Here is a 47500-nt window from a genome sequence, read left to right on the forward strand (position 1 = left end):
GCATGATCCAAGATACCTGAAACCGCCGGGCCTTGCTCGCGCAAAGATGCGATTCAGCTAACAAAATCAAACGCTTGTCGTTTGCGGACGGAAACTAGTCTAGAGATCGACCAGCCGCCTGACATCGGCGGGCGATGCGCCCGCCTTACGCTGGGCGGCAAGGCCGGTATCGCCAAGGCTCTTCGACAGTTTTCGTCCATCCGGGCCGAGGATCAGGCGATGGTGAAAATAGGCCGGCTGCGGCAGGCCAAGCAGTTGCTGAAGCAGCCGCTGCACGCTGGTCGCGGAATAAAGGTCCTGGCCGCGCACGACATGGCTGACGCCCTGGAGCGCGTCGTCCGTGGTGACGGCGAGATGATAGCTGGTCGGGATTTCGCGACGCGCCACGATCACGTCGCCCCAATCCTGCGGACGGGCTTCGACGCGACGCGTCGCGGAGAGCGTCTCGTCCGTATATTCGGCCCATGACAGGTCCTTGCCGGCGCGCGCTATTGCAGCATCAACGTCCAGCCGCCAGGCAAATGGTACATTTTCGGCGATGCGCCGCTTGCGTTCGCTCGTCCTCAACGCCTTGTCGGCGGCGGGATAGAGCGGCACGCCGTCCGGGTCGCGCGGCCAGTCGCGACCGCGCTTTTCGCTGTCGGCGATGAAGGCGCGGATCTCACTTCTGCTCATGAAGGCCGGGTAGACAAGCTCTTCCTTGATCAGCCGCTCGAGCGTCGCCCGATATTCGGCAAAATGCTCGGACTGGCGGCGCACCGGTTCTTCCCAGCCAAGCCCCAGCCATTTCAGGTCGCGAAAAATGCCTGCCTCGAATTCCGGCGTGCAGCGCGTCGTATCGATATCCTCGATGCGCAGCAGCAGGCGTCCACCCGCCGCCTTTGCCAATTTCTGATTGAGCAGGGCCGAATAGGCATGGCCGAGATGCAGTTCGCCGTTCGGGCTCGGCGCGAAGCGGAATGTCAGCAGTGTCATTGTCCGGCGGCAATCGGGTTGTGCGGCGCTTTCGCCAATTGCTACTTTGCGCCGGTGGCGTCGTGCGTCCAGAGGGACGCGTGACGAAGCGTGCGGCACTTTTGATTTTGGAACAAGCAGACATGCAACGCATCGCCAGTCTCGACGACATTGCGCAAGGGCTGGATAGGCTATGCTTACTCGACCCACGCCTGGAACAAGTGCGCGGCATGGCCGGCGAAGTGCCGCTCAGGTTGTCGGAGCCGGGGTTCAGGAGCCTTGCCTCGATCGTTGTTTCGCAACAAGTGTCCCGCGCGAGCGCCGATGCCATCTTCGGCCGGCTGACGAAACTGCTCGATCCGCTGACGCCGCAGGCGATCCTTGCCGCCGACGAGGCGATCTTTCGCGAGGCCGGGCTGTCGCGGCCCAAGCAGAGCGGTCTGATTGCCGTCGCCCGGGCGGTGGCCGGCGGGCTCGACCTCGATCACCTGTGCCGGCTAGATGCAAGCGAGGCGATCGCGGCCATGACCAAGGTGCCGGGCATCGGCTCGTGGACGGCTGAAGTCTACCTTTTGTTTGCCGCCGGACACCCGGATATCTTTCCGGCGCGCGACGTTGCTTTGCAGAGCGCGGTCGGCCATGCGCTCGGCATCGACCCGCGTCCGCCGGAGAAAATGCTGATCCGGCTTGCCGAATCATGGAGCCCGTGGCGCGGTGTCGCATCGCGGCTTTTCTGGGCTTATTATCGCGAATTGAAGGGCAGGGATGCCGCGCCTCCGGCCTGAATCCGCAAAAAAGCATTGAAATCATGCGTTTTTGAGACCCGGCATGATCGACAATCCGCTTCACATCCCTGTCATGTCGGGCTTACAGTATCCGCGTCGACCGGTTCTAGGGTGAAGGAGGTCAACGACGTGACGGTTGCCGTATCTCCGGATGGGCTTCCAGCGCTGGTGCTGAATGCGGATTACCGTCCGCTCAGCTATTACCCCCTGTCGCTCTGGTCCTGGCAGGATGCCATCAAGGCGGTGTTCCTCGAGAGGGTGAACATCGTCGCCGAATACGAACACGCCGTCTCTTCACCGACCTTTTCGATGAAGCTGCCGAGCGTCGTCAGCCTGAAGGCTTACGTGAAGCCGTCGAGGCATCCGGCGTTTACCCGTTTCAACGTCTTCCTGCGCGACCGTTTCCAGTGCCAATATTGCGGCACGCCGGACGATCTGACGTTCGACCATGTCATTCCGCGCCATCGCGGCGGCGCCACGACCTGGGAGAACGTCGTCGCTGCCTGCTCGCCCTGCAATCTGAGGAAGGGGGGCATGATGCCGGCCCACGCCAAGATGTGGCCGCTGCAGAAGCCCTATCAGCCGACGGTGCATGATTTGCATAATAACGGCCGGCTGTTCCCGCCCAACCATCTGCACGAAAGCTGGATGGATTATCTGTACTGGGATGTCGAACTGGAGCCGTGAGATCATCCGATAATTCGGGATGCTGGCCGTCTGCAGCGATTGTCTGCGCTTCCGATGCTCACGGACTAATGTCCGCTGCGCTTCGGTTCTCGCCAATCACTCCATACGACTCAGCCTGCCGAATTCTTGGATGATCCCGTGTCGCGCTAAATCAGTCGCGGGCGAAGGCGCTGCGGAAGGCTACGACTGCCAGGACAAAGCTGGCGATGGCGTTCCAGCCGGCCAAGGATAGGCCGAGGATGCGGAGCGCCGCCTTGTCGCAGGAGGGCGGGACGAATTTGTCGAGCGCGTCGAGCACGCCCTTGCCGCCGGTGTCCACCGGCCCGGCGGCGGCGGTGCAATCGGTCGGGCCTGGCCACCACGCCCATTCGACGCCGGAGTGATAAACGCCGAGATAGACGCCGTAGAGCATCAGCAGGCCGCCAATAGCCAGCAGGCCACGGCTTACCCAGGCGGGTGCGTGAAGAGCCGACGCCAGCACCGCCAGCAGCATCAAGGGCACGCCGACGTAGTAAGGCGTGCGCTGCTCGAGGCAGAGCTTGCAGGGGATGTAGCCGCCGAGATACTGGAAGGCCAGCGCCGAGCCGACCGTGGCGGCCATGGCGACAGCGAGAAACAGGGCGGTGCGCAGCCGCTGGCGTCCGGTATCGGGATTCACGGTCGCTGTCATCGGACTCAGTCCATTCGGTTCGATGCCGTTCAGACGGCGTATTTGACGACGATATAGAGCAAAATCAGGGCAGCGGCGGCGGCGCCGGCAATCTGGCCAAGGCGCTTTTCGATGAAGTGGCGGATCGGCTCGCCATAGCGGCGCAACAGCCAGGCGAGAAACAGGAAGCGGGCGCCGCGGGCAACAATTGCCAGCACGATGAAAAGCAGCAAAGGAACGCCGATGACGCCGGACAGGATCGTCACCACCTTGATCGGCGGCAGATGGGCGAGGCCGGAGGTGACCAGCATCAGGATGATGAAGCCGACACCCGACGAGACGCGCATCGCCTCGAACTCGTCATATTTGCCATAAAATTCGAGGATCGGCCGCGCCACCGCATCATAGGCATAATGGCCGATGAACCAGCCGGCGATGCCGCCCAGCACCGAGGCGACGGTCGCGACCAGCGCGTAACGATAGGCGCGATCCGGCCGCGACAGCGCCATCGGCAGATAGAGCACGTCGGCCGGCACCAGGAACACTGAGCTCTCGACGAAGGCGATGAAGGCCAGCCACCATTCGGCGGATTTGCTCGCCGCCAGCGACAAGGTCCAGTCGTAAAGTCCGCGAAGCATCGGCACTCCTAATGCACGCCCAAACCAGTAGCGGTCTTGGGATCACGACATGGCACAAACAAGACTTGGAAGCGCCCCGCATCAACCTCGTCGGACAGCGTGCGCTTCAATGACATGCGCCGCCTGTCTAGAAAGATTTTCCGCGCTGCACAATGGCAGCTGCTTCACGAAACCGAAAGCCTGGGCTTGGGCTAGATAGGTTCCCGGGAATTGGCCAGTTGACGAACAGGCCTCCAACCGTATAGTCCGCGCCCATCCAGGCCGCCCGGCCTGAGCCCCTATGGCGGAATTGGTAGACGCGCTCGACTCAAAATCGAGTTCCGCAAGGAGTGCTGGTTCGATCCCGGCTAGGGGCACCATTTTCCCATCCGTCGAGAGAGCTCGGTTTGGTCGTTATCCCAGGAGCCTCCTGAGATAACTGAGGCCCCGAGCGCTTTCGACAACCCAGACTGTATCGGAGGTAGCTATCACATCGGCCCCGGCACCATCTTGGTCGGCTGCTCCGGCATCGGAAATGCATAATTGTCGCATTTCACGTCCGGGTTCGTCGGGCTGAACATTCCGAGCGGGTTCTCCTTGAACAGCCAGGCGTGAAGGTCGTAGTGGTGGAACTCCTTCGGGATGAGCGGATAATGCCCCTCCATCGGCCCCATGAATGTCTGGCCGAAAAGCTTCGGCGGCTCCTTGGTGTCCGGCGTCAAGGGCACGAGCCATTCCACACCGACCAGGCGCAATTCGCCGCCGACCGGCTCATAGATCAGCACATTGGGACGCGTCGGATCCGCGGTCGGGCCGACAGTCGTGACGTTGACGAAATGGATCCCCATCGCACCCTTCGGATAGTCCATCGCCCCCTCTACCTTTTCGCCGCTGTAGAAGACGCATCCAACCGTCGATAGATAAAGCTCGCGAATGGCAACCTTGTAGTCTTCATACCTGGACAGCGATTTACGCAGGGCATCGATCTCGGCCTTGTCGGGGTCGGCGGCCCGAGGCGCCGCAGCGTTCAGACAGGCGCCAACGAGACCTGCCAAGGCGACGATACCGAGATGCCTGAGGTGAGTTGTTTTCGTCATGCATTCCTCCCAGATTTTCTCTTCTGGCCGTGCAGGACCGAGGCGGCAGTGATGCTGGACGCGCGGCCGTAATTGATCGCCTCATCCCGGTTGGGACTGCGTCGATGCTAATCCTTTCCGCTGATCGGGAGAATTAACCCTGACGACCTAGGCCCGAGCGGACCGATGGCGCGGAGACCAGGGCAATCGCATAGGGGCAAGTACCCCCTCACCCGGATTGCCAACCGAATTGCGAAGGGCAATTCGGGGCAATCCGACCTCTCCCCGAGGGGAGAGGAGGAGATCGCCAGCGCTGCGTCCGCCTCTTCTCCCCAAGGGAAGAAGGTGGCCGCGAAGCGGCCGGATGAGGGGGACTCCATATGCAATAGCCCATGGTGCGGACCGGACCAACGGCCGATCCGGTCGCATCCCTAGACCCGATGCACTAGCGCCGCCGCAGCAGGCTCCTCATCCGGTTGCGCAGCAGGCGGGCCATGTTGCGGGTCTCGCGGTAGAGGTGGAGTTGCGAGGCCGCCTGGCGGGCGGGGCGGTCGGCATCCGGCGTCAGCCCGATCACCAGCGTGCCCATCGGCTTACGTTCGCTCCACAGCCGGCTCATCACCGGATGGTCGGGCACCGCGCACGAATCGGTCATCATGATGTTGGGGTCGTCGAGATGCTGCCTGGTCACCTCGATCATTAGCAGCGTGCCCGGCGAATAGGCGGCGAGCGTCTCGTCATAGGCCGTCTTCCAGGTGTAGGCGACGCCGGCCTCGACGAAGACGACCAGGCAGGCGATCGTGCGGCCGTCGAGCGTCAGCGAATGGATGCGGCAGAGATCCTGCTCGGCCAGCCGGTGCACCGCCTCGCGGGCGAACGCGGCGCGGTAGCGGTCGATGGCCATGGCCGTGCGCTCGCGGCCTTTCCAGCCGGCAGCCTCCAGCGTCAGGAAGTTTTCGATGGCGTGGCGGATCTCGTCCGGCCCGCGCGCGACGACATGCTCCAGCCGGCCGAGATCGGCGAGGCGGCGCTTCAGGCGGCGAAACTCGCGATAATGGTGGGCGCGCAGCGAGGCCTTCAGATAGTCCTCGCCATCGAGCTCGCTTTCGAGCACCGGGCGGTCGGCCTTGCCGGTGGTGACCAGCGTCAGGCCGCGCGTCTCGGCGACGCTGGCGAGCAGGCTCGCAACCGGGCCGTCCAGCCTTATGTCGGGCAGCACGAAGACCTTCGGCAGCTTGAGATGCGGCCTCGACAGCATCGAGAAGAAATCCTCGATGACGCCGATCGGATCGTCGCGGTCGACCAGCGGCGTGCCGATCGGGCCGAACGGGCTCGACCAGGTGCGCATGACGGGAACCCCGAGCGGCACCATCGGCCGCTCGACCGAGAACGGCACCAGCAGGCGCAGCCGGTTGCGATACTGGTCGCCGTCGCGGATGACGGCCAGCCGCACCTCGCGGTCCTCGAGCCTCGGCATCGCCGGCGCCAGGAAGCGCGGATTGAAGAAGACGTTGGGCTCGATCGTGCGGGTACAGAGATAGTCGAGCTCCTCGACCAGGTCGAAGCCGGCGGAGGCCGGATAGATGGCAAGCCTGCGCTCGGGCCGGTTATTGGCGAGGATCTCGACATGGGCGGGATCGGCATCGCGGGCAAGCCCGGCAAGACCGGACACCATGGCGCCGGCCGGGCCGCCGCTGGTTTCCTCGAGCAAGGGGACGGCAGCCATCAGGCGGCTCCTTTGGCGGGCACGAAAATGGCCATGGCGATGCCGAGCTTGCGCCAGACCGTAAAGGACAGTGCACCGGCCTCGAAGATCATGGCGAAGACGGTGGCCATCGCCGCGCCCCACAGGCCGAAGAGCGGGATCAGCACGACGCTGAGCGCGATGTTGAAGGCCAGCGTCATGGCATAGACGGCGGCGCAGATGTTCTGGTTGCCGCTCATGGTGAGCAGGCTTTCGCAAGGGCCGACGGCGGCCCGCGCAACGACGCCGAACACCAGCAGGAACAGCAGCGGATAGCCGGCGGAAAATTCCGGGCCGAACAGGGTCAGCATCGGCTCGCCCAGCGCCAGCACCAGCAGCGCCATCGCCAGCGACGGCCAGAAGGTCCACGACACGGTTTCGCGGGCGAAGGCGGCGAGCTTTTGCGGCTCGCCATGAGTGAACTGCGCGTAGCGCTGGGCGACACCGGCCTTGACCGCGAAATAGACGAAATGCACCAGCGCCAGCGTCTTGACCGTGGCGAAATAGACGGCGACGTCGTTGGGATCGAGATAGGCGCCGACCATCAGCACGTCGGCATTGGTGAGCAGGAAGAAGAAGCTCTCGACCAGGAAGATCGGCAGCGAGACGATGAACCATTGGCCGAAATGCAGCTTCATCGGCCCGGCCGGAATTCTTTTGTCTATCCGCGAGGTGACGCCGATGAGCTGCCCGAGCGTGGTGGCATAGGTGGCGGCAATCGCGGCGAAGATCGCGGTTTTGGCATCGGGCGCGTAGCCCGCCAGCAGCATCAGCGCCATGAACGCCAGGATCAGCACTGGCCGCACCAGAAAGGTCGGCGACAGCGCAAACAGCGCCCAGGAATTGGCTCGCGCCAGCCCTTGCAAAAGGTCGGACATGGCGATCATCGGCAGGCAGATGATGCCGAGGATGAACGGCACGACGTAGTAGTCTTCGATATAGGCCGACAGCAGCCAGACGCCGAGCGCGCCGATGCCGGCGATCACCGTCGAGGCAATCAGCACGAACAGCCGGCTGGCCCGCACGATACCGCGCAATTCGGCCAGCATGCCGCGCTCGCGATATTCGGGGATGAAGCGGATGATCGAGGTGTGGAAACCGAGGCAGGCGAGATTGCCGACGATGACCATCGTCACCCACACGAGCACGAAAATGCCATATTCGAACGAGCCCATCCAGCGCGCCATCAAGACCTGGCTGACGAAGGCGATGACGGCGCTGACGATGCGGACCGAAAAGGCGATCAGCGACATGCGGCCGGCTTCGCCGCGCGCGCCGGCGCTGAACAGCACGGCATCGATCAGGCCAAGCAGCGGCCCGATGCGCAGCGCAAGGCGCTGCGGCAAGAACCGCCCGGCTGTCGTCGCCGCGGAAAAGCGCACCCCGATCACACTCCGTTTTCCGCCTCTTTTCTGGCTATGCGTGTAGCGAAAACACATTAAGAAACGGTTGGGTGGGGTCCCCTTCGCCCCGTCTCTATACGGGGAGAAGGTGCCGGCAGGCGGATGAGGGGCGGGTGCGCTGCTTCATATTCATCATTCGCGCAACCCTTCACCCTGCTCGGTAGTGTCTCAGTTTGAAATACGCGGAAACGCCTATCTCGTTTGCCCCATATGCGAAAACGCCTATATGCTTAGCGGAACGCATGGCAGCAACAATGGTCTACACTGTCATCTGGTATGGAAGGCAGGGCATCGTCGACAAGGTGATCTTCGACGAGGAGAAGACCGCGAAAGATCATGCAACCTCCATGTTCCAAACCCGAAAGGGTGACGATGGAATCGTGTCCGTTGAAGTTCGTAAGGACAACGGCGCTGTCGTCTTTAGCCATGCGGAGAACTAGGAATGCCAACCGGACCTAAAGGCCAGAAGCGCCCGGCCGACATTATCGGCACTGCCGTTCGCGTCATGCGCATTGCCACTGGCGAGGAAGCCGACGACGTGACTGACGACAGCAAGGACCTGCCGCGAAAGCGCTGGGCGCGAAAGGCGGCAAGAAGCGGGCCGAGATTATGTGGCCAGAGCGTCGGGCCGAGATCGCCAAATATAGCCGCCAGTGAAAACCTGATCGCAGCATCTGCCGAAATAGGCTTTTGCAAGAATCTCTATCCCAGAAGAGGGATGCGTGGAATTCAACCAGCTAGGTGACCTCGAACGCCGTGCCCTGCGTCCCGGCAACGTCCACAGTGCCGACAGCAGGAAGGAGGTTCTGGCACCACTTACCAGCTGACAAAGAAGCTCATCAAGATCGGTGCCGAGGTTATCAGCCATGGGCGTTATGTCGCCTTCCAGATGCGGAGGTCGCTATCCCGAGGCAACTCTTCACCGAAATCCTGCGGCTGATCGCGGAACTCCGGCCATCGCCCATCCATCACCGGCGTGTCCGGCTCGGTTGTCATGCGTTCCATCAAAACCAGGGGAGAATTATGCCTTGAAGAAAGCGAAATCGATATCCTCGGCCAGCAGCGGGGCAGACATCACGGCTTTGGCGGATCACCAACGCCATTTTTGCCGGGGTCTGTTCTTGCAACTGGTGCCAGTTTGCGCAAACCTCAGTCTCAACAGACTGGTAATCCGGTGGATGCCTGATTACCTGAATCTGGGAGGGGCGAAGTGTTAGGCGAGCCCATTACCGTTCTGATGGTCAATGAGTATCCTGACTACATTGATGCACAAGTATGGGCTGCTGAGCTGAAAACCCGTGTGCCGCAGCTGGAGTTCAGGCTTTGGCCAGACGCCGGGAACAAAAGTGACATAGATATTGTGCTGATCGACAAGGGCGCCAGGCCTGGCTTTTTTGATGCCATGACGGGGCTAAGCGCCGTCGTCTATTTGGGAGCCGGTGTCGAGGGTATTGATCTTCAGAGCTTTCCCAAGAGTGTTCCGCTCATCAGGCTCGCAACGCGTGAGCAGGCTTCGGAAGTGGTGCAGTACATCGTCCTTCGCGTTCTCTGCCAGCAACGGCATGTTGCGGATTACATGAGTCTACAAGCCCGCAAGTTGTGGAATCCGATCGCGCCGCGGAAGATCTCCGAGACAAGACTTGTTGTGCTGGGTGCGGGCCGGATCGGTGGCTGGGCCGCAAAGCTGTTTGCGGACTTTGGCTACGACACAGCAGTCTGGTCTCGTCATCAAAAGACGCTTCCCGGTATACACAGTTACTTTGGCCGTGCCCAGCTTGCGGACGCACTCACAAATCGGGACTACGTTATCTGTTCACTTCCCCTGACTGGTGACACTCGTGGGATACTGAACTCGAGTGCCTTTGGAAAAATGAAGCGAGGTGCCTACCTTGTGAATGTCGGCAGGGGCGCGCATGTCAACGAAGCCGACCTGATCCGCGCTCTCGACGAAGGTCAGCTTTCTGGCGCTTGTCTTGACGTGTTTGAGCGTGAACCGCTGGAGGCTTCATCGCCGTTGTGGACCCATCCCAAGGTGACCGTCACACCTCATGTCGCGAGCTTCTGGGTGGATTCTGGAATCGACCAGGCCGCCGATCTCTGCGGTCAAGTCGCAAGAGGAGAGCCTCTGTCCAACGAGATCGACCTCGAACGGGGTTATTGAATCGAAGTAGTGTCTTTACCCACTTTAGCAGGTTCCGATCTTCGTGAAGCGCGGACATCAGCGCGTGCGTCAGCCGGCTATTAGATTTCAAACTGAAACACCACCGACGGTCGAGATACAGAAAATTCGAAATGCGTATTTTGGTATCGGCGGGACAGCGCCCCCTGTGGCCTGCCGGCCATCTTCCCCTCAAGTGGGGAGATCGACTAGTCGCAAACGCCTCTGCTGCCCCTCATCGCCCTTTCGGGCACCTTCTCCCCGTATGACGGGGAGAAGGGAAGTGGGTGCTTACGCAAACGCCCCATGACAATGCTTGTACTTCTTGCCCGACCCGCATGGGCAGGCTTCGTTGCGGCCGACCTTGCCCCAGGTGGCCGGGTTCTTCGGGTCGCGGTCTTCGGGGGCAACGATGGCATTGGTCTCCTGGCGGACCAGCACGGCCGTCTCGCCGCCTTCGAAATCGTCTTCGCCGGTGCTGCCGTCGATATGGCTGCCGAACATGTCCGGGGCTTCGGGCGGCGGCGCTTCCGCTGCCTGGCGGACCAGTTCGACGCGCATCAATTGCGCGGTGACGGCCTGGCGCAGATTGCCCAGCATCGCCTGGAACAGCTCGAACGCCTCGCCCTTGTACTCCTGCAGCGGATCGCGCTGGGCATAGCCGCGGAAGCCGACGACCGAGCGCAGATGGTCGAGGTTGACGATGTGCTCGCGCCACAGATGGTCGAGCGTCTGCAGCACCACGGAGCGCTCGACATAGCTCATCACGTCGGGGCCGAATCGCTCGGCGCGATCCTTGGCGGCCGCTTCGGCGGCCTGGCTGATGCGCTCGCGGATGTCGTCCTCGGCAATGCCTTCTTCCTTGACCCAGTCCTCGACCGGCAGATCGAGGTTGAGGAATTCGGCGATCTCGGCCTTGAGCCCGGCGACGTTCCACTGCTCGGCATAAGCGTTTTCGGGGATGTTCTTGGCGACGATCTCCTCGATGACGCCTTCGCGCATCTCGGTGATGGTCTCGGACAGGCCTTCGCCGTCCATCAGCTCGAGGCGCTGTTCGAACACCACCTTGCGCTGGTCGTTGGAGACGTCGTCATATTTCAAGAGGTTCTTGCGGATGTCGAAGTTGCGCGCCTCGACCTTCTTCTGCGCCTTTTCCAGCGCCTTGTTGATCCACGGATGGATGATCGCCTCATCTTCCTTGAGGCCGAGCTTCTGCAGCATGCCGTCCATGCGCTCGGAACCGAAAATGCGCATCAGGTCGTCCTGCAGCGACAGGAAGAATTTCGAGCGGCCGGGATCGCCCTGTCTTCCTGAACGACCTCTAAGCTGGTTGTCGATGCGGCGCGATTCGTGGCGTTCGGTGGCGAGCACGTAGAGGCCGCCGGCGGCGAGCGCCTTTTCCTTCAGCCGGGCGATGTCGTCGCGGATTTCCTTTTCCCTGGTCTCGCGCTCGGGGCCGGCCGGCATGTCGCCAAGCTCCTCGGCGATGCGCATGTCCGCATTGCCGCCGAGCTGGATGTCGGTGCCGCGGCCGGCCATGTTGGTGGCAATGGTGATGGCGCCGGGTTTGCCGGCCTGGGCGACGATCGCCGCCTCGCGCTCGTGATGGCGGGCGTTCAGCACCTCGAAATCCTTGAAACCTTCCTTGCGCAGGCGTTCGGCCAGTTGTTCGGACTTTTCGATCGAGGTCGTGCCGACCAGCGTCGGCTGGCCCTTGGCGCGGGCTTCCTTGATCTCCTTGACGATCGCCTTGTATTTTTCCTCGACCGTCCGGTAGACCTCGTCGTCTTCGTCGATGCGGATGACCGGCAGGTTGGTCGGGATCTCGGTGACGTCGAGATTATAGATGTTGGCGAATTCTTCGGCCTCGGTCAGCGCGGTGCCGGTCATGCCTGCGAGCTTCTTGTAGAGGCGGAAATAGTTCTGGAAGGTGACCGAGGCGAGCGTCTGGTTCTCCGGCTGGATCGCCACATGCTCCTTGGCTTCGAGCGCCTGGTGCAGGCCCTCCGAATAGCGGCGGCCGGGCATCATGCGGCCGGTGAACTCGTCGATGATGACGATCTCGCCGTTGCGCACGATGTAGTCCTTGTCGCGCTGGAACAGCCGGTGCGCCTTCAGCGCGTTGTTGACGTGGTGGACGATGGCGACGTTCTCGACATCGTAGAGCGACTCGCCCTTGAGCAGGCCGGCATCGCGCAGCATGTTCTCCAGCTTCTCGGTGCCTTCCTCGGTGAAGATCGAGGTCTTCTGCTTCTCGTCGATCTCGTAGTCCTGCGGCTGCAGCTGGATGATGAAGGTGTCGATGGTGTTGTACATTTCCGAACGGTCCTCGAGCGGACCGGAAATGATCAGCGGCGTGCGGGCTTCGTCGACCAGGATGGAATCGACCTCGTCGACGATGGCGTAGCTGTGACCGCGCTGCACCATCTGGGCGCGCTCGTATTTCATGTTGTCGCGCAGATAGTCGAAGCCGAGCTCGTTGTTGGTGGCGTAGGTGACGTCGGCGGCGTAGGCGACGCGGCGCTCTTCGTCGGACAAGCCATGGACGATGACGCCGACCTTAAGGCCGAGGAATTTATAGACGCGGCCCATCCATTCGGAGTCGCGCGTGGCCAGGTAATCGTTGACGGTGACGACGTGGACGCCATTGCCGGCGAGCGCGTTGAGGTAGACGGGCAGCGTCGCCACCAGCGTCTTGCCTTCGCCGGTCCGCATCTCGGCGATGCCGCCATTGTGCAGCACCATGCCGCCGATCAGCTGCACGTCGAACGGCCGCATGCCGAGCACGCGGCGGGCGGCCTCGCGCACGGTGGCGAAGGCCGGCACCAGCAGGTCGTCCAGGCTGGCGCCGTTGGCGATGTCCTGGCGGAATTTGTCCGTGCGGGCCTGAAGCTCGGCGTCGGAAAGCGCCCGCATCTCGTTTTCCATGGCGTTGATCGCCTCGACCCGTGGCCGGGTCGATTTGACCCGACGATCGTTGGAGGAGCCGAAAACCTTACGGGCGAGACCGCCGAGACTGACCATCCAATGGCCCTTTCGATAGCATTCCAAGTCATTGCGACGGGCGCCGGCCGGCCCCATCAACTCCACGTGAACGCGGACAAACGCAAAAAGCGCCCGGAAAACGGTTCTGGACGCAAAGTCGTTGGACAGATAAGAGGGGGCTCATTCGATGTCAACGCCGCGCTCGCCCTGTAGACCGCGCCAAATTCCGCCACAATCCTGCTGGTCTGGAAGCCATTCCGCTCTAGCTACCCCGCTTTGGAGATAATCGTAATGTCCTTATTGTTCCGCTGTGCGTCGCTCGCCAGCCTTGGTCTGGCATTCGGACTGTCGGCCCTGTCGCTATCGCCATTGATGGCGCAGGAAGCCGCCCCTGCCCAGCCGGCAGCACCCGCCCCGGCGGCCAAGCCGGTCGATCCGAATGCCGTGGTCGCCACCATCAACGGCCAGACGCTGACCGAGGCAGACCTTGGGCTTGCCGAGGGCGAGCTGTCGCAGCAGTTCGCGCAGCTTCCGCCCGAGCAGCGCCGCGCCGCGGCGCTGTCGGCGGCGATCGAAATCCGCGTCATGGCGGCTCAGGCGGTGACCACCGGCCTCGACAAGGATCCCGACTTCCAGCGCCGCATGGCCTTCCTGCAGCAGCGCGCGCTGCATGGCGAAATGGTCGAGAAGGGCGTCGTCGACAAGGTTACCGATGCCGAGGTCCGCGCCCGCTACGACCAGGAAATCGCCAACACGCCGCCCAGCAATGAGGTGCACGCCCGTCACATCCTCGTGAAGACGAAGGAAGAGGCAGACGCCATCATCAAGCAGCTCGACGGCGGCGCCGACTTCCAGAAACTCGCCAACGAGCACACCAGCGATCCGAGCGGCAAGACCAGCGGCGGCGATCTCGGCTGGTTTGGGCCTGGTCAGATGGTGCCGGAGTTCGACAAGGCGGTGTTTGCGCTGGCGGTCGGCAAATACACCGAGCAGCCGGTGCAGTCGCAGTTCGGCTGGCACGTCATCAAGGTCGAGGACAAGCGCACCAAGCAGCCGCCGGCCTTCGACCAGGTCAAGGACCAAGCGCGCCAGGCGGTCATCCGCGACAAATATTTCGCGCTGGTCAAGTCGCTGCGCGCCAACGCCAAGGTCGACATCCCCGATGCGAACCTGAAGAAGACGGTCGACGCACTGGAAAGCGCCAAGTAGGCGAGGGCGATCACATCAATTATTGATGTCAACGCCGCCCCTCATCCGCCTGCCGGCACCTTCTCCCCGTATAGTGACGGGGAGAAGGGGTGGTCACAACCTTGGTGCGCTTCTTGCAACGCTTGAGGTTGGCGAAATCAATCGCGAAGGCGTCCTTCTCCCCGTCACTATACGGGGAGAAGTGCCCGGCAGGGCGATGAGGGGCGGCGCCGACGCCAACAATTTATCTGATGTCTCTACCGCAACCGAGTGTACTCGCCCTGTCGCTTCTATTTGGTAGGGCGAGCGATGATGCGTCGACGACGCCGCCGGACCGCCGAGGCGTCGCCGGCATCGCCAGCGACAATGCCTTTCAAGATATAATGTACCGCCCTGCGTAAGGTCGCTTCGTCCTCGTCCAGCCGGTCTGTCAGAAGGTGCGCCCAGGCAAACGAGGCGATCAGGTCGGCGACGACCGTGGCATCGACATCGGCCGCCACCTCTCCCCTTGCCTTGGCGCGTTCGACCATCTGGCCGGTGTGGACACGACGCCCTCTTGCGTATTCGGCGAGGGCGGCGGCCGCTTTTTCGTCCGACTGCGCCTCGGCAATCAGCGATCTGAATACGCTGCCCGACGATGTGTCGCGCCAGTGCGCGAACAAGCTCTTCAGGAAGCCGACGAGATCCTGCTCAAGGTTCCCGGTATCAGGATTGTCGACGCGCTTTTGCCGCTGATAGACATCGAGCAGCAGAGCGGCCTTGCTTGGCCACCAGCGATAGATCGTAGGTTTTCCGGCGCGTGCGCGGCGCGCCACCGCCTCGATCGAGAAGCCGGAATAGCCGGCTTCGACCAGTACTGCCTCGGCGGCATCGAGAATGGCATCGGCGCTTTCGGGGCTGCGCCGTGCGCCGGCTGACTTGCGCCCGGGATCGGTGGCTCCGCCCATTTCTTTGTCCTTACCCGCGATTTCTGCAGCCATCATATACAACTCTTGACGAAACGAAACGATCCGTTTTATATGTAACGAAACGTTCCGTAACGATAGAGAGAACAAAATGGCTTCGACCGCCGCCACCCGCTTTTCGCGCCTGCGCTTCGCTTTGCTGGTGCTGCTCGGCGTCTACCCGCTGATCACAGCCATTTTGTACGTGGTTTTTCCGCTGACGCAGGAATGGCAAATCTGGCAGCGTACACTGGTCATCGCGCCGCTGATGGTCTCGATCATGATCTGGGGAGTGATTCCGGGCGTGCAGCGGGTGTTTCGCGGGTTCATCAACCCTGCGGTCCGCTGATGTTCATTCCAGCGCTTGCGACGTTTCCGACGCAACCCGCCATGCGCCGTAAGTCATAACGAGTTCCAGCGTCACCTGCGCCTTGCCGGTCAGGCGCTGCGCCGATTTGTTCTTCGGCACATAATCGTAGCTCATGGCGAAAACCACGTCGGCACGTTCCTTGCCGTGCGGCGTCACCTCGAGGCTGCCGGGCTCGAGGCCGAACGACCACGACGCCCATTGCGCGAACCAGTCGGTCTTGACCTTGACGATGGCCTCGCTGTCGTAACGCGTGCCGTAGATGGTAGCCGACGCACCGTAAAGCCGCTTGACGGTTTGGCGCATTCTCCTGGCATCAGGCGCCAGATAGTCCTCGCGCAGGAACTTTTCGATGGCACCCTTGTCGCCGACGGAGCGCTCGAGCGCAGCCACCTGCGACGCGGGCGCCGGGCTGACGGCCGGTTTCGGTTGCTGGGCAGTGTCTCCGCCCGGAACGAATTCGAAGCGCTCGAGCAGCGATCCCTGCTCCCAGGGACGCTGCGCCTCGCGCGTTGCGGAAACGACGTCGCGGCGCACCGCGATCATCATGTCGTTGATGCTCTGTCCGGGCTCGGCCATGTGCCGCAAAAGTGCCGCGGCAAAGGGCGAGTTGCGCCCCGTCCCGTCCATTGCGACGGCGCCGGGTGCCGTCGAGAAGGCGATGAACGAGCCGCGTGTCGACTCGAACTGGGCAAGGCCTGCGAGAGCCGTCGCCGAGCGTGTCGTGGCGCTGCGGCTGAGGCTTCGGGCAAACGGGTTGTTGCGGCAGGCATCGAGGAAGACCAGGCTGACCTTGGTCTGCTGCTCCATGATGTCGAGAACCTCGTCGATCGGCACCGCCTCGAGCTGCAGCTTGACCGGCATATCCAGCCTGGCGTCGACCGGCACGATGAAATTGCGCCCGTCGACCTGCAGGCCATGGCCGGCATAGTAGAACAGCCCGACACCGGCGCCTTGCAGCGCATCGGAGAATTCGCCGATCTTGCGTTCGAGCTCGCGCTTGCCGAGATCGTTGCCTTCGATCACCTCGAAGCCGATGGCGCGCAGCTTGTCGGCGATGTCGAGCGCATCGTTGACGGGATTGGCCAGCGTACCGGCTTCGGCGTAGCTGCCATTGCCGACCACAAGCGCTACGCGCCGCGCCGTCTGCGCATCGGCCCGCAGCAGCAGAAAGCCCAGAAACGCTAGTGCCAAGACCACAAGCCTGCCCATGGGGCAGTATCATAGCGCTATGGGTCGCAGCGACGCCAACAAATTTGCAACAGCCGGCTTGCTGCATGAGGCGATGTCAGGCTTCCGGCAGCCGTAACGGCTGTGAAACGCCTTGCGCCAGCGCGTGCTATCGGGCAAACCGGCGTTCCTTTCGCGATTTTTCCCGCCCGGGGTCTTCCATGTCCACACAGGTTTCGCCGCTCGCGCCGAAGAAATATCCCAAGATGCCGGTGATCGAGGGCGTGCGCATCGCCACCGCCGAGGCCGGCATAAAATACAAGAACCGCACCGACTTGCTGGCCATGGTGTTCGACGCCGGCACCACCGTCGCCGGCGTGTTCACCAAATCAAAGTGCCCGTCGGCGCCGGTCGATTTCTGCCGGCAGAACCTCGTGGCTGGCAAGGCACGCGTGCTGGTGGTCAATTCCGGCAATGCCAATGCCTTTACCGGCCAGAAGGGCCGCGCCTCGACGGCACTCACGGGCGAGGTGGCGGCGAAGGCGGCCGGCTGCACTGCAGGCGAGGTATTCCTGGCCTCGACCGGCGTCATCGGCGAACCGCTCGACGCCGGCAAGTTCAACCATCTGCTGGCCGGGCTGGTCAAGGACGGCAAGCCGGAATTGTGGGCCGAAGCCGCCAAGGCGATCATGACCACCGACACCTATCCCAAACTGGCGACCGCGACGGTCAAGCTCGGCGATGCCGACGTCACCATCAACGGTATCGCCAAGGGCGCCGGGATGATCGCGCCGGACATGGCGACGATGCTTTCCTTCATCGCCACCGATGCGCCGATCGCAGCACCGGTGCTGCAGGATCTCCTGTCGCGCGGCACGGCCAAGACCTTCAACGCGGTTACCGTCGACAGCGACACCTCGACCAGCGACACGCTGCTGATGTTCGCCACGGGGGCTGCCGCCAGGCGCGGCGCGCCGGCAATTTCCGATCCCAAGGATGCTCGCCTCGGCGCCTTCCGCCGTGCCCTCGGCAAGGTATTGAAATCGCTGGCGCTGCAGGTGGTGCGCGACGGCGAGGGCGCCCGCAAGCAGGTCGAGGTCACCGTCACCGGGGCCAAATCGGCCCGCTCGGCCAAGCGCATCGCGCTGTCGATCGCCAATTCGCCGCTGGTCAAGACGGCAGTCGCCGGCGAGGACGCCAATTGGGGCCGCGTCGTCATGGCCGTCGGCAAGGCCGGCGAACCGGCCGACCGCGACCTTCTGTCGATCTGGTTCGGCGACAACCGCCTGGCGTATCAGGGCGAGCGCGACGCCGCCTATTCCGAGGCGGCGACTTCGGCGTATATGAAGCGCGACGAGATCCGCATCCGCGCCGATATCGGCATCGGCCGCGGCAAGGCGACGGTGTGGACCTGCGACCTCACCAAGGAATATGTCGCCATCAACGGCGATTATCGGAGCTGATGGCGTTGGCTTCCAGACATCCGGCAAGCGTGTTGGCGATCGTGCGCCGCTATGAGGCGGCCGGCTTTCGCGCTTGGCCGGCGGCCGCCGTCCATTATGACGGCACCTGGGTGGTGCGGCTGACGGCCGGCCACCCGGCCAAGCGGCTGAATTCGGTCAATCCGCTCGATCCAGGCGACATCCAGCACATTGCCGAGCGCATCGGCCGCGCCAGCCGCCGCTTCGACGCCTATGGCAGGCCGCTGACCTTTCGCATCTCGCCGCTGTCGGGGCCGGATCTTTCAAAGTACCTCGACAGCGAGGGCTGGAGCATATTCGCCGAATCGCTGGTCATGCGGCTGCCGCTGGCGGACGCCGCGCTCGACGACGCCATGGACCAGATTCCGTTGAAGGACATCAGCCGTTTCATCGGTGCCGCACTTAAGGTGAGCGGTTCGGATGTGTCGCTGCGGCCGGGCCTGTCGGAGATCATCGGCGCCATTCAGCCGGAGGCCGGGCTGTTTGCGCTGGAGGCCGGCAGCGAGCCGCTGGCAACGTTGATCTGCGTGCATGACGGCGATCTTGCCGGACTGTTCGAGATCGCCACCGACAGATCGGTGCGCAACCAGGGCCATGGCCGCCATCTCATCCGCTCGGCGCTGAAATGGGCGCGGCTGCGCGGGGCGCGGGAAGCCTGGCTGCAGGTCGAGGCGGACAACGCGCCGGCGCTGGCGCTCTACCGTTCGCTCGGATTCGATGAAGTCTATCGCTATCACTATCGCCGGCCACAAGGCGCATGAGCGGCTTGGATACTGTCGGCAAGCGCCTGCTCCTGGTCGCCGCCTGCGCGCTGGTCGATGCCGACGGGCGCGTGCTGTTGGCGCAGCGGCCCGAAGGCAAGCAACTCGCCGGCCTGTGGGAGTTTCCGGGCGGCAAGGTCGAGCCCGGTGAGACGCCGGAACAATGCCTGATCCGCGAATTGTACGAGGAGATCGGCATCGAGACCGACATCCCTTGCCTGGCCCCACTCACCTTCGCCAGCCATTCCTACGATGATTTTCACCTGCTGATGCCGCTGTTCGTCTGCCGTCGCTTCCGCGGCATTGCCCAGCCGAAGGAAGGCCAGGTGCTGAAATGGGTGCGGCCGCGCCAGATGCGCGATTTTCCAATGCCGCCGGCCGACGCCCCGCTGATCCAGTTCCTCATCGATCTGCTGTAACGGCCGACCTCCCGCAAACCAGGTAGCTCCACAACGGGCTGCCAGCAGCGTTAATGAAAGATTTATCTGGCCGTGAAAAATTGACGCAAGACGGTTACGCCGATTCCACCGCTGGGGAGCGATTTGCATGAGCTTCGACAAGGACTGGGACTCGCCTTGGTCCGACCGCCTTCCCGGCGCCGCCAATGCCGGCATGGGAATATTGCGCATCGCCCTCCTGTTCGGCTCAGCCGCAGTGGCTCTGGCCTTGATCGCGACGCCCTACCTCGACAGCCGGACCCGCTCGCAGTTTGCCCGCGACGGCCTTGATACGATGAGCACCGGCTCGATCGGCCAGCGCGACAGCTATACGTTGCGCAAGAGCGTGCTGCAGCCGCTGCCCAGTTCGGTCTGCGTCATACGGGCCGATGGCAGAAGCAGCGGCGACTGCTGACTCCTCAACAGATCTCTAGAATGCAGCGGGTTCACCGCCCATTAAGCCTGTCGCGTTAACCTTTCTTAACGGGTCGGCGCTAGGTTAGGGCAAGAGGGATGGGCGCCCATGAAAATCTTGCTGCAACGATTTTTAGAAGACGAGAGGGGTGCGACGGCTATCGAATATGGTTTGATCGTTGCCGTGCTGTCGCTTGCCATTGTCGCTGGCATTGGCCAGGCTGCCGGCGCCATCCAGTGGTTGTTCAGCGACAACAGCAGCAAGCTTGCCAACGCTTTTGGACAGTGACCAGCTTAGTTTTTGCGTGGGATAGCTTAGCTTTTGCGCAGAGATTCCGCTCAGGGGCCACCGGGGTTTTCCAGGATTGTCTTCAGCGATATTTTTGCGGAGCCCGGCTTCAGCGGCTTTTGCTGAGAGGCATCGGGGGCCCAGCCTGACATCCAGACCACCGAGAAACTCGCCCTGACGCGGCCATCGGCATCCGAAAACCGCTCCGTATAGATTTCGGCGGCGCGCGCGAACAACGCTCGGGTGCCCGGCCGCCTGCTGCGGTCGACAAGCGCGCTGGTCTCGCCCATGGCGCGCAGGTCGGCGGCCAGGCCAAATAGCGAATCGTAGCGCACCGTGATCGTCTCGACGTCGGCAACCGGCAGCGCCAGGCCGGCGCGCTGCAGCAGCGCGCCGGCGTCGCGGACGTCGGTGAACGGGATCACACGCGGGCTGGCGCCGCCATAGAGTTCGGTCTCGGCGGCAAGCAGGCTTTCGCGCAGTTCGGAGAGCGTGCCTGTGCCGGCGAAGGCGCCGAGGAAAAGCCCGTCCGGCTTCAGTGCCCGGCGGATCTGCACCAGCATGCCGGGAATATCGTTCATCGCCTGCAGCGACAGCAGCGACACTGCGAGGTCGAGGCTTTCCGGCTCGAATGGCACGGTTTCCAACGGCGCCAACAGTCCTGGCTGGCCGCCCAGGAAAGCGGCGTCGGCCTCGACGCGCACGTTTTCCGTCACCTTGCCGCTTTCGGCGAGCACCTCTGTTGCTGCCGGCGTCTGGCAAAACAACGAGGCCGCTTTGCCGAAGCTGCGTTCGACGGCGCCGAGCCGGTCAGCAAGATCCTCGGCTGCCCGCCGCATGAGGAAATCCGCGCCGGCGATGGGACGAGTCAGTGCCCGGCGCTTGCGCGCCAGCCAGAGCGAGGTGTCGATTACAGGCTGCAATGGGCAGGTCCTTGTGCTTCGCTCTCTGATATAGTGATGCGGAGGACCAACCACGTGGCCGATCCCATGCCAGAGATCAAGCGTATTGCGATCAAGCGCATTGCCAGCAAGGCATTGGGCTGGCCAGCGCGCCTCTTGTTCCCACCGGTCTGCGCCGGCTGCCGCCGCCATGTCTCGCAGCCCGGCGTGTTGTGCGGTGCGTGCTGGCCGAAACTCAGGTTGCTGGAACGGCCATGGTGCCCGGTGATGGGCACGCCGTTCACCCACAGCATGGGTGAAGGGTTCCTTTCGGCGGAGGCGATAGCCGACCCGCCGCCGTTCGAACGCGCGCGGGCGGCGGTTGCCTATTCCGGCGTTGCCCGCCAGATGGTGCAAGGGCTGAAATACCAGGACCGCACCGATCTGGCGCCGTGGATGGCGCGCTGGATGCTCCGCGCCGGTGCTGAGCTCATCGCCGAGGCCGACGTGGTCGTGCCGGTGCCGCTGCACTGGCGGCGTTTCTTCCGGCGGCAGTTCAACCAGTCGGCGGAACTGGCGCGGGCGGTGGCGCAGCTCGGGGAGCGGCCTTTCGCGCCATCAGCCATCAAGCGCGTCAAACTCACGCGCCAGCAAGTCGGGCTGGAGCGGCGGGAACGCGAGGAAAATGTTCGCGCCGCATTCAAAGTGCCTGACGAGGCGGAGATCGAAATCGCCGGCCGGCGGGTGCTGTTGATCGACGATGTCTACACCACCGGGGCCACCGTCCGCGCGGTCGCCAGGGCATTGAAGAAGGGCGGTGCCGGCGCGGTCGACGTACTGACCTTCGCGCGCGTGCTGCCGGGGGACTTTCGGGCCGACGAATCGGCGCCTATATAGCCTACATGACAGCGGAACGAGGCAGGGTTGCTGACCGATGGTCGATGTGACGATCTACACGCGGATGATGTGCGGCTATTGCACCGCGGCCAAGCGGCTGCTCGACAGGAAGGGTGTCGCCTATACCGAGCATGACGCCTCCTTCTCGCCGGAACTGCGCCAGGAAATGATCTCCCGGGCCCATGGCCGTTCCACCTTTCCGCAGATATTCATCGGCGACACGCATGTCGGCGGCTCCGACGATCTCCATGAATTGGAGGCGGAAGGACGGCTGGACAGATTGCTCGCCAACGGCTCGACCAGATAAGGACATGACCATGGGTGCCATCAAGTCGGGGGATGCTTTCAAGGCGGCGGCGATCCAGATGCGTTCGGGAACCAGCCCGGAGCGCAATGCGGTCGATCTGGAACGGCTGGTGCGCGAGGCGGCAGGTCTTGGCGCGACGTACATCCAAACCCCGGAAATGACCGGCGCGCTGATCCGCGACAGCCAGGCGCGGGCCGCTTCCTTCACCTCCGAAGACAAGGACATCATCGTCTCGACGTCGCGGAGGCTGGCCAAGGAGCTCGGCATTTTCCTGCATATAGGCTCGACCGCCATTCTGCGCGCCGACGGCAAGCTTGCCAACCGGGCGCTTTTGTTCGGGCCGGACGGCGCCACGATTGCCACCTACGACAAGATCCACATGTTCGACGTCGATCTCGACAATGGCGAGAGCTGGCGCGAATCCGCCGCCTATGAGCCGGGCACCGAGGCCGTCGTCGCCGAAATCGATGGCGCGAAGCTCGGCTTTGCCGTCTGCTACGATCTGCGCTTTCCGCAGCTCTTCCGGGCCGAGGCGCTGGCCGGCGCCGATCTGCTTTCGGTGCCCGCCGCCTTCACCCGCCAGACCGGCGAAGCGCATTGGCATGTGCTGCTCAGGGCGCGCGCCATCGAGAACGGCGCCTATGTGGTTGCCGCCGCGCAAGGCGGAGTGCACGAGGACGGCCGCGAAACCTATGGCCATTCGCTGATCGTCGATCCCTGGGGCCGCATCGTCGCCGAGGCTGCCCATGACGAGCCGGCGGTGATCGTCGCCGAGATCAACCCGGCGCAGTCAGTCGCCGCGCGCAAGAAGATACCGAATCTCAAAAACGCACGCGATTTTGCCGTAAACGCCGGTTCGGCGGAGGCAATGCCGCTCAGGGGTGCTGCCTCTTGATCCGCTTTTCCCTGATCTGCGAGCACGAGCACGAATTCGAGGCCTGGTTCCGCAGCAACGACGATTTCGACACACAGAAGAAGCGCGGTTTCGTCGATTGCCCGACCTGCGGCTCGCACAAGATCGACAAGGCGCTGATGGCGCCGGCCGTCTCGACCGGGCGCAGCCGAGAAAAGATTGCGCTCGCCATGGGCGAGGCCCAGAAGCAGGCGATGGCGCAGCTCAAGGCGCTGGCCGAAAAGGTGCGCGAGAACGCCGATTATGTCGGCGACAAATTTGCCGAGGAAGCGCGCAAGATCCATTTTGGCGAGAGCGATCCGCGCGGCATTTATGGCGAGGCGACGCTGGAGGAAGCCAAGAGCCTGGCCGACGACGGCGTCGAGTTCATGCCTATTCCAAGTTTCCGCGACGACCGCAACTGATCCGTCAACCTGCTCCGGACATAGCGAGGCATCTCTTCGCCAGGCAGCGCCGTGAAGGTCGGGGCGGTGCCGAGGGGCGGCGATGCCGCCACCCCTGCACAAGCGTTCGCAGTTTCAGGCCGAGCAGCAAGGATGGGGCTCGCGGGCAATCGTTTCGCTGCTTCTTTCATGCCCACTGTCTGACGGGCTTGCTTCACTGGACGGGCTTGCTTCCGCATAGGCTGCAAACTGGCGTTCAAGCGCCTTGACCGCACTGCTGCGCCAGCCTTCCGCCAGGGGCTCCGACATGGGATCGGGGAAGATTTCCTCTTCGCCGTTCTCCACTCCGTCCAGGATCGCCCGCGCAACAGACTCCGGAGAGGCCTTCGCGATGTCCAGGCCCCGTGTCATGTCCGTGTCCACCGGGCCGGGAAGGACCCTGTGGACGCTGACACCCCGTCCGGCCAGGAGCGTGCGCAACGACTGCGACAGCGAGAACGAGGCCGCCTTCGAGACTGAGTAGGCCGGACTGAACGGCACGGCGGCAATCGAGGCCAGCGACAGAATGTTGACGATGGCTCCCCGCGACCGGGCCAGCAACGGCAGCAGAGCCTGGGTAACGTCATACGAGCCGAAGAGGTTTACGGCGAGCTGTTGTTCGAGCACACGACGGTCGCTGAGGTCATCGAAGGGCGATACGCCGGCGTTGTTGATGAGGATATCGAGAGTATCGATCTTCTCGACGGCCTCCCGGATCTGCGCAGCGTTGGTCACATCCATGGTCAGGGACGTCACACGCCGGTCAGGATGGGCCATCGGTTGGCGGGTTGCGGCGAAGACGCGCTTCACGCCTCTGCTCAGGGCTTCCTCGACCAGTGCCCGACCGATGCCCCGATTGGCTCCAGTCACCAGGATGGTTGTACCTTGGATCATCATAGTGTCTCTCCTAGTGCTTCTCGTTGCGTTCGAGCCTAGTGCAGAATCGCGCCCGCAACTCAGGTTGGCTACAGTCGCCGTTGCCGATACGACTGGTTGGTGAGATGGACTTAGCGCCGGATGTCGAAGCCGGGGGAGTGACAAGTGTGACGGGATTCCGATGGACTCGCTGATCACGGCCGCGGCGCATGCGCTTGCGGCGGGCGATCCGCTCGGCGCCTTGAAGCGGGTTGCGCTGCGCGACGATGCGCCGGCACTGGCGTTGCGCGGTATCGCGATGGCGCAGCTTGGGGACCTGGTTCGGGCGAAGGTTCTCCTCAAGAGGGCGGCGCACGCATTCAGCCCGAGGGAGGCCGTGGCCCGCGCGCGGTGTGTCGTCGCCGAGGCCGAGATCGCGCTCGTCTCGCGCGACCTTACCTGGCCGGCCAAGGCACTCGACGCCGCGCGGGCAACGCTTGAAAAGCATGGCGACCGCGTCAACGCCGCGCATGCGCGCAACCTCGACGTCCGGCGCCTGCTGCTGATCGGCCATCTCGACGAAGCCGAGCGCAGGCTGGACGGCTTCGATCCCTCGCCGCTGCCGCCGGCATCGCGGGCCGCCCACGAGCTGGCTGTCGCCGGCATCGCCATCCGCCGCTTGCGGACCGGCCCTGCGCGCGCCGCCCTCGGCCTGGCGGCGCGAGCGGCGCGCGCGTCCGGCATCCCCGCGCTGATCGCAGAGGTTGAGAGCGCATCGCTGGTGCTGGACACGCCGGCCGCACGCCTTGTCGCGCGTGGCGACGAACGGCCCCTCCTGCTCGATGAAGTCGAAGTGCTCCTGGCGTCGGGGGCGCTCGTGGTGGATGCATGCCGCAATGTCGTGCGGGTCGCAGATACCGTCGTCTCGCTGGCGACCCGCCCGGTGCTGTTCGCGCTGGCTCGCGCGCTGGCCGAAGCCTGGCCGGGGGACGTGGCAAGAGCGACGCTTATTGCGCGCGCTTTCCGCGGAAAGGACGCCGACGAATCACATCGAGCGCGGCTGCGCGTCGAAGCCGGGCGGCTTCGCGCGGAGCTTCGGAGCTTGGCCGATGTGAGCGCTACGAAGCGGGGCTTTGCGCTGGCGCCGCGCCGCGCCGGTGAGGTCGTCGTGCTGGCGCCGCCCGTCGAAGAAGAGCATGCCGCCGTACTCGCCTTCCTCGCCGACGGCGAGTCTTGGTCGAGTTCGGCGCTGGCGATTGCGCTTGGAGCCAGTTCGCGTACCGTGCAGCGGGCGCTCGAGCAGCTCGCCCTCGCCGGCAAGGTGCAGTCGTTCGGCCGCGGGCGGGCGCGTCGCTGGATGACCCCGCCGCTGACGGGTTTCCCGACAATCTTGTTACTCCCCGGCCCACTGCCGGGCTACTAGGATGGAATCATGGAACGATCCGCAGCCGAAATCCTTCGAGAATATGGACCCTTTCCGGGTGTCGACCACGTGGACGGCGTTACCTTCGATGGCGAGCATGTCTGGTTTGCCTCAGGCGACAGATTGAACGCCTTCGATCCGGCGAGCGGCAAAGTGGTGCGCTCGATCGATGTAGCGGCACACGCCGGAACGGCTTTCGACGGCCAGTACCTCTATCAGATCGCCGAGGATCGCATCCAGAAGATCGATCCGAAGAATGGCCAGGTGCTGGCGTCGATCCCGGCTCCTGGCAATGGCGGTGATTCCGGGCTCGCCTGGGCCGAAGGAACGCTCTGGGTCGGGCAGCACCGGGGCCGAAAGATTCATCAGGTCGATCCCGAGACAGGAGCAATCCTTCGCACCATCGTTTCCAACCGCGTCGTTACCGGGGTCAGCTGGGTCGACGGCGAGCTTTGGCATGGCACCTGGGAGGGTGAGGAGAGCGATGTCCGGCGGATCGATCCTGAAACGGGAAAGGTCCTGGAGAAGCTCGATATGCCGCCGGGGACAGGCGTGTCGGGGCTCGAATCCGATGGCGGCGACCAGTTTTTCTGTGGCGGCGGAAACAGCGGCAAGATCAGAGCTGTTCGCCGGCCCAAACGAGGCTCGGCGGCCAGGATCTGAGTTTTTGCCGTCCGTGGTCGTTTGATTTCGGGACCATTCAACCAGATCAAGAGCTAACTGGTTTTTGCGGTTCTTAGCCCGGTTGTCCGAACCAGGTGTTCATCGCGTCTTGAAGACCATCCTGCGTCCCGTCGCCTACCCAAGCAACATATCCATCGGGTCGGATTAAAACTGCGATCGGAGCGGAGACCAAGCCTAGCGCAGGCAACTCCCATGGATCGTCACATTTGGCGTAAACCAACTTAATGCGGTCTGACCACGGCTTGATGTCGAAGCTGCCCGGCGCGCCGAGATTCAAGAGCACTGGCCGCGCATTTTGGAGGAGCGCAAATACGCGCATGGGACCATCAGGCGTCGCCAGGTCGAGGTCAGGCATGCGGCGGCCGACCAGCGGATGCCCTTGGCCGAGGTCGTAATGGATACCAAGTCCGGACATCTCGGCAGCGATCCGTTTGCGAGGCTCCTCCATCCCAAGGAGCTCTGATACGATTTCACGCAAGGCTTCAGTGCGATCATCAGTACGTTGCAATGCGACCTGTGCCATTGTCGTGCGCAACACGCGGGCCGCAATCGGATGCCGCTCGATGTGATAAGTGTCGAGCAAGCCTTCAGGCGATGTTCCTTTCACCACTTGGGCCAACTTCCAACCGAGGTTCACCGCATCCTGCACACAGGTATTGAGGCCTTGTCCGCCCACCGGGGAATGCACATGGGCGGCATCGCCCGCTAGGAGAACCCGGCCCTTGCGGTAAGCCGCCGCCTGCCGCGACATGTCCGTGAACCTGGAAATCCAGGTTGGGCTATGGATTCCGTAATCTGTTCCGCATGCGGCGACGAGTGCTTTGCGGAGGTCGCGCAGCGTGGGCTCGGTCGTGGCGCCGACATTCTTTTCAGTGACCATGACGCCAATGGGACCTTTATCGGCAAAGACGACCTTGCCGTCACGAATTTCGTACTCTTCCCTGCCAAAGGCGTGGATGCCAAGTGCCGTGCGATGAATGCCCAGTGGCGGCTCCTCCGCCATCTCGGCCTGGGCGAGGATGCTGCTGGTCGTCGCATCCCATCCTCGAAATTCAATGGCAGCAGCTTTGCGGACCAGACTGCGGCCTCCATCACACCCGACGAGATAGCTTGCCCGCAGCGAGGCACCATCGGACAGTTCGATGGTGACGCCGGCGTCGTCCTGCACGAAACACGTCAATTCACGGCCGCGATAGATCGGCACTGCCAGCTCGCTGACCCATCCAGCTAGAATGCGCTCAATGTGTTTCTGCCTCAGCGCCAGCCCGTAGTTGTGGCGGGTCGGAAAATCGCTGATGTCTAAACGCATCGCCGCGAATCCCGTGACTTGGGCTATTTGTCCTTCGGCGAGGAACCGGTCCGCGATGCCGCGCTGATCGAAAACTTCGAGAGTACGTGAGCTCAAACCGCCAGCACGCGAACCGGCAAGCTCTTGGTTCGGGCGGCGTTCGACAATGGCTACGTCGATGCCTGCCAACGCCAACTCGCCTGCCAGGGTTAGGCCCGTCGGACCTCCTCCGGCAATCACGACTGCATGTTCTGTCATCGGCAAACTCCCCTGGCAGTTACGACTCCCAATGCAATGATCGCAGAGTCCTGGTGGTTGCCGTTTGGGCTAGCTCAGGCTCGCTATCAGTTTTTCGAGCAGGCGGGCGAGCATGATCTGCTCCGGGCGTACTAACCCAGAAAGTATCTGGTGCTCGTTGGCGACGTGAGCGGTAACCGCCTCGTCAATCAACGCCAGACCCTTTTTAGTCAGCTGCACGACAATGCCGCGGCGATCGTCGGGGTGCGGCCCGCGCTTGATCAGGCCGGATTTCTCGAGCCGATCGAGGCGGTTGGTCATCGCGCCCGACGTCACCATCGTCGCCTCGTAGAGAGCCGTCGGCGTCAGCGCGTATGGCGGCCCGGAACGACGCAGCGTCGCCAGCACATCGAATTCTCCGGATTGCAGCCCGTAACTTGCAAACAGCGGCGCCAGCCGCTCTCGTGCGATCAGCGAGGCGGCCTCGTTCAACCGTCCCAGCACGGCCATCGGCGAGACATCGAGATCCGGCCGTTCCTTTTTCCATTGCCCGATCGCTTTTGCTGCGCGATCCATGTCTCTCACCGTTATGTATCTTGACGTGAAGAATCTTTACCTTATCTTACCTCAGCTTGCGATATTGGCCAAGTGCCGCGAACGGACGACGGGACGGTGCGATGAAATTTCTCTGGGACTCGGCGCTTGGCCTTCTGGTTGTCACCGGTGGACTGCTCGGCCTGACGCTGCCGTTCGGCAAGATCGCGACGGCGGCCGGCGTGGCCGCCATGGTCTGGGCCTTCGTCATCTCGCTTGGTGCCGGCGGCGTGCTTTTGTGCGCATTGCTGCTCAACGGGAAGCGCATGCGGCTTACGCCGCACAGGCTGCGCTATTTCTTCGTCACCGCGGCCGTCTCATATGCAATCCCCAATCTGCTGATGTTTTCAGCCATTCCGCATCTGGGCGCCGGCTACAGCGGCATCATGTTCACGCTGTCGCCGGTCGTCACGCTGGTGTTCTCGATGCTGCTCGGCGTCAGGCGCCCGACCATGCTGGGCATCGTCGGCATAGTCGTCGGTTTCGTCGGCGCAGTCATGGTGGCGGTGACGCGCGGCGAAGCGGGCCAGCCGGCCGAATTTTTCTGGGTTGCGATGGGCCTGCTCATCCCGGTCAGCCTCGCCGCCGGCAACATTTACCGCACCGTCGACTGGCCCGAAGGCACCGGCCCGATCGAGCTCGCCGTCGGCAGCCACCTGGCAGCAGCCTTGATGCTGTTTGCCGGCATTCTGGTCCTGCTTGGCGGCAATGCATTCGGCTCGCTCGGCGGCGTGCCGCTGGTCGCTGCGGCACAGGTGGCATCAGCCTCGGCGATGTTCGCCTTCTTCTTCCGCCTGCAAGCGGTCGGCGGCCCGGTCTATCTCAGCCAGATCGGCTACGTCGCGGCGGCGGTCGGGCTGTTTGCCGGGACCCTCTTCCTCGGCGAGCGCTATCAACTGCTGACCTGGGCCGGTGCCGTCATCATCACCGCCGGCGTGTTCATCACCACCAAGGCTCAAAGCCAGAGGCCATAGGGGCCAGAAGGCGTAAGCTTCAGACGGATGCCTTCTCCGCCAGCACCACGTAGTTGACGTCCATGTCCTTCGAGCGCTGCCAGCGGTCGGCGAGCGGGTTGTAGGTGACGCCGGTGCGGTCGACGACGGTCAGGCCGGCGCCGGCAAGCGCCTTTTCCAGTTCCTCGGGGCGCACCAGCTTGCCGAACTGGTGGGTGCCGCGTGGCAGCCAACGCAGCACATATTCGGCGCCGATAATGGCCAGGCCCAGGGCCTTCAGCGTGCGGTTGATGGTGGCGACGAACATGATGCCGCCAGGCTTGACCATCTCGCCGCATTTGGCCAGGAACAGATCGACATCGGCGACATGCTCGACCACTTCCATGTTGAGGATGACGTCGAATTTTTCGCCGGCGTCGGCCAGGTCTTCCGCGGTCGTGGCGCGGTAATCAACGCTCACGCCGACTTCCGCCGCATGCAGCTTGGCCACTTCGATGTTGGTGACTGAGGCATCGGCGCCGACCACTTCGGCGCCAAGCCGCGCCATCGGCTCGCACAACAGCCCGCCGCCGCAGCCTATGTCGAGGAAGCGCAGGCCTTCGAACGGCCGTGCCGCACGCGGATCGCGGCCGAAGCGGGCTGTCACCTGGTCGCGGACATAGGCAAGCCGGATCGGGTTGAACTTGTGCAACGGGCGGAACTTGCCGTTCGGGTTCCACCATTCGGCGGCAAGGGCGGAAAAGCGTTCCACCTCTCCGGCATCGATCGTCGATCGTCGGGGCTCTGGCATGGTGTGGTCTCCTCGGACGCTAGGAAGTCGGGCGCGAGGCTGCGAATGTCAAGGCGCGAAATTCACCGTCGGCGGCGCGATGCGCGCGATGCCTGCCGGCGGCGCCTTTCGCCTGCTGCATTTGTGTCAGCACGTGTCAGTTGATGGTGTGCCGGAAGGAAACACCAATGCTTTGGCGGACGAAGCAGAGACATCGGGACCGGAGGAGTGCGCATGATGCGAGCGGTTGCTTCCATTCTTTGGCGCCGGCTTGACCAGGAAGGCCACGACGCTTGCCTGCTGTCGGAAGCGAGTTCCGGGTGGAACCTCAGGGGACACGCGCTTTTGGTCCAGGATGGCAAGCCGTGCGGCATCGCCTACGAGGTGGACTGCGATGCCGACTGGCATACACGCTCGGCGCGCGCCGACGGCTTTCTCGGCACGCAAGAGCTGCATTATGGGATCGACCGGCTGACCGAGCGCCAATGGACGCTGAACGGCGAGCATCAAGCGGAAGTCGACGGTCTCATCGATATCGATCTCGGCTTCACGCCCGCCACAAACCTTTTGGCGCTTCGCCGTTTTGCCCTCGATGTCGGCATGGCGACGCCCGCCCCGGCAGCCTATCTGACATTTCCCGAACTCAGGCTCGTTCGCCTCGAGCAAACCTATCAGCGCGTCGATGCTGCACACTACGCCTATGCCGCCCCGATGTTCGGCTACCACGAGACGCTAGAGGTCTCGCCGCTCGGTTTCGTCCTCGACTATCCGCGCCTGTGGAGAGCCACGGCACAGCTGGGCTGAAGCGCGCACCATTTTGGGAAGAAGTATGCGGGCGCCATGCTGCGCTGGTGTGTCGCCCGGCCGGCAGCGGCGGCACGCCTTGCGAAACGACTGTCATTTGGCTAAGGAGGCCGCGCATTGAGCGCCCGGCCACAGCTTGGCGCATTTTTCCGCTTTTCGGCCTTCGGTCCGGCATCCAGTCAAAGGCATTTCGCTTCCATGGCGCGCATCGTGATGAAATTCGGCGGGACCTCCGTCGCCGACATCGCCCGCATCCGCAATGTGGCGCGCCATGTCAAACGCGAGGTCGATGCCGGCCATGAGGTCGCCGTCGTGGTCTCGGCGATGGCCGGCAAGACCAACGAACTCGTGCAGTGGACGCGCGAGGCGTCGCCGATGCACGATGCGCGTGAATATGACGCCGTCGTCGCGTCCGGCGAGCAAGTCACCGCCGGCTTGCTGGCGATCGCGCTGCAGAATATCGGCGTGCATGCCCGCTCCTGGCAAGGCTGGCAGATCCCGATCAAGACCGACAACGCGCATGGCGCGGCGCGCATTCTCGATATCGACGGTGCGTTCCTGATCAAGCGCTTCGGCGAAGGCCAGGTGGCGGTGGTCGCCGGTTTCCAGGGTATCGGGCCGGACAACCGGATCGCCACGCTCGGCCGCGGCGGTTCCGATACCAGCGCTGTCGCCATCGCGGCGGCGGTCAAGGCCGACCGGTGCGATATCTACACCGACGTCGACGGGGTCTACACGACCGATCCGCGCATCGAGCCGAAGGCGCGGCGGCTGGCCAAGATTTCCTTCGAGGAAATGCTCGAAATGGCCTCGCTCGGGGCCAAGGTCCTGCAGGTGCGCTCGGTCGAGCTTGCCATGGTGCACAGGGTGCGTACCTTTGTGCGGTCGTCCTTCGACGATCCCGATGCACCCGGAATGGGGGATTTGCTCAATCCGCCGGGAACGCTTATTTGCGACGAGGAAGAGATCGTGGAACAGCAGGTCGTCACCGGAATTGCCTATGCCAAGGACGAGGCGCAGATATCACTGCGCCGCGTCGGCGACCGGCCGGGCGTCGCCGCCGGCATTTTCGGGCCGCTGGCCGAGGCCAACATCAATGTCGACATGATCGTCCAGAACATTTCCGAGGACGGCAAGTTCACCGACATGACCTTCACCGTGCCATCCGGCGACGTCGACAAGGCGCTGGCCGTGCTCGAGCGGCTGAAGGCGACGATCGGCTACGATGTGGTGCAGTCGGAAGCCGGCATGTCGAAGGTCTCTGTCATCGGCATCGGCATGCGCAGCCACGCCGGCGTCGCCGCCACCGCCTTCAAGGCGCTGGCCGACCGCGCGATCAACATCCGCGCCATCACAACGTCCGAAATCAAGATTTCGATCCTGATCGACGGTCCCTATACGGAACTAGCAGTTCGCACTTTGCATTCCGTGTACGGTCTGGATAAGCAGTAGCAGACTGCATCGGCCCGAAAATCGGAATCGATTTTCGGAAGGCAGGATGCAGCGGATCGAAAGTCTTGGAGCGGCCTTCATGCGTCCAATTGGACGATGGCGCTCTAATTGAGTTGTTGCGTTTGTGCCGCTGTGCAGGGCAACCTGCACCGGTTGAAACGCTATTGGAGAAGAAGCCGCGATGCGTGATTCGGCCAGCGGCCCGCGCGTTTTGCTGAAACGGCTCCGCGAGCTCATGCAAGAGCCGCTGGAGCCGCAGGAGCGGCTTGACCGAATCGTGCGCGACATCGCCTCCAACATGGTTGCCGAGGTCTGCTCGCTTTATGTGCTGCGCGCCGATTCGGTGCTCGAACTCTACGCCACCGAAGGCCTGAATCCGAACGCCGTCCACCTGGCGCAGCTCAGGCTGGGCCAAGGCCTGGTCGGCACGATCGCGGCCTCGGCGCGGCCGCTCAACCTCTCCAACGCGCAGGAGCATCCTGCCTTCGCCTATCTGCCGGAGACAGGGGAAGAGATATACAATTCCTTCCTCGGCGTGCCGGTGCTGCGGGCAGGGCGGACACTCGGCGTCCTGGTTGTGCAGAACAAGACCATGCGCCATTATCGCGACGACGAGGTCGAGGCGCTGGAAACGACGGCGATGGTGATCGCCGAGATGATCGCCACCGGCGATCTGGAGCGGCTGACAAGGCCCGGCCTCGAGCTCGATCTGCGCCGCCCGGTAAGCTTTACCGGCCTGTCCTTCAACGAAGGCGTCGGGCTCGGCCATGTGGTGCTGCACGAGCCGCGCATCGTCGTCACCAATCTGTTCAACGAGGACAGCGAGGAAGAGGTCAGGCGGCTCGACGCCTCCCTCGGCTCGCTCAGGCTCTCCATCGACGACATGCTGGAGCGCCGCGACGTCGCCTTCGAGGGCGAGCATCGCCAGGTGCTCGAAGCCTATCGCATGTTCGCCAACGACCGCGGCTGGGTGCGCCGGCTCGAGGAGGCTATCCGCAACGGCCTGACGGCCGAAGCGGCGGTCGAAAAGGTGCAGAGCGACATGCGTGCCCGCATGCTGCACATGACCGATCCGTATCTGCGCGAACGAATGAGCGATTTCGACGATCTCGCCAATCGGCTGCTGCGGCAGCTTATGGGGCGCGGTCCGGAGGATGTCGCGGCCTCGCTGCCCAAGGACGCCATCATCGTCGCCCGCTCGATGGGGGCTGCCGAGCTGCTCGATTATCCCAGGGATAAGCTGCGCGGGCTGGTGCTGGAGGACGGCGCCGCGACCAGCCATGTCGTCATCGTGGCGCGGGCCATGGGCATACCCGTCGCCGGCCAGATGAAGGGCGCCGTTTCCATGGCGGAAAACGGCGATGCCATCATCGTCGACGGCGAGGAAGGCGCGATCCATCTGCGCCCGCAGCCCGACCTCGAGGCGGCCTATGCTGAGAAAGTGCGCTTCAGGGCGCGGCGGCAGGAGGTCTACCGCGAACTGCGCAAGAAGCCGTCGGTGACCAAGGACGGTGTCCAGGTCGATCTTCTGATGAATGCCGGGCTGGCGGTCGATCTGCCGCAACTGGCCGAAGCGGGCGCGGCCGGCATCGGCCTGTTCCGCACCGAGCTGCAGTTCATGGTCGCCTCGACCTTTCCGCGCGCCGAAGCGCAGGAGCGGCTCTATCGTGACGTGCTCGAAGCGGCGCGCGGCAAGCCGGTAACGTTCCGCACCATCGATATCGGCGGCGACAAGGTGCTGCCCTATTTCAAGGGCTCGATCCAGGAAGAGAACCCGGCGCTCGGCTGGCGCGCCATCCGCCTGACGCTCGACCGGCCCGGATTGCTGCGCACCCAGATCCGCGCGCTGCTCAAGGCGTGCGGCGGGCGCGAACTGAAGCTGATGCTGCCAATGGTGACCGAACTCGGCGAGATCGCGCAGGCGCGCGAGATCATCGATCGCGAGGTGCGGCATCTGTCGCGCTTTGCCCATCATTTGCCGACCAGCCTCAAGCTCGGGGCGATGCTGGAGGTGCCGTCGCTGCTGTTCCAGCTCGACGAGCTGATGAAGGCGGTCGATTTCGTCTCGGTCGGCTCGAACGACCTGTTCCAGTTCGTCATGGCGGTGGATCGCGGCAACACCCAATTGTCCGACCGCTTCGACCCGCTCTCGACGCCGTTCCTGCGCGTCCTGAAGCAGATTGCCGACGCCGGGGCGCGCAACCATACGCCGGTGACCCTGTGCGGCGAACTTGCCGGCAAGCCGATTTCGGCGATGGCGCTGATCGGCCTTGGCTACCGCTCGATTTCGATGTCGCCGGCATCGATCGGCCCGGTCAAGGCGATGCTGACGGAACTGCCGCTGAGCGAGCTGGAAGCGTTCTTCGACGACAATCTGATGGCGCCGGCGCATGGCCTGCCGATGCGGGCGCTGCTGCAAGCCTTTGCCGACGACCGCTCTATACCGCTATAGACTTCGCCATGATCAACCTGCCCCGCGACCGTATGGATCAAGTCGTCAAGCGTTTCGACATGCTCGAAGCGCAGATGTCGGCCGGGCCGGCGCCGGACGCCTATGTCAGGATGGCCTCCGAATATGCCGACATCCAGGAGATGGTGGCAAAGATCAGGGCATTGCGCGCCGCGGAGCGCGAACAGGCCGATCTGGAGGCGATGCTCGCCGACAAGGGCACCGACGTCGAGATGCGCGCCTTGGCCGAGGCCGACCTGCCGGAGGTCAAGGATCGCATCGAGGCGCTGCAGAAGGACATCCAAATCCTCCTGTTGCCAAGGGATGCCGCCGACGACAAGAACGCCATCCTCGAAATCCGCGCCGGCACCGGCGGTGACGAGGCGGCGCTTTTCGCCGGCGACCTGTTTCGCATGTACGAGCGCTATGCCGCGGCGCATGGCTGGCGTTTCGAGACGGTGTCGGCCAGCGAGGGTGAGGTCGGCGGCTACAAGGAAATCATCGCCACTGTTTCGGGCAAGGGCGTCTTTGCCCATCTGAAGTTTGAATCCGGCGTGCACCGGGTGCAGCGCGTGCCGACGACCGAGGCGGGCGGACGCATTCATACCTCGGCGGCGACGGTCGCTGTGCTGCCGGAAGCCGAAGAGGTCGACATCGACATCAGGGCCGAAGACATCCGCATCGACACGATGCGCGCCTCGGGTTCAGGCGGCCAGCACGTCAACACCACCGATTCGGCCGTGCGCATCACCCATCTGCCGACCGGCATCATGGTGGTGCAGGCGGAAAAGTCGCAGCACCAGAACCGGGCGAAGGCCATGCAGATCCTGCGCGCCAGGCTCTATGATCTTGAGCGCAGCAAGGCGGACGAGGAACGTTCCGAATCGCGCAAGTCGCAGGTCGGCTCGGGCGACCGCTCGGAACGCATCCGCACCTATAATTTTCCGCAGGGTCGCGTCACCGATCATCGCATCAACCTGACGCTCTACAAGCTTGACCGGGTGATGATGGGCGAGCTCGACGAGATCATCGACGCGCTGATCGCCGATCACCAGTCGAAGCTGCTCGCCGACATCGGCATTGATGGCTGACAGCCTGCCCGCCACGCTGGCGCCGCTGCTGCGGGAGGCGCGAAACCGGCTCACCGCAGCCGGGGTTGCGGATCCGGCGCTCGATGCCAGGCTGATCGTCGAGCATTTTTCCGGCACCAGTCGCACGCAGGCCATCGCCGAGCCCGGGCACGCGGTCGATGCGGACGTGACGGCGGCAATCGAAGCCGCCTTGCGACGGCGCATCGCCGGCGAGCCGGTACACCGAATCCTTGGCTACCGCGAATTCTACGGCATGCGCCTTTCGCTTTCGCCGCAAACGCTGGAGCCGCGGCCGGATACCGAAACGCTGGTCGAGGCTATACTGCCCTTCGTCAAGGCGATGGCGGCACGCGAAGGCGGTTGCCGCATCCTCGATCTCGGGACCGGCACCGGTGCCATTGCGCTGGCGCTGCTCAGCGCCGTTCCGGCCGCGACCGCCACCGGCGTCGACATTTCGCAGGAGGCGCTGGCCACAGCCATGCGTAATGCCGGGGAATTGGGGCTCGCCGGCCGGTTCACGGCGCTCGAATCCGACTGGTTTGAAAAAGTTTCTGGCCGGTACCATGTAATTGTCGCAAACCCTCCCTATATACCCTCAGACGACATTGGAAATCTGCAGGACGAGGTCCGCGGTTTCGATCCACGCCAGGCCCTCGATGGCGGCGTGGACGGTCTGAGCCCCTACAGGAAGATCGCCGCAGGAGCGGCAGCGTATTTGGAACTCCAAGGCAGGATTGCGGTCGAGATCGGCCATACGCAGCACCAACAGGTTACGGAGATATTCTCCGCGGCCGGGTACCGTTCGATCGGGGCGTTTCGTGATCTCGGCGGAAACGACAGAGTTCTTGTGTTCGAACGGTGGAAGCCGTGATGCAGTGCGAAAAAAGCGCTTGGCAATACCGGGGAATGCGGCTAGGGTCGCCTTAACCGGATGAGACGAAGCAGGCAGTGCTCTTAGCGATTCGGTTTTCCTTGGAAATAGCTGCCTTCTTGCGCAAACGACGCCCAAGCTTCGTGCGGGAATCGTCCGGCAAGTGAAGTAACCGGAACAGGATGGCACGTGGCGCCAACGCAATTGATGCGGGCGAACGCCGGTGAAGGAACAACGGCTGGCCGCATGAGCGCCTCCGTTCGTGAAGAGTTTTTCGAAAATTTCAAAGTGAAGAGAGTCTAATGAGGCCACAACAGCAAAACAGGCGCATGCGCGGTCGCAACAACAATGGCGGCGGCGGCAACAACAATAACAACAACAACCGTAAGGGGCCGAATCCCCTGACGCGCAACTACGAGAGCAACGGCCCGGACGTGAAGATCCGCGGATCGGCTCAGCAGATTGCCGAGAAGTACGCAACCCTTGCCCGTGACGCGCAAAGCTCCGGCGACCGGGTGATGGCGGAAAACTATCTTCAGCATGCAGAGCACTATAACCGCATCATCGCAGCCGCTCAGGCGCAGATGCCGATCCAGAACGCCCAGCAGAATCGCGACGATTTCGACGATGATGGCGACGAGGATCGCGACGAGTTCGACAATGCCGGCAACAACAATGCCAACGAGACGTCGGGCTCGACCGTCAATCACGGGGCCGGCCCGCAGCCGGTCATCGATGGCACACCGGCCGAGCTGGCGCTGAACCAGGAGAACAGCCGCGACAATCGCGGCGGTCGCGATAACCGTGACGGCCGCGACAACAATGGCGGACGCCATCGCGACCGTCGCCCCAATGGCGGTTACGGCCAGAACGGCCAGCGCGGCGAGTATGGCTCGCGCGGCGAGCAGGGTGGCCAGCGCGTCGAACAGCCACGGCGCGACGAGACGCCGGCGCAGGCGGAGCCCGTGCCGGCCGCTGAGCCGGTCTTTGTGGGTGGGCCCGCACCGCAATTCGACAATTTTTCGCCGGCGGGTCTCGCCGCCCAGGCCGAGCTCAACGAAGCCGCTGCCGAAAACAGCCCGGCCCGCCGCCCCAGGCGTCCGCGTCGCCCGCGCCTCGATGTCGAACAGGCAAATGGCGGCAACGACAACGCCGGCCCTGAGAGTGCCGAGACAAGCAATGCCAAGACGGGCAATGCCGAGACGGGCAATGCCGAGACTGGCAATACCGAGACTGGCAATACCGACGCTGGCAATGTCGATGCAGCGTCGGCTGAAGGCCCCGGCGGTCAAGCTGTGATCGCAGACGTCGAGAATTGATCGAAAAAACGTTCAGCCGACCTTAGCGCATCCTTTACCCTGGACGGCGGAGAGAAATCTCCGCCGTTTGTTTTGTGCGCTCGCGATATTATGCGTCCGCCAGTGTCGAGGCGTCTTGAGGGTCCGTGGTTTGCGTCCCATATCTTGCGTGAACAGGATCCGGCTCGAACGGGCGGGTCCGTCACCGCAATCTGATCCGGTGCCGCGAAGCGGGCCGGTGACGGAAGGAGACAGGCATGAATCTTGAAAAATATTCCGAGCGCGTGCGCGGCTTTATCCAGTCCGCGCAAACCATGGCGCTTTCCCGCAATCACCAGCAATTCACCCCCGAGCATATCCTCAAGGTCCTTGTCGACGACGACGAAGGCCTGGCTGCGTCGCTGATCGAGCGCGCCGGCGGCAATGTCCGTGACGTCAAGCTCGGTGTTGAAACGGCCCTGGAGGCAATGCCCAAGGTCGAAGGCGGCAATGGCCAGCTCTATCTGGCGCAGCCGCTGGCAAAGGTGTTTTCGACCGCCGAGGAACTGGCCAAGAAGGCCGGTGACAGCTTCGTCACCGTCGAACGGCTATTGCAGGCGCTGGCCATGGAAAAGTCGGCCAAGACCGCCGACGTCCTGTCCAAGGCGGGTGTCACGCCGCAGGCGCTGAACCAGGTCATCAACGACGTACGCAAAGGTCGCACTGCCGATTCGGCGAGCGCCGAGCAGGGCTACGACGCGCTGAAGAAATACGCGCGCGACCTGACGGCGGACGCTCGCGCGGGCAAGCTTGATCCGGTCATCGGCCGTGATGACGAAATCCGCCGCACCATCCAGGTGCTGTCGCGTCGCACCAAGAACAACCCGGTGCTGATCGGCGAACCCGGCGTCGGCAAGACGGCGATCGCCGAAGGGCTGGCGCTGCGCATCGTCGATGGCGACGTGCCGGAATCGCTCAAGGACAAGCAGCTGATGGCGCTCGACATGGGGTCGCTGATCGCCGGCGCCAAATACCGCGGCGAGTTCGAGGAGCGGCTGAAGGCGGTGCTTTCCGAAGTCACGTCTGCCGCCGGCGGCATCATCCTGTTCATTGACGAGATGCACACGCTCGTCGGCGCCGGCAAGGCGGATGGCGCCATGGATGCGTCGAACCTGCTGAAGCCGGCGCTGGCCCGCGGTGAACTGCACTGCGTCGGCGCCACTACGCTCGACGAATACCGCAAGCATGTCGAGAAGGATGCGGCCCTTGCCCGCCGCTTCCAGCCGGTGTTCGTCAATGAGCCGACGGTCGAAGACACCGTCTCGATCCTGCGCGGCCTGAAAGAGAAATACGAGCAGCACCACAAGGTGCGCATCTCGGATTCGGCACTGGTCGCGGCCGCAACCCTGTCCAACCGCTACATCGCTGACCGCTTCCTGCCGGACAAGGCGATCGACCTCGTCGACGAGGCCGCGTCGCGGCTCCGCATGCAGGTCGATTCGAAGCCCGAGGCGCTGGACGAGATCGACCGCCGCATCATGCAGCTCAAGATCGAGCGCGAGGCGCTCAAGGTCGAGAAGGACGATGCCTCGAAGGACCGGCTCGCCCGGCTCGAGAAGGAACTCTCGAACCTCGAGGAGGAATCGACCGAGCTGACCTCGAAATGGCAGGCCGAGAAGCAGAAGCTCGGGCTTGCCGCCGACCTCAAGAAGCAGCTCGACGAGACGCGCAACGAACTTGCCATTGCCCAGCGCAAGGGCGAATTCCAGCGCGCCGGCGAACTTGCCTATGGCAAGATCCCGGAACTCGAAAAGCAGCTGCAGCAGGCCGAAGCCAGGGATGGCAAGGCCGGCATGGTCGAGGAAGTGGTCGGCCCCGATCACGTCGCCCATATCGTCTCGCGCTGGACGGGGATCCCGGTCGACAAGATGCTGGAAGGCGAGCGCGACAAGCTGTTGCGCATGGAAGACGAGGTCGGCAAGCGCGTCGTCGGCCAAGGTGAGGCGGTACAGGCGGTGTCCAAAGCGGTTCGCCGCGCGCGCGCCGGCCTACAGGACCCGAACCGGCCGCTCGGCTCGTTCATGTTCCTCGGGCCGACGGGCGTCGGCAAGACCGAATTGACCAAGGCGCTGGCCAGCTTCCTGTTCGACGACGAGAGCGCCATGGTGCGTATCGACATGTCGGAGTTCATGGAGAAGCACTCGGTCGCCCGGCTGATCGGGGCGCCTCCCGGCTATGTCGGCTATGAGGAAGGCGGCGCGCTGACCGAAGCAGTACGGCGCCGGCCCTATCAGGTCGTGCTGTTCGACGAGATCGAAAAGGCGCATCCGGACGTCTTCAACGTGCTGCTGCAGGTGCTCGACGACGGCCGGCTGACCGACGGGCAGGGCCGCACCGTCGACTTCCGCAATACGCTGATCATCATGACGTCCAATCTCGGCGCCGAATATCTGGTCAATCTCGGCGAGGACCAGGATGTCGACGTCGTGCGCGACGAGGTGATGAATGTCGTCAGGGCTTCGTTCCGGCCGGAATTCCTCAACCGCATCGACGAGGTGATCCTGTTCCACCGGCTGCGCCGGCAGGATATGGGCCAGATCGTCCAAATCCAGCTCAAGCGGCTGGAAAACCTGCTTGTCGACCGCAAGATCTCGCTTTCGCTCGATCAGGAGGCGATCGACTGGCTGGCGGCCAAGGGTTACGACCCGGCCTATGGCGCACGGCCGCTGAAGCGGGTGATGCAGAAGGAATTGCAGGATCCGCTGGCGGAAAAGATCCTGCTCGGCGAGATCCTCGACGGCTCGACCGTCAAGGTCACGGCCGGCTCCGACCGCTTGAACTTCCGCTCGAAGCCGGCAGTCGTGGCAACCGAGGCGGCCGCCTGACTTCAAGCCAAGAGCCTGTTCCATCCCGATCGAATCGGGATGGAACTCCTATCTTCAATTTTGACCATGATCTTTTCCGAAAAATCGGCCGACCTTCGGTTCAAGGTCTAACACCACTGGCGGGGCGCAGATGACGTTGGACGACTACAACAGTTTCTGCGCCTCGCTGCCTTCGACGACCCACGTCGTGCAGTGGGGCGGCGCGCATGTCTGGAAAGTCGGCAGCAAGGTGTTTGCGATCGGCGGCTGGAGTGAAGGCAAGGAGCCGTTCGTCACCTTCAAATGCTCCGATATCGCCTATGACGTGCTGAGGGAACAGCCCGGCCTTCGGCCGGCGCCGTATCTCGCCTCGCGCGGCATGAAATGGATCCAGCGCCGGACAAGCGAAAGCATGGATGATGAGGCGCTGAAGGATTATCTGCGCGAAAGCCACCGTCTTGTCGCGCTGAAGCTGACGAAGCAGGCACGCAAGGAATTGGGGCTCACTGTCGTCTGATCGGCCAGAAATCCGCCATCTTCATGCCCGGTTCATATTGGAACCTTATGGTTGACAACTGATTTGCCGTCGAAGGGGTTCGCCTGCCGCATCGGCCCGAAGATCGAATTCGATTTTCGGAAAGCGCGATGCGGAGATTCAGGCGTTAGAGCGTCGTTTGCGCGTCCGAAAGGACACGCGGCTCTGAGGGGACAACGTCGACGGCGGCATCTACGGACCGGAGAATCTTGGCCACCATGTTTCGCACCATCTTCACCCTTTCAGCGCTTGCTGCCGGGCTGCTGGCGTCTAATGCGATGGCCTCACCCCTGGCGGACACCGCGCCGGGGGTTGTTCGCGCTACCGATGCGGGCGGCGTCCTGATCGCCCAGAACGGCAATCTCGATATCTACTACGATGCCAGGGGAAACCGCGTCATCGTCGATGCGGAGACCGGCAAGGTTATCGCCATCCAGCCTCCCCAGACCAGGCTCGACCGCCGTGCGTTGCGCCGCGAGCGCTTGCGCAATCTCGGACCGGTCGAGGACGACCGCTATTATCTCGACGACCCGCAGGACATGGCGCGCTACCGCCGCAGGCAGTTGGAAGACGAGGGCAGGATCATCGTGCCGCCGGCCGACGACTACGATTTTAATGGCGACAATTCAGTGGAAGCGTTCCCCGAAGCGCCGCGGGATGACGGCTACGGCAACGATTATCCGGAGGCGCAGCCGGTGAAGCCGCGCATCATCGAGCGCCAGCAGCTCAACGAGGCCTCGATCGAGCCGGTCGAGCCGACAGTGCCGAACGAGCAGGCGGCCTTGCCGCCAGACACAGCCCCGCCGCCAAGCACTGGCGGCAAGACGGCGGTCGACCCGTCGCTTGCGCTCGGCGCCCGCGAGGACGTAGCGGCGCTGCAGGTGCTGCTCGACCGTGCCGGTGCGTCGCCCGGCGTCATCGACGGACGCTTCGGCTCGAATGTCGACAAGGCTCTCGCCGCCTATAATGAGATCACCGGCAGCAATCTGAAATCGACCGACGCGATCGGCATCCAGGCCGCCCTGGCGCAATCCGGCGGCGATGCCTTCGCCTCCTATACGATCACGCCCGAGGATGCGGCCGGTCCCTATGTCGCCTCGATACCGGAGGACTACAGCCAAAAGGCCCAGCTCGATCGCATGGGCTACACGTCGGTACCCGAAGCGCTGGCCGAACGCTTCCATATGGATGAAACCTATCTGAAGAAGCTCAATCCGGACGCGAATTTCAATCGTCCAGGCACCATCATCAAGGTCGCCAATTTCGGCAGGCTGGTGGCGACGCCGGTGGCGCGCATCATCGCCGACAAGTCCAACAAGCAAGTCCGCGCCTATGATGCGGCGGGCAAGCTGGTCGCAACCTATCCGGCGACTATCGGCTCGTCGGACACACCGTCGCCGTCCGGTACGCATACGGTGTCGCGTGTCGCGCTGGATCCCAATTACACCTATAACCCGAACATCAATTTCAAGCAGGGCGAAAACGACAGGATCCTGACCATCCCGCCGGGGCCGAACGGCCCGGTAGGCTCGGTCTGGATCGCGCTGGACAAGCCGACCTACGGCATTCACGGCACGCCGGATCCGTCGAAGATAGGCAAGACCGAAAGCCATGGCTGCGTGCGGCTGACCAATTGGGATGCGCGCGAACTCGCCAAGATCGTGACGGCCGGCGTGACGGTGGAGTTCGTCGAGTAGGGTATGTTGATATTCAGGTGATGCCGGCCTGCAAACGGCGGCTTCCTGCGCTTCCGGTGCTCACGTACCCAAAAGTACGCTCCGGTTCTCGGAAGCCACCATTTTCGGCTCGGCCTGACCTGAATCTCAACACACCCTAAAGCGGACAGGCGTCGCTCCATTCACCCGATGACCTTGCGCAGCAGTGGCGCGCGCAGCGCTGCCGCGTAGATCAGCTGCACCACCAGGATGAAGCCGACGCTGAGCAACGGGCTGATCAGGCAGAGTGCAGCGCCGACGGCCCACAGGATCTGTGCCTTGACGATGCGCAGATAGACCGTTCGGGTGGTCTCCGCGTCGACACCTTCGGCCAGAAATCCGTTCTTGTCCGCATAGCGCCAACTGGCAAGCAGCGTCAGGCCGAGCATCAAAAGATTGAGCCAGTAGACGAGCACCGCAGTCCTGAATTCGAGGAAGTCGGCGAGAAGGTCGGTCGAGAACGGCAGCAAGGCGATGAAGCCGAGGAAGCAGAGGTTCAGCGTGGCAAGCCGCCGGTCGGATTTTGCAATCAGCCCGTGTTGTGCCTGCTGACCGAACCAGAAGATGGTCAGCGTCAGGAAGCTGAGCGCATAGGTCAGGAAGCGCGGTGCCAGTGCTGTGATCGCGGTGATCAACTCGCGTTCGGAATGCACCGTTTCATGCGCCGGCACCCTGATCTCGAGAACGATCAGGGTGAGCGCGATGGCGAACACGCCGTCGGTGATGCCGACGACGCGCCCGCGCCCTTCCGCCGAGGGTTCGAGCGGTCCTTTCATGCGGTATTTCCCCCTTGTCCGTAGCGCTGCGAGAAGCTTAGCACGGCATCTGTCGTTTGCACCCGGAGCGCCGTGATCCTGCCTGTGTGGCCAGGTTGGCCTGGTTTCAACGAGAACACCGTGCTGGCCGGTTGTCGCCGGCGCGCCCGCGATCTAGGTAAGGCGGCATGCACATGCCAACCAAAGTCGGTACCGGTGCCGTTCCCCTGACCGGCTCGCTTCCCGCCGATACGTTCTGTCCGCAGGCGCAGCGGCGGTTCGTGCTGATCGCCGCGATCCTGGCTTCCGCGCTCGGCTTCATCGACGGGTCGGTCCTGGCCATTGCGACGCCGGCGATCCGCGTCGATCTCGGCGCCAGCCTTGCCGAGGCGCAATGGATTTCCAATGCCTATGCATTGACGCTTTCAGCCCTCATTCTCGTCGGCGGCGCCGCTGGCGATCGCTTCGGCCTGCGCCACTCTTTCGTCGCCGGCATCGTGCTGTTCATTGCCGCCTCGCTTGCCTGCGCGCTGGCGCCTAACCCGGCGATGCTCATTGCATTTCGGGCTATCCAGGGTGTCGGAGCGGCCATCATGGTGCCGGGCAGCCTGGCCATTATCGCCAAAGCCTATCCGAAAAAGGAGCGCGGCCGGGCGATCGGCATCTGGGCCGCCGCATCTGCACTGACGACGGCGCTCGGCCCGGTGCTGGGCGGTTTCGTGCTGTCGGCGTTCGGCGATGGCATCTGGCGGGCGATCTTCGCCATCAATCTGCCGCTCGGTCTTGTCTCGATCTATCTTCTGCTGGCCAAGGTCCCTGCCGACGCGCCGGCGGAAAAGCGCAGCCTCGATCTCGGCGGCGCTGCACTCGCCATATTGGCGTTCGGAGCTCTCGCTTACGGCCTGACCTCGATGAGCGGCGACGGGGAGGGGCTGATGTCCGGCCCGAGTATTGCCGCCGGTGCGGTTTTGCTCGTCGTGTTCATCGTCTTCGAGCGCCGGCGGCGCGAGCCGATGATCGATCTGTCGCTGTTTCGGATCGGCGCGTTCGCGGGCGCCAATGTGGCGACCTTCTTCCTTTATTTCGCGCTGTCGGCCAATCTGTTCTATCTGCCGATGCTCATGATCGCCGGATGGGGGCTGAGCGCGGCCGAGGTCGGTTTCATATTCCTGCCGCTGTCGGCGTTGATGGCACTGTTGTCCGGACCGGTCGGCCAGTGGTCCGACCGCATCGGGCCTCGCTTTCCGATCGCCAGCGGCAGTCTGGTTGTGGCTCTTGCCTTTGCCGGACTTGCCTTGCTGGCCTATTGGGGCATCCATAATTTCTGGCTGGGGGTATTCCCGCTGATGGCGTTGATGGGGCTCGGCATGGCGCTGGTGGTATCGCCGCTGTCGACCGCCATCATGACGGCGGTCGAGGACAAGGATACGGGTGCGGCCTCGGGCATCAACAACGCCGTCTCGCGCATCGGCGGCCTGATTGCCGTGGCGGCGATGGGATCGCTGGCGGCCTGGGTTTATGCTGGCGTGCTCGGCACCGGTGCCGGCTCCGGCATTCCGGGTTTCGGCGAACCGCCGCCAGCCGGCCTGGCGCCCGGCCTCGATGCGGCACGACTTGCCGCCAGCGACGCGGCATTCGCCGCCGTTGCCGCGGTGACCGCGCTGCTTTGCCTGCTTTCGGCAATCACTGCGTGGACGACGGTTTCGGGCGAGCGCCTGCCATGGGCGCGCGACACGGCGAATCAGCAGGGCTGACGACGAAAAACGTCGGCTCAGCCTTCGATCTTGGCGCTCGCGACCTTCAACTGATTGCTGTCTTCCTGCTTGAGCAGGTCGTCGATGCGTTCGCGCTCGCGCTTGAAGGCGACGAGGTCGTCGCCCTTCAGCGTCTTGCCGACCGGCAGGCGGACGCGCATCGAATCGACCTTGGTGCCGTTGACGATCAGTTCGTAATGAAGATGCGGACCGGTGGAGAGGCCGGTTGAGCCGAGATAGCCGATAACCTGACCCTGGCGAACGCGAACACCCGGCTCGATGCCTTTGGCAAAGGCGCTCTGGTGATTGTAGGACGTCTCGTAGCCATTGGCGTGACGCAAGATGATCTGTTTGCCATAGCCACCGGCCCAGCCGGCCTTTTCGACGACGCCATTGCCTGCGGCGATGATCGGCGATCCCACGGGAGCTGCCCAGTCGGTGCCGGTATGCATTTTCACATACCCCAAAATGGGGTGGCGCCTGGCACCGAACCCGGACGTAAATCGGCCATTGGGCAAGGGATTGCGCAGCAGAAACTGCTCGGCGCTGCTGCCATTTTCGTCGAAGTAGTCGGTGCTGCCGTCCTGCATCTGGAAACGGTAGAAATTTCTTGTCGTGCCGCCGAAAGTCGCGGAGACGTAAAGCAGCTCGGATTCGTCGGACGCCTGGTCGTCGCCATCGGGCTGCGAGAACAGCACCTCGATGCGGTCCGTGGGATTGAGGCGCGACTGAAAGTCGACACTGGATGCCAGCAACTTGATCAGCCGTTGCGTCATCGCCTTGGACATGCCGTAGGAATAGGCGGTGCGGTAGATGCCGTCATAGATGTTCGGCAGATTGCCGCGCACTATGGGCGCAGGCGAATCGTCGAACGCCGTCAGCAATTCGGGATTTGGCTCCGGCTCCTGCGCCGGCACGTACTGGTCGTGGTCGTCGAGCGCGATGGTGACGATGTGCTGGGTCCGGTCGTACACGCTGGTGCGAACGATCTTGGCGACATCGCCATGGACCTCGAGCCCAACGCGCAGCACGGTTCCTGCCTTGAGGGCCGTGGCATTCAGCAATTTGGCGATCGCCTCGGCCATTCCGGTGGCATCCTCGCCGGTATAGCCCGAATCAGCGAAGGCCTCGGCAATGTCGAGATCCTTGGTGAAGGGGATGATTTCCTCGGCGAAGGCCGGCGCCTGGTCGTCGACGGCGTCACGCGGCGACACCGAGACGTTTTCCGGGACGATCTTGACGTCATAGGAGCCAGCCATGCTTTCGGCGAAGCCGTCACCGAATCGCTGCGGGTCGACATAGTGCAGCGAAGCGACCTGGACAGCGCCGTCGCTCAGATCGGTGCCGGCCTCGCGCACGACCTTTTCCACCTCGTCGGCAGAAAGGTCGCTCTTCTCGTCGAAGGCCGCTGTCTCGATCGGGAAATCGACGGTCTTCAAGCTCATCTCGCTTTCGACCTTGGCGCCATAGATCTGGCTGGCGGTGGCCGCTGCCGGCTGGGCGGCATTGTCGTCGCCATTGCCAAACACCTGCATCGGGTCGAAAGGCGGATAGGCCCGGCTGGTCGTGTGACCGGCAGCAAGCGCCATCTTGATCTGCAC

At 63.4% G+C, this 47500-nt stretch carries 44 protein-coding genes, 1 tRNA gene and 2 pseudogenes (1 of these 47 cut by a window edge); 31 read left to right on the forward strand and 16 right to left on the reverse strand.

Annotation, left to right across the window (positions count from 1 at the left end):
- Positions 1 to 99 precede the first annotated feature (99 nt).
- Positions 100 to 975, reverse strand: coding sequence for a tRNA glutamyl-Q(34) synthetase GluQRS (gluQRS, locus tag NKI19_RS27220; protein WP_352951254.1), 876 nt, complete (start codon positions 973 to 975; stop codon positions 100 to 102).
- A gap of 122 nt (positions 976 to 1097) precedes the next feature.
- Here gluQRS and NKI19_RS27225 point away from each other — a divergent pair, with 122 nt between their 5' ends.
- Together NKI19_RS27225 and NKI19_RS27230 are read left to right on the forward strand one after the other, a co-directional pair.
- The gene (locus tag NKI19_RS27225; protein ID WP_352491829.1) at positions 1098 to 1739 is read left to right on the forward strand and encodes a DNA-3-methyladenine glycosylase family protein; all 642 of its coding nucleotides are present in this window, start codon (positions 1098 to 1100) and stop codon (positions 1737 to 1739) included.
- Between the two features lie 129 nt (positions 1740 to 1868).
- Complete coding sequence (locus NKI19_RS27230; RefSeq protein WP_023677956.1) at positions 1869 to 2426, forward strand: HNH endonuclease; 558 nt, start codon at positions 1869 to 1871, stop codon at positions 2424 to 2426.
- A gap of 151 nt (positions 2427 to 2577) precedes the next feature.
- On the opposite strand, the gene NKI19_RS27235 is transcribed toward NKI19_RS27230, so the two are convergent.
- Both NKI19_RS27235 and NKI19_RS27240 read right to left on the reverse strand, forming a co-directional pair.
- Complete coding sequence (locus NKI19_RS27235) at positions 2578 to 3096, reverse strand: disulfide bond formation protein B (protein ID WP_352491828.1); 519 nt, start codon at positions 3094 to 3096, stop codon at positions 2578 to 2580.
- A 29-nt stretch (positions 3097 to 3125) separates the two neighbouring features.
- Positions 3126 to 3713, reverse strand: a complete 588-nt coding sequence (locus tag NKI19_RS27240) for a YqaA family protein (RefSeq protein ID WP_023677958.1) — start codon at positions 3711 to 3713, stop codon at positions 3126 to 3128.
- A gap of 274 nt (positions 3714 to 3987) precedes the next feature.
- On the opposite strand from NKI19_RS27240, the gene NKI19_RS27245 reads away from it, so the two are divergent.
- Positions 3988 to 4072, forward strand: a tRNA-Leu gene (locus NKI19_RS27245).
- A gap of 108 nt (positions 4073 to 4180) precedes the next feature.
- Here NKI19_RS27245 and NKI19_RS27250 read toward each other — a convergent pair.
- The 3 genes from NKI19_RS27250 to NKI19_RS27260 form a co-directional block, all read right to left on the reverse strand.
- Positions 4181 to 4789 carry a hypothetical protein gene (locus NKI19_RS27250; protein WP_352566907.1) on the reverse strand — a complete coding sequence of 203 codons (609 nt, stop codon included), beginning with the start codon at positions 4787 to 4789 and terminating at the stop codon, positions 4181 to 4183.
- A 424-nt stretch (positions 4790 to 5213) separates the two neighbouring features.
- The gene (locus NKI19_RS27255; RefSeq protein WP_352491826.1) at positions 5214 to 6494 is read right to left on the reverse strand and encodes a GNAT family N-acetyltransferase; all 1281 of its coding nucleotides are present in this window, start codon (positions 6492 to 6494) and stop codon (positions 5214 to 5216) included.
- Entirely contained in the window at positions 6494 to 7894 is a 1401-nt protein-coding gene (locus tag NKI19_RS27260) for a lipopolysaccharide biosynthesis protein (RefSeq protein ID WP_352491833.1), read from the reverse strand. Before NKI19_RS27260 ends, NKI19_RS27255 begins: the two co-directional genes overlap by 1 nt.
- Positions 7895 to 8157: 263 nt before the next feature.
- Here NKI19_RS27260 and NKI19_RS27265 point away from each other — a divergent pair, with 263 nt between their 5' ends.
- The 4 genes and pseudogenes from NKI19_RS27265 (at position 8158) to NKI19_RS27280 (ending at position 10076) form a co-directional block, all read left to right on the forward strand.
- A complete protein-coding gene (locus NKI19_RS27265) occupies positions 8158 to 8355 on the forward strand; it encodes a hypothetical protein (protein ID WP_352922309.1) in 198 nt (65 codons plus the stop codon).
- A gap of 383 nt (positions 8356 to 8738) precedes the next feature.
- Positions 8739 to 8947 (forward strand): annotated as a pseudogene (locus NKI19_RS27270) (hypothetical protein); the annotation flags it as partial.
- The gene (locus NKI19_RS27275) at positions 8910 to 9101 is read left to right on the forward strand and encodes a hypothetical protein (protein WP_352491825.1); all 192 of its coding nucleotides are present in this window, start codon (positions 8910 to 8912) and stop codon (positions 9099 to 9101) included. The pseudogene NKI19_RS27270 and the gene NKI19_RS27275, both read left to right, overlap by 38 nt.
- A gap of 24 nt (positions 9102 to 9125) precedes the next feature.
- On the forward strand, positions 9126 to 10076 hold the full coding sequence (locus tag NKI19_RS27280) for a 2-hydroxyacid dehydrogenase (protein ID WP_352491824.1): 951 nt from the start codon (positions 9126 to 9128) through the stop codon (positions 10074 to 10076).
- Positions 10077 to 10364: 288 nt separating this feature from the next.
- Here the strand turns inward: NKI19_RS27280 and secA are convergent, their stop codons facing one another.
- Positions 10365 to 13097, reverse strand: coding sequence for a preprotein translocase subunit SecA (gene secA / locus NKI19_RS27285; protein WP_352491822.1), 2733 nt, complete (start codon positions 13095 to 13097; stop codon positions 10365 to 10367).
- A 252-nt stretch (positions 13098 to 13349) separates the two neighbouring features.
- Between secA and NKI19_RS27290 the strand changes: the two genes are divergently transcribed.
- Entirely contained in the window at positions 13350 to 14267 is a 918-nt protein-coding gene (locus NKI19_RS27290; protein WP_352491821.1) for a peptidylprolyl isomerase, read from the forward strand.
- A 338-nt stretch (positions 14268 to 14605) separates the two neighbouring features.
- Here NKI19_RS27290 and NKI19_RS27295 read toward each other — a convergent pair.
- Positions 14606 to 15193, reverse strand: a pseudogene (locus NKI19_RS27295) (TetR/AcrR family transcriptional regulator); the annotation flags it as partial.
- Between the two features lie 109 nt (positions 15194 to 15302).
- Here NKI19_RS27295 and NKI19_RS27300 point away from each other — a divergent pair.
- On the forward strand, positions 15303 to 15539 hold the full coding sequence (locus tag NKI19_RS27300; protein WP_352491820.1) for a putative antibiotic biosynthesis monooxygenase: 237 nt from the start codon (positions 15303 to 15305) through the stop codon (positions 15537 to 15539).
- A 3-nt stretch (positions 15540 to 15542) separates the two neighbouring features.
- On the opposite strand, the gene NKI19_RS27305 is transcribed toward NKI19_RS27300, so the two are convergent.
- Positions 15543 to 16769, reverse strand: a complete 1227-nt coding sequence (locus NKI19_RS27305) for a caspase family protein (protein ID WP_352491819.1) — start codon at positions 16767 to 16769, stop codon at positions 15543 to 15545.
- Positions 16770 to 16948: 179 nt separating this feature from the next.
- On the opposite strand from NKI19_RS27305, the gene argJ reads away from it, so the two are divergent.
- From argJ to NKI19_RS27330, 5 genes are all read left to right on the forward strand, one after another.
- Positions 16949 to 18190 carry a bifunctional glutamate N-acetyltransferase/amino-acid acetyltransferase ArgJ gene (gene argJ / locus NKI19_RS27310; RefSeq protein WP_352491818.1) on the forward strand — a complete coding sequence of 414 codons (1242 nt, stop codon included), beginning with the start codon at positions 16949 to 16951 and terminating at the stop codon, positions 18188 to 18190.
- Positions 18190 to 18969, forward strand: a complete 780-nt coding sequence (locus NKI19_RS27315; RefSeq protein WP_352491817.1) for a GNAT family N-acetyltransferase — start codon at positions 18190 to 18192, stop codon at positions 18967 to 18969. The genes argJ and NKI19_RS27315 overlap by 1 nt, the downstream gene beginning before the upstream one ends.
- Entirely contained in the window at positions 18966 to 19388 is a 423-nt protein-coding gene (locus NKI19_RS27320; protein ID WP_352491816.1) for a (deoxy)nucleoside triphosphate pyrophosphohydrolase, read from the forward strand. The genes NKI19_RS27315 and NKI19_RS27320 overlap by 4 nt, the downstream gene beginning before the upstream one ends.
- A 127-nt stretch (positions 19389 to 19515) precedes the next feature.
- Positions 19516 to 19821, forward strand: a complete 306-nt coding sequence (locus NKI19_RS27325; protein WP_352491815.1) for a hypothetical protein — start codon at positions 19516 to 19518, stop codon at positions 19819 to 19821.
- Between the two features lie 108 nt (positions 19822 to 19929).
- Positions 19930 to 20109: a Flp family type IVb pilin gene (locus NKI19_RS27330; protein WP_352566909.1), complete on the forward strand. Its 180-nt coding sequence runs from the start codon at positions 19930 to 19932 to the stop codon at positions 20107 to 20109.
- A 50-nt stretch (positions 20110 to 20159) separates the two neighbouring features.
- Here the strand turns inward: NKI19_RS27330 and NKI19_RS27335 are convergent, their stop codons facing one another.
- Positions 20160 to 21032, reverse strand: coding sequence for a methyltransferase domain-containing protein (locus NKI19_RS27335; protein WP_352566911.1), 873 nt, complete (start codon positions 21030 to 21032; stop codon positions 20160 to 20162).
- 66 nt (positions 21033 to 21098) lie between these two features.
- Between NKI19_RS27335 and NKI19_RS27340 the strand changes: the two genes are divergently transcribed.
- From NKI19_RS27340 to NKI19_RS27355, 4 genes are read left to right on the forward strand one after another with little or no spacing between them, the layout of a single operon-like run.
- The gene (locus NKI19_RS27340; RefSeq protein WP_502899344.1) at positions 21099 to 21887 is read left to right on the forward strand and encodes a ComF family protein; all 789 of its coding nucleotides are present in this window, start codon (positions 21099 to 21101) and stop codon (positions 21885 to 21887) included.
- 37 nt (positions 21888 to 21924) lie between these two features.
- A complete protein-coding gene (gene grxC, locus NKI19_RS27345; protein ID WP_352566915.1) occupies positions 21925 to 22194 on the forward strand; it encodes a glutaredoxin 3 in 270 nt (89 codons plus the stop codon).
- A 10-nt stretch (positions 22195 to 22204) separates the two neighbouring features.
- Positions 22205 to 23089, forward strand: a complete 885-nt coding sequence (locus NKI19_RS27350; RefSeq protein WP_502899343.1) for a carbon-nitrogen hydrolase family protein — start codon at positions 22205 to 22207, stop codon at positions 23087 to 23089.
- Positions 23086 to 23511: a DUF1178 family protein gene (locus NKI19_RS27355; RefSeq protein WP_352566919.1), complete on the forward strand. Its 426-nt coding sequence runs from the start codon at positions 23086 to 23088 to the stop codon at positions 23509 to 23511. The genes NKI19_RS27350 and NKI19_RS27355 overlap by 4 nt, the downstream gene beginning before the upstream one ends.
- A gap of 114 nt (positions 23512 to 23625) precedes the next feature.
- On the opposite strand, the gene NKI19_RS27360 is transcribed toward NKI19_RS27355, so the two are convergent.
- Positions 23626 to 24426, reverse strand: coding sequence for an SDR family NAD(P)-dependent oxidoreductase (locus NKI19_RS27360; RefSeq protein WP_352566921.1), 801 nt, complete (start codon positions 24424 to 24426; stop codon positions 23626 to 23628).
- A gap of 160 nt (positions 24427 to 24586) precedes the next feature.
- On the opposite strand from NKI19_RS27360, the gene NKI19_RS27365 reads away from it, so the two are divergent.
- Complete coding sequence (locus NKI19_RS27365) at positions 24587 to 25807, forward strand: helix-turn-helix domain-containing protein (RefSeq protein WP_352709321.1); 1221 nt, start codon at positions 24587 to 24589, stop codon at positions 25805 to 25807.
- 9 nt (positions 25808 to 25816) lie between these two features.
- Positions 25817 to 26470, forward strand: a complete 654-nt coding sequence (locus NKI19_RS27370) for a Vgb family protein (protein WP_352491808.1) — start codon at positions 25817 to 25819, stop codon at positions 26468 to 26470.
- A 73-nt stretch (positions 26471 to 26543) separates the two neighbouring features.
- Here the strand turns inward: NKI19_RS27370 and NKI19_RS27375 are convergent, their stop codons facing one another.
- Positions 26544 to 28037 (reverse strand): FAD-dependent monooxygenase, encoded by a 1494-nt coding sequence (locus NKI19_RS27375; protein WP_352491807.1) that lies wholly within the window; start codon positions 28035 to 28037, stop codon positions 26544 to 26546.
- A gap of 69 nt (positions 28038 to 28106) precedes the next feature.
- Positions 28107 to 28592, reverse strand: coding sequence for a MarR family winged helix-turn-helix transcriptional regulator (locus NKI19_RS27380; protein ID WP_352566924.1), 486 nt, complete (start codon positions 28590 to 28592; stop codon positions 28107 to 28109).
- A 101-nt stretch (positions 28593 to 28693) separates the two neighbouring features.
- On the opposite strand from NKI19_RS27380, the gene NKI19_RS27385 reads away from it, so the two are divergent.
- Positions 28694 to 29584 carry a DMT family transporter gene (locus NKI19_RS27385; RefSeq protein WP_352503215.1) on the forward strand — a complete coding sequence of 297 codons (891 nt, stop codon included), beginning with the start codon at positions 28694 to 28696 and terminating at the stop codon, positions 29582 to 29584.
- A 19-nt stretch (positions 29585 to 29603) separates the two neighbouring features.
- Here NKI19_RS27385 and ubiG read toward each other — a convergent pair whose 3' ends face one another.
- The gene (ubiG, locus tag NKI19_RS27390) at positions 29604 to 30353 is read right to left on the reverse strand and encodes a bifunctional 2-polyprenyl-6-hydroxyphenol methylase/3-demethylubiquinol 3-O-methyltransferase UbiG (protein ID WP_352566926.1); all 750 of its coding nucleotides are present in this window, start codon (positions 30351 to 30353) and stop codon (positions 29604 to 29606) included.
- Positions 30354 to 30566: 213 nt separating this feature from the next.
- Between ubiG and NKI19_RS27395 the strand changes: the two genes are divergently transcribed.
- From NKI19_RS27395 to NKI19_RS27435, 9 genes are all read left to right on the forward strand, one after another.
- Positions 30567 to 31136 carry a putative glycolipid-binding domain-containing protein gene (locus NKI19_RS27395; protein WP_352491803.1) on the forward strand — a complete coding sequence of 190 codons (570 nt, stop codon included), beginning with the start codon at positions 30567 to 30569 and terminating at the stop codon, positions 31134 to 31136.
- A gap of 198 nt (positions 31137 to 31334) precedes the next feature.
- Positions 31335 to 32588: an aspartate kinase gene (locus tag NKI19_RS27400; protein WP_254816709.1), complete on the forward strand. Its 1254-nt coding sequence runs from the start codon at positions 31335 to 31337 to the stop codon at positions 32586 to 32588.
- Between the two features lie 181 nt (positions 32589 to 32769).
- On the forward strand, positions 32770 to 35040 hold the full coding sequence (ptsP, locus tag NKI19_RS27405) for a phosphoenolpyruvate--protein phosphotransferase (protein ID WP_292661374.1): 2271 nt from the start codon (positions 32770 to 32772) through the stop codon (positions 35038 to 35040).
- Positions 35041 to 35048: 8 nt separating this feature from the next.
- The gene (prfA, locus tag NKI19_RS27410; RefSeq protein ID WP_352566928.1) at positions 35049 to 36128 is read left to right on the forward strand and encodes a peptide chain release factor 1; all 1080 of its coding nucleotides are present in this window, start codon (positions 35049 to 35051) and stop codon (positions 36126 to 36128) included.
- Complete coding sequence (gene prmC / locus NKI19_RS27415) at positions 36121 to 36999, forward strand: peptide chain release factor N(5)-glutamine methyltransferase (protein ID WP_352566930.1); 879 nt, start codon at positions 36121 to 36123, stop codon at positions 36997 to 36999. Before prfA ends, prmC begins: the two co-directional genes overlap by 8 nt.
- 329 nt (positions 37000 to 37328) lie before the next feature.
- Positions 37329 to 38318 carry a DUF4167 domain-containing protein gene (locus tag NKI19_RS27420; protein WP_352566932.1) on the forward strand — a complete coding sequence of 330 codons (990 nt, stop codon included), beginning with the start codon at positions 37329 to 37331 and terminating at the stop codon, positions 38316 to 38318.
- A 236-nt stretch (positions 38319 to 38554) separates the two neighbouring features.
- Positions 38555 to 41161: an ATP-dependent chaperone ClpB gene (clpB, locus tag NKI19_RS27425; protein WP_352566933.1), complete on the forward strand. Its 2607-nt coding sequence runs from the start codon at positions 38555 to 38557 to the stop codon at positions 41159 to 41161.
- A gap of 130 nt (positions 41162 to 41291) precedes the next feature.
- The gene (locus NKI19_RS27430) at positions 41292 to 41657 is read left to right on the forward strand and encodes an MmcQ/YjbR family DNA-binding protein (protein ID WP_352491798.1); all 366 of its coding nucleotides are present in this window, start codon (positions 41292 to 41294) and stop codon (positions 41655 to 41657) included.
- Positions 41658 to 41893: 236 nt separating this feature from the next.
- Positions 41894 to 43372, forward strand: coding sequence for a L,D-transpeptidase family protein (locus NKI19_RS27435; protein WP_352491832.1), 1479 nt, complete (start codon positions 41894 to 41896; stop codon positions 43370 to 43372).
- Between the two features lie 161 nt (positions 43373 to 43533).
- Here the strand turns inward: NKI19_RS27435 and NKI19_RS27440 are convergent, their stop codons facing one another.
- Positions 43534 to 44166 carry a TMEM175 family protein gene (locus tag NKI19_RS27440; RefSeq protein ID WP_352491797.1) on the reverse strand — a complete coding sequence of 211 codons (633 nt, stop codon included), beginning with the start codon at positions 44164 to 44166 and terminating at the stop codon, positions 43534 to 43536.
- A 173-nt stretch (positions 44167 to 44339) separates the two neighbouring features.
- Between NKI19_RS27440 and NKI19_RS27445 the strand changes: the two genes are divergently transcribed.
- On the forward strand, positions 44340 to 45899 hold the full coding sequence (locus NKI19_RS27445; protein ID WP_352491796.1) for an MFS transporter: 1560 nt from the start codon (positions 44340 to 44342) through the stop codon (positions 45897 to 45899).
- A gap of 17 nt (positions 45900 to 45916) precedes the next feature.
- Here NKI19_RS27445 and NKI19_RS27450 read toward each other — a convergent pair whose 3' ends face one another.
- On the reverse strand, positions 45917 to 47500 hold the 3' portion of the coding sequence (locus tag NKI19_RS27450) for a peptidoglycan DD-metalloendopeptidase family protein (protein WP_352491795.1). Its footprint extends 375 nt past the window's final position; 1584 of the gene's 1959 nt are visible here — the last part of the coding sequence; its start codon lies beyond the right edge, outside the window — the gene reads right to left on this strand; it ends in the stop codon at positions 45917 to 45919.

The organism is Mesorhizobium sp. M0751, assembly GCF_040320265.1.
Classification (GTDB): domain Bacteria; phylum Pseudomonadota; class Alphaproteobacteria; order Rhizobiales; family Rhizobiaceae; genus Mesorhizobium.

Excerpts from the sequence above, each read along its gene's own strand:
- NKI19_RS27440 (WP_352491797.1), bottom strand. The coding sequence starts at position 44,166 with ATGAAAGGACCGCTCGAACCCTCGGCGGAAGGGCGCGGGCGCGTCGTC.
- secA (WP_352491822.1), bottom strand. The coding sequence starts at position 13,097 with ATGGTCAGTCTCGGCGGTCTCGCCCGTAAGGTTTTCGGCTCCTCCAAC.
- NKI19_RS27435 (WP_352491832.1), top strand. The coding sequence starts at position 41,894 with ATGTTTCGCACCATCTTCACCCTTTCAGCGCTTGCTGCCGGGCTGCTG.
- argJ (WP_352491818.1), top strand. The coding sequence starts at position 16,949 with ATGTCCACACAGGTTTCGCCGCTCGCGCCGAAGAAATATCCCAAGATG.
- NKI19_RS27240 (WP_023677958.1), bottom strand. The coding sequence starts at position 3,713 with ATGCTTCGCGGACTTTACGACTGGACCTTGTCGCTGGCGGCGAGCAAA.
- NKI19_RS27225 (WP_352491829.1), top strand. The coding sequence starts at position 1,098 with ATGCAACGCATCGCCAGTCTCGACGACATTGCGCAAGGGCTGGATAGG.
- NKI19_RS27255 (WP_352491826.1), bottom strand. The coding sequence starts at position 6,494 with ATGGCTGCCGTCCCCTTGCTCGAGGAAACCAGCGGCGGCCCGGCCGGC.
- ptsP (WP_292661374.1), top strand. The coding sequence starts at position 32,770 with ATGCGTGATTCGGCCAGCGGCCCGCGCGTTTTGCTGAAACGGCTCCGC.
- NKI19_RS27380 (WP_352566924.1), bottom strand. The coding sequence starts at position 28,592 with ATGGATCGCGCAGCAAAAGCGATCGGGCAATGGAAAAAGGAACGGCCG.
- NKI19_RS27385 (WP_352503215.1), top strand. The coding sequence starts at position 28,694 with ATGAAATTTCTCTGGGACTCGGCGCTTGGCCTTCTGGTTGTCACCGGT.
- prfA (WP_352566928.1), top strand. The coding sequence starts at position 35,049 with ATGATCAACCTGCCCCGCGACCGTATGGATCAAGTCGTCAAGCGTTTC.
- NKI19_RS27305 (WP_352491819.1), bottom strand. The coding sequence starts at position 16,769 with ATGGGCAGGCTTGTGGTCTTGGCACTAGCGTTTCTGGGCTTTCTGCTG.
- gluQRS (WP_352951254.1), bottom strand. The coding sequence starts at position 975 with ATGACACTGCTGACATTCCGCTTCGCGCCGAGCCCGAACGGCGAACTG.
- NKI19_RS27340 (WP_502899344.1), top strand. The coding sequence starts at position 21,099 with ATGCCAGAGATCAAGCGTATTGCGATCAAGCGCATTGCCAGCAAGGCA.
- NKI19_RS27375 (WP_352491807.1), bottom strand. The coding sequence starts at position 28,037 with ATGACAGAACATGCAGTCGTGATTGCCGGAGGAGGTCCGACGGGCCTA.
- NKI19_RS27430 (WP_352491798.1), top strand. The coding sequence starts at position 41,292 with ATGACGTTGGACGACTACAACAGTTTCTGCGCCTCGCTGCCTTCGACG.
- NKI19_RS27395 (WP_352491803.1), top strand. The coding sequence starts at position 30,567 with ATGATGCGAGCGGTTGCTTCCATTCTTTGGCGCCGGCTTGACCAGGAA.
- NKI19_RS27290 (WP_352491821.1), top strand. The coding sequence starts at position 13,350 with ATGTCCTTATTGTTCCGCTGTGCGTCGCTCGCCAGCCTTGGTCTGGCA.
- NKI19_RS27330 (WP_352566909.1), top strand. The coding sequence starts at position 19,930 with ATGAAAATCTTGCTGCAACGATTTTTAGAAGACGAGAGGGGTGCGACG.
- NKI19_RS27360 (WP_352566921.1), bottom strand. The coding sequence starts at position 24,426 with ATGATGATCCAAGGTACAACCATCCTGGTGACTGGAGCCAATCGGGGC.
- clpB (WP_352566933.1), top strand. The coding sequence starts at position 38,555 with ATGAATCTTGAAAAATATTCCGAGCGCGTGCGCGGCTTTATCCAGTCC.
- NKI19_RS27350 (WP_502899343.1), top strand. The coding sequence starts at position 22,205 with ATGGGTGCCATCAAGTCGGGGGATGCTTTCAAGGCGGCGGCGATCCAG.
- NKI19_RS27370 (WP_352491808.1), top strand. The coding sequence starts at position 25,817 with ATGGAACGATCCGCAGCCGAAATCCTTCGAGAATATGGACCCTTTCCG.
- NKI19_RS27420 (WP_352566932.1), top strand. The coding sequence starts at position 37,329 with ATGCGCGGTCGCAACAACAATGGCGGCGGCGGCAACAACAATAACAAC.
- NKI19_RS27300 (WP_352491820.1), top strand. The coding sequence starts at position 15,303 with ATGGCTTCGACCGCCGCCACCCGCTTTTCGCGCCTGCGCTTCGCTTTG.
- NKI19_RS27250 (WP_352566907.1), bottom strand. The coding sequence starts at position 4,789 with ATGACGAAAACAACTCACCTCAGGCATCTCGGTATCGTCGCCTTGGCA.
- NKI19_RS27320 (WP_352491816.1), top strand. The coding sequence starts at position 18,966 with ATGAGCGGCTTGGATACTGTCGGCAAGCGCCTGCTCCTGGTCGCCGCC.
- ubiG (WP_352566926.1), bottom strand. The coding sequence starts at position 30,353 with ATGCCAGAGCCCCGACGATCGACGATCGATGCCGGAGAGGTGGAACGC.
- prmC (WP_352566930.1), top strand. The coding sequence starts at position 36,121 with ATGGCTGACAGCCTGCCCGCCACGCTGGCGCCGCTGCTGCGGGAGGCG.
- NKI19_RS27365 (WP_352709321.1), top strand. The coding sequence starts at position 24,587 with ATGGACTCGCTGATCACGGCCGCGGCGCATGCGCTTGCGGCGGGCGAT.
- grxC (WP_352566915.1), top strand. The coding sequence starts at position 21,925 with ATGGTCGATGTGACGATCTACACGCGGATGATGTGCGGCTATTGCACC.
- NKI19_RS27265 (WP_352922309.1), top strand. The coding sequence starts at position 8,158 with ATGGCAGCAACAATGGTCTACACTGTCATCTGGTATGGAAGGCAGGGC.
- NKI19_RS27275 (WP_352491825.1), top strand. The coding sequence starts at position 8,910 with ATGCGTTCCATCAAAACCAGGGGAGAATTATGCCTTGAAGAAAGCGAA.
- NKI19_RS27235 (WP_352491828.1), bottom strand. The coding sequence starts at position 3,096 with ATGACAGCGACCGTGAATCCCGATACCGGACGCCAGCGGCTGCGCACC.
- NKI19_RS27315 (WP_352491817.1), top strand. The coding sequence starts at position 18,190 with ATGGCGTTGGCTTCCAGACATCCGGCAAGCGTGTTGGCGATCGTGCGC.
- NKI19_RS27445 (WP_352491796.1), top strand. The coding sequence starts at position 44,340 with ATGCCAACCAAAGTCGGTACCGGTGCCGTTCCCCTGACCGGCTCGCTT.
- NKI19_RS27325 (WP_352491815.1), top strand. The coding sequence starts at position 19,516 with ATGAGCTTCGACAAGGACTGGGACTCGCCTTGGTCCGACCGCCTTCCC.
- NKI19_RS27400 (WP_254816709.1), top strand. The coding sequence starts at position 31,335 with ATGGCGCGCATCGTGATGAAATTCGGCGGGACCTCCGTCGCCGACATC.